Raw genomic sequence first — 55,652 nt, 5'->3', positions numbered from 1 at the left:
AGACCGCGATGAGCACGTCGAGGTCGACGTCGCGGCCGATCACGGCGGCCTGGAGCAGGATCTGCTGCGCCCCGGCGGGCAGCCGCGAGATGCGCCGCCGCAGCACGTCGCGCACGCCCGAGGGCACCCGCGAGAGCACTTCGGTGGCGCTGGCCCGGTCGGCGGCGCCCTCGGCGTCGAGCAGGCGCACGGTCTCGCGGACGAAGAACGGGTTGCCGCCGGTGCGCTCGACGATCGACTCGACCGCGTCCTCGTCGATCTCGCGCACGCAAGTGGCCTTGACCAGCTCGGCCACGGCCTTCGGGTCGAGCCCCGACAGGCCGACCCGCACGGGGCCGAGCCGCGCCAGCGCGGCCAGCACGTCGGACTGGCGGTCGTCGAGCTCGCTCTCCCTGCACGTCACCACGAGCAGCACCCGGCTGGTGGCCAGCAGGCTCGGCAGGGCGCGCAGCAGGGCGAGCGTCTGGTCGTCGGCCCAGTGCAGGTCTTCGAGGGTCAGCAGGACGGGGCCGCGCCGCGCCACGCCCGCGAGGTAGCCGCCGACGGCCCGGTGCAGCCGGAACCCGCCGGACGCCTCGTCCTCGTCGGGGTCGGGGGCGGCGTCGTCGAGCAGCGGCGCGAGGAGCTGGGCGTACTCGCCGGCGCCCGTCATGCCGATGAGCGTGCGCAGGATCTCCACCCACGCCCAGCCGGGCGGGGTGGCGCTGGAGTCGGGGCAGGCGCCGGAGGCGGTGGTCCAGCCGTCGGCGCCGAGCCGGCTCTCCAGCTGGCGCAGCAGCGTGGTCTTGCCCGCGCCGGCGACGCCGGTCACGATCGCGACCTGGAAGCGGCCGGTGCGCGAGGCGGCCGTGGTGAGCCTGGACAGCTCGGCGTCGCGGCCGACGAACGGCTCAGGCTCCAGCGGCGGCGGCTCGATCGGCGTGGCCGGGCGGGGCGGCCAGGTGTCGCTGACCGGCGCGGCCGGCCTGGGCGCCCGCGCGGGTGGCGGCGCGAGGTCCAGCTCGGGCGACTGGGCCAGGATGTCGGACTCCAGCTTGCGCAGCGCCGGCCCGGGGTCGATGCCGAGCTCGTCGGCCAGGATGTTCCTGGCGCGGCGCAGCGCGGCCAGCGCGTCGCCCTGCCGCCCGCAGCGGTAGAGGCCGAGCGCCAGCAGCCGCCAGCCCTCCTCGCGCAGCGGGTGCTCGGTGGTGAGCGCCTCAAGGTCGGGGACGGTCTCGGCGTGCAGGCCGAGCCGCAGCCCGGTGTCGGCGTGCCGCTCGCGGGAGACCAGGCGCAGCTCGGTGAGCCGGTTGACCTCGGCCTCGGCCCACGCCTGGTCGGCGAAGTCGGAGTAGGGGGTGCCGCGCCACAGGCCCAGCGCCTTCTCCAGGCGGTCGCGCGCGGACTGCGGGTCGCCCTCTTCGAGGTGCTCGCCGGCCGCGCGGACGAGCTGCTCGAAGCGCAGCGCGTCGACCTGGTCGGGGGCCACGCGCAGCGCGTAGCCGGACGCGACCGTCACCAGCAGCCGGTTGGGGCCGCCGCGCGGGCGGCCGGGCTCCAGCACCCTGCGCAGGCGGGAGATGTAGACCTGGAGCCCCGACTGCGCGCCCTTGGCCGCGTCGTCGTCCCACAGATCGTAAAGAAGCGTGTCAACCGGCACGACCTGACCTCTGGCCACGAGAAGTCGGGCGAGGACGGCCCGCTGCCGCAACCCGCCGAGGTCGAGTTCGTCGTCGTGTTCGTACGCCTCGACTGGCCCCAGAACTCGGAACGCCACCATGTCAGCCGCCACGCTATGCGGGCCTGCGAATCACGCACAAGGCCCGTGGTCGATTAGGAGGCGATGGGTTTGGGATTGTCACTGGGTGGCCTTCGAGATCGCGGACGGGGGCTCCGCGCCGGCGTTCCGGCCGTTGCGCCTGCGCAGCAGTGCCCATGCGCCCAGTGCCAGGCCGCCGAACGGGATCTCGATAGTGTAAGTCCAGAACCCGAAAAGCAGTGCGGTGGCTATGGCCGGGGTGTCTCCTGCCCCGAAGTAGATGAGCGAGGCGGCCACGCCGGTCTCCATGATCCCCGCGCCGCTGGGGGTGACGAGTGCGCTGGTCAGCACCCGTGACAGGGCGAAGACCGCGATCGACTCGGCGAGGCCCGGCCAGGCGCCGGTGGCCTGCATGCAGGCCGCCATGATGGCCCACTGGAAGCCGAGGAAGAACACCATGCCGAGCGACAGCCCCGGCCACCGGCCCCGTACGACGTCGGCGGTGTCGGCGCGCAGCCGGTGGAACGCCTCGGAGGCGTGGATCTTGAGCCGCAGCAGCCGGGTCACCTTGTCGAGGCCCCTGCCGAGCACGACGGCCGCGCGGTCCCAGTAGAGCGCGACGGCCACGACCACGCACAGCACGAGGATGGAGATCGCGCCCGTCCAGCCCGCGTTGGCGACGGCCGCGTTGGGCACCCGCCCCGCGACGAGCAGCGCGATGATGCCGACGGCGGGCAGAATGAACCTGAACAGCGTGTTCCACACGCCGCTGACCAGCGTCATCACCACGAAGGGGCGGCTGGTGAAGCCCCAGCCCTTGGTCATCGCCCACGACAGCGCGACGCCCACCGCGCCGCCGAAGGGCACCAGGTTGCTGACCGCGCTGCCGGCCGCGTTGAGCGTGAGCGCCTGGAGGTTGTTCAGGCCGGGCAGGGAGTTGGTCAGCACGAACGTGTACGCCAGCAGGCTCAGCAGCCACAGGCCCGTCATCAGCGCGATCTGGCCGGCGCTGATCGAGCCGAAGAGCCTGCCGATCTCGGCCCACGAGACCTGCTTGCCGGTGAGTGCCTGCACGAGCTGGGGGAGGTAGATCACGAGCAGCACGGCCAGCCCGAGCGACAGCACGGACAACGCGATCTGGAGCCACTTGTTCTTCATGAGGAGTCCAGTCTGCCGGGTCGGGGGGTGCGGCCTCGTCGTCCTCAGGTACTAGGTGGGCCACCGGTCGAAGGGATGAGTGAGGCGGGCGCCGGGGGGAAGGTCGCGGCGGACGTACCACTCGGTGCCGAAGACGAAGCGGTAGAGGGGGCGGGGGACCTTGAGCATGACGGCGAGCGTGCGGTCGCTGTCGCCGCCGCTGGCCTGGGAGGCGTGCGCGGCCATGGAGGCCCGCTTCTGCTTCGTGTACTTCCGGACGTTGACGCGGTGGGTGATCACCTCGCCCGGCGAGTACGCGCTCTCGAACGTCCGCACGTCGAACTCCGGCGGGAACTTGTAGAACCGGCCCGCCACCCGCAGCAGCCACAGCAGCGGATCGCGGTTGACCGTCGCCTCCAGGACGATCTCCGTTCCGGCGATCTTCGCCGCGCGCTTGCCCACCCGGTGCACCTGCACGTGGTCGGGATGCCCGTAGCCGCCGGCCGGGTCGTAGATCGCCAGCAGGTCGGCCCGCTCCTCCTGGAGGATCGCGGCCAGCGCCTTGGCCGCCGCCTCGGTGTCGGCGTCGATGAAGGCGTTGTCGGGCCGCTCCTCGGCGCTGCCGCCCTTGGGGCTCAGCCCCGAGTCGCCGTAGCCGAGACACTCGACGCGGGCGCACCCGAGCAGCGCCGCCGACTTGTAGAGCTCTTCGAGCCGGGTCTCGCCCAGAGCCTCGCCCGGCTCCATCTCGGCCAGGCCGCGCTCGCCCGCCGTGGCCACCACGAGCACCACGCGGTGCCCCTCGGCCGCGAGCATCGCCATGGTGCCCGCCGTCAGCAGGGCCTCGTCGTCGGGGTGGGCATGGAAGAACACAGCGGTACGTGGAGGCACACGCCCAGATTAGTCTGGGAGGGGTGCGGATCTTTCACGTGAGTGACTGTTACCTGCCGCGACTCGGAGGGATCGAGGTCCAGGTCGCCGATCTCGTGCGCACGCAGCGGGAGGCGGGGCACGAGGTGTCGGTGGCCACGGCGACCAGGGGCGAGCCGCTGCCCGGGGTGCACAGGATCGTCGCGAAGATGCCGTTCGACCTGCCCGTCCACCCGTTCGGAGTGGGGCATCTCACGTGCGCTCTCACCTCGGCGCGTCCCGACGTGGTGCACGTGCACGCCGGGGCCGTCTCGCCGTTCGCGTGGATGGGGGTGCGGGCCGCGTGGCGGGCGGGGCTGCCGTGCGTGGTGACCGTCCACAGCATGTGGGATCCGGTGACGCGGGGGATGTACCGGCTGCTGCGGCTGGCGTACGGGTGGCAGCGCTGGCGGCTGGTGGCCACCACGGTCAGCAACGCCGCGGCCGCCCCCATCCGCGCGGTGGCGGGGCCGGGCGTGCCCGTGCGGGTCGTCTCCAACGGGCTCGACCTGTCGGGCTGGGCGCCGCCCCCCGGCACTCCCGACCGGCGCGAGGAGGTGCACATCGTGGCCGTGGGCCGGCTGGCCCCGCGCAAGCAGCCCGTACGCCTGCTGAAGCTGCTCCAGGCGGCCCGGGCGCGCGTGCCCGCCCGGATCCCCATGCGGGCCACGATCGTCGGCGACGGGCCGGCTCGGGGGCAGATGGAGCGCTTCCTCGAACGGCACGGCATGACCGGCTGGGTGTCCCTGCCGGGTCGGCACACGCGGGAGGAGATCGCGAAGGTGCTGGCGTCGGCCGACGTGTTCGTGGCGCCCGCGCCGCGCGAGTCGTTCGGCATCGCGGCACTGGAGGCGCGGGCCGCGGGGCTGCCGGTGGTGGCCAGGGCCGAGAGCGGGGTGGCCGACTTCGTCAAGGACGGGGTGGAGGGGCTGCTCGGGCGCACCCTCGGCGACCTGGCGCGGGCGGTGGCCCGCCTGTGCGTGGACGCGGAGCTGCGCGAGTCCATCGCCGCGCACAACCGGGCGACCCTGCCCGCCGCCGGGTCGTGGCCCACCGTGCTGGAGGGGTTCGAGCGGGCGTACGAGCAGGCGCGCGAGCTGCGCGCCTCCCGGAGATAGACGCCCGGGACAGACGCCGGAGACACACGCCCGGGACAGACGCCCGGGACAGACGCCGGAGACACACGCCCGGGACAGACGCCAGACAGACGAAGGCCACCGCGGCGCTCGACGCGCGCGCGGTGGCCGGACGTTCGTGACGGGGAGGTGCCGCGACGCGCCCCCACGCGCGCGGCCCCCTTCTCACCCCCGTCACGACGCGGCCGCCGTCGCTCCGACCTGCCCCCCACAGGCGGTCGCGGGCGACGGCCGCGAGCCTGGTCAGCTGCAGGCAGCCGTGATCTTGCTGGTGAAGCCGTTGATCTTGGTGCTGAACTCCGTCAGGCTGGCCGCGTCGCCCGGCTTGATGGCGCTGTAGGCGTCGGCCAAGTCGTTCAGCGCGGCGGCGACTTCGCCGTCGTACTTGCCGGCGAGCTCCTTGGTCTTGTCGGAGGCGGTCTTCGCCGCGCTCTCCACGGCGCCGGCGTCGGCGGTCATCGAGGAGCTGAACTCTGTGGCGATCTTGGTGGCGTCGCTGGCGGCGGTGTTGCAGTCGACGGCCTGGCCGATCGCACCACAGGCGGTGGTGAAGGCGGCAAGAGTCAGCGTCGCGGCCGCGACGGCGAGGCGACGAGGGGGAGTCATTATCCGTGCCCTTCGTAGGTTTAGCGAACGAAGGGAACATTATGGGCCCTAACTTGATCGTCACTTGCACCCCGCTAACACCAGAGGTGTCAAGCGGGCGTAAAGCCGTGCAGGAGGACCTGCACGACCTCCTCCGGCTCGGGCAGCGGAAGATCCAGGAGCCCCCGGTAGGCGACGAACCCGACGAACAGGTCCGTCAGCATCCACAGGTCGGCGTTCGGCGGCAGCTCGCCGCGCTCGATCGCGCGCTCGTACACGACCCATGACCGCTCCATCCGGGTGCGCATCGAGGTGCGGATGAGCTCGGCCACGGCCGGGTCGCGGCCCGCCTCGCCGTACACCTGCCTGGCCATGCGGGCGACGCCCGCCTGCTGCCACATGGCGAGCGTGTCGGCGATCACCACGCGCAGGTCGCCCTCCAGGGAGCCGGTGTCGGGGATGGCGACGTGCGCGTTCATCAGGCCGGTGAGCGTTTCGAGCAGCATGTCGCGCTTGGAGGCGTAGCGGCGGAACACGCTCGCCCTGCCTACGCCCGCCGCGGCGGCGACGTCGTCCATGGTGAAGTCGAGCCCGTGGGAGAGCACCAGCCCGGCGGCGGCCTGCCTGATGCGGTGATCGACCGTGGGGTCGGGCTTGCGGCCGCGCGACGACATTGTGATACTCCTAGTATCTGATATTCGGGGTCTCACAGTGGGGAGACGTAATGAGGGTAATCGTGATCGGCGCGGGCGTCGCGGGGCTCGCCCTGGCGCGCGGCCTGCTCGCCGCGGGCCACGAGGCCGAGGTGTACGAGGAGGCCCCCGAGCTGCGCACGGCCGGCGGCTCCGTCTCCCTGTGGCCCGGCAGCACCGCCATCCTGGAGGAGCTCAAGGCCGACTATGCGGGCGTCGGCCGCCGCCTGGAGACGCTGGAGTCGTGGGGCAGCGACGGGCGGCGGCTGCTCACCGTCGATCTGACCGTGCCCGAGCGCCGCTACGGCCACCCCGTCGTGCACGTGGCCCGGCGCGAGCTGGTCGAGCTGCTGTCCGACGGCGTGCCGGTCACCTACGGCGTGCGGGCCGAGCAGGTGGCGCCGGAGCGGGCCGAGGCACGGCTGTCCGACGGCCGCACGGTGCGCGGCGACGTGCTGGTGGGCGCCGACGGCCGCCGCTCGGTGGTGCGCGAGGCCCTGTGGGGCGACGACCGGGCGAAGCTGAGCGGCTGGGTCACCTGGCAGGGGTTCACCACCGTCCCGACCGCGCTGACGGAGGACCGCCGCGCCGTGATGATCGCGGGCCGGCAGGGGTTGTGCGGGCTCATCCCGGCGGGGCGGGGGCGGCTGCTGTGGTGGTTCGACGTCAAGGCGGCGCCCGGCGGGCCCTTCTGGGCCGACGACCCGCACGTGGTGGAGCGGTTGCGGGAGCGCTTCCGCGGCTGGGCGGACCCGGTGCCGGGCATCCTCGACACGATCACCGACATCGACTTCTTCCCCCACCACAAGCAGCCGATCCCCGAGGTGTGGGGCAAGGGTCCGACGACGCTGGCCGGCGACTCAGCGCACACCATGCCGCCCACCATGGCACAGGGCGCCAACCAGGCGCTGGAGGACGCCTGGCTGCTGGCCCGCTCGCTCGGGGACCTGCGCGCGTACGAGAGGGCCAGGTCGAAGGTGGTGCGCAGGCCGGCCAGGATGGCCGGCACGGAGCTGACCGACCGGCAGGGGCCGATCGTGCGGCTGATCCCCGACGGGCTCGCGACCACGGTGTACGCGTCCATGCTGCGCCGCTACAGCACCTACCTCTTGACAGCCTCCTGAGGCCGCCTGACGATGTCGCATATAGAGCAACTCGGTGCGTAATACGCAACAAGGGGTGTCGGTTGACCACCACGTCGAGCTTGATCTCCACGCTTCCCGGCCGTGCCTACACCGACCCCGAGATCTTCGCCGAGGAGCAGGCCAAGATCTTCGAAAGCCTCTGGTTCTGCGCCGTCAGGGCCGCTGACCTGCCGCGTCCCGGCGCGTTCAGGACGGTGCAGGTCGGCCGCGAGAGCGTGATCGTGGTGCGCGGGCGCGACGGCCTGCTCCGCGCGTTCCTCAACGTCTGCCGGCACCGCGGCGCCCGCCTGTGCCTGGAGGAGGCGGGCGAGGTCAGGCGCACCATCAGGTGCGCCTACCACGCCTGGTCCTACGACCTCGACGGCCGGCTCGCCGCCGCCCCCAACCTCGCCAAGATGCCCGACATCGACCGCGTGGAGTACGGGCTGGTGCCCGTCCACCTGCGCGAATGGCTCGGGTACGCGTGGGTGTGCCTGGCCGCCGAGCCGCCCTCGTTCGAGGAGCACGTCACGTACGCGGCCACCGAGCGGCTCGGCGACCCCGCCGCCATCGAGCACTACCAGGTGGACCGGCTCGCGCTCGGCCGCCGCATCGTCTACGACGTCAAGGCCAACTGGAAGCTCCTCGTCGAGAACTTCATGGAGTGCTACCACTGCGCCACCATCCACCCCGAGCTGACCGCCGTGCTGCCCGAGTTCGCCGGCGGCTACGCGGCGCAGTACTACGTGGGGCACGGCGCCGAGTTCGCCGAGCGGGCCGAGGGGTTCACCGTGGACGGCAGCCCCGGCTTCGGCCGCCTGCCCGACGTCTCCGACGAGCAGGACCGCCGCTACTACGCGATCACCGTCAAGCCCCAGGTGTTCGTGAACCTGGTGCCCGACCACGTGATCCTGCACCGGATGTTCCCCATGGCGGCCGACCGCACGGTCGTGGAGTGCGACTGGCTCTACCACCCCGACGTCGTCGCGTCGGGAGCCGACCTGACGCTGTCGGTCGAGCTGTTCCACCGGGTCAACGAGCAGGACTTCGACGCCTGCGAGCGGACGCAGCCCGGCATGTCGTCACGGGCGTACCGGGAGGGCGGGGTGCTCGTGCCGAGCGAGCACCACATCGCCCTGTTCCATCAGTGGGTGAACCAGCGCCTGCGCGGATAGCGCACGGTGAGGCCGCCGTACTTCGCCCGGCCGGTGATCACCACGCTGAGCACGCCGGGGCGGGGCCGGCTCGGCACCTTGGACGTCGGATGGCCCCAGTCGCTCTGGAAGCCGTCCACGTTCGCCACGGCGCCCTCCGGCAGGATGATCTTCGCGGAGCCGTACGTGAGGTCCAGCTCGATGTCCACGACCTGATGGGGGACGACGGCCTCGGTGAAGTCCAGCTCGACGCTGCCGTACTTGGAGGAGACCCGCAGCCGGCGCGGCACGGCCCAGTCGCCGGAGCGCTTGACGTTGCCGTTGCCCGACCCCAGCTCCACGACGTCGCTGACCTGCGGCTGCGGGCTCGGCAGATCCGCGACCAGCTCGAGCAGGTCGCCGTACGTCTTCGCGCTCAGCGCCAGCCCGAGCCGCTCATCGAGCTCCGAGGGGGTCAGCCGGCCCTCGGAGAACGCCTGCTGGAGCTGCTGCGTCGTGCGCTCCCGGTCCTCGTCGGAGACCCGCATTTGCAAATCCGACATGTGCCGAGCATAGGCGCGACGCGGTCAGAACGGGAGGCGTCGCCCGGAAGGGGTGCGAAGATCGAGAGGGGACGGACGGCGTTCGGGACGGGGGCGGCGGATGAGCTGGACTCTCTTCACATCTCAATAGGTACCCAACAGATTGCCGTGAAGTCCTCAACGTTAGGTACCGTGGTGCTGATGTGGGCGGAACCGTTCGTGCATCCGGCGCTCTTCTACAGGGGCGACGGCGAGTACGTCTCTGCCACGAGCGCGTTCGTCCTGGAGGGCCTGGCGGCCGGGGAGCCCGTCGCCGTGTCCGTCCCGCCACGCAACCTGGCGCTGATCGAGGCCGCACTCGGCGACCAGGCCAAAGACGTGCTCCTGCTCGACATGACCAAGGCCGGGCGCAACCCCGGCCGGATCATCCCCGGGGTGCTGCGGGCCTTCGCCGACCGGCACCCCGACCAGCACGTGCGGATCATCGGCGAGCCCATCTGGCCGGGCCGCACCGCGACCGAATACCCCGCCTGCGCCCAGCACGAGGCGCTGATCAACCTGTCGTTCACCGGCCGCAGGGTGACGATCCTGTGTCCGTACGACCTCGACGGGCTGACCGACGAGGTCATCCGCGAGGCCGCGCGCACCCACCCCGTGCTGCGCGACGCCACGGGAGAGTGGGCCAGCGCCGACTACGCCCCCGAGCTGGTCGTCGACGGCCACAACCGGCCGCTCGACGAGCCGGAGAAGTTCGTCTCGCTGAGCTTCGACCACACCAACCTGTCGGCGGTGCGGGCCCTGGCCGCCCGGGAGGCCATCGCGGTCGGCTTCCAGGGTGACCGGCTCGACGACATCCGGCTCGCCGTGGCCGAGCTCGGCGCCAACAGCCTCGACCACGGCGGCGGGTCGGGCGTCCTGCGGGTCTGGATCGCGGACGACCGGCTGGTGTGCGAGGTCAGCGATTCGGGCCACATCACCGACCCGCTCGTGGGGCGCAGGCCGGTCGATCCGCGTGACGCGGGCTCGCGCGGCCTGCTCATCGTCAACCTCCTCAGCGACCTCGTACGCCTGCACACCCGCGAGGGCGCCACGACGGTGCGGGCCTACTTCGACCTGCCGTAGCCCCAGCCCTCAGCGCTCGACCTCGACCTGCCGTAGCCCCGGCCCTCAGCGCTCGACCTCGTTCATGCTGAGGTAGCGGGTGCCGCGCACGGCGTCGGCGGGCACGGCCGCGGCCAGCGCGTCGAGCTGCTCCGGCGTGAGCGTGATGTCCGCGGCGGCGGCGTTCTCCTCCAGGTACTTCAGCCGCTTGGTGCCCGGGATCGGCACGACGTCCTCGCCCTGGGCCAGCAGCCAGGCCAGGGAGAGCTGGGCGGCCGTCACCCCGGCCGCGTCGGCGATCTTCTTCACCTCGGCCGCCAGCGCCCGGTTGTGCTCGGCGTTCTCGCCGCTGGTGCGCGGCAGGTGGCGGCGGAAGTCGTCGGCGGGCAGCTCCTCCGGCCTCGGCAGCGCGGCCGACAGCAGGCCGCGGCTGATCGGCGAGTACGCCACCAGCCCGACCCCCAGCTCCCTGGCCGCCGGCAGGATCTCCGCCTCCAGGCCCCTCGTGAACAGCGAGTACTCGCTCTGCAGGGCCGCGATCGGGTGCACGGCGTTCGCCTTGCGCAGCGTGTCGGCGCTCACCTCCGACAGGCCGAGGTGGCGGACCTTGCCCTGCTCCACCAGCTCCGCCATGGCCCCGACCGACTCCTCGACGGGGACGTCGGGGTTGCGGCGGTGCATGTAGTACAGGTCGATGTGGTCGATGCCGAGACGCTGGAGCGAGGCGTCGCAGGCGGCCCTGATGTACTCGGGGCTGTTCTCGATCGTGCGGGAGTCGCCGTCGCGCTTGACGCCGAACTTGGTGGCCAGGACGACCTCGTCCCGGCGGCCCTTGATGGCTCGGCCGACCAGCTCCTCGTTGGCGCCCCTGCCGTACATGTCGGCGGTGTCTAGAAAATTCATGCCAAGGTCGAGGGCGCGGTGAATGACCGCGATTGACTCGTTCTCGTCGCCCTGGCCGTAGAACTCGGACATGCCCATGCAGCCGAGCCCGAGCGCGGAGACCTCCAGGCCGTCGCGGCCGAGAGTGCGCTTGTTCATGCCTGCCCCCTGCGGTAATTGTCGATCTTGTAGTCCAGGACCTCCAGGTCCTGGCTGAGCTGGGCGATCCTGGCCCGGACGCGCTCGCGGTGCAGCTCCAGCATCCGCCTGCGCTCGTCCGCGGTGCGCTGCCCCATGCGGCGCAGCTCCGCGTACCGGCACATGTCGGCGATCGGCATGCCGGTCGTCCGCAGCTTCGTCAGGAACTCCAGCCACTGGAGATCCTGCTCCGCGTAGTCGCGGTGGCCGCTGCTGTTGCGCCCCACCGAGGGGATCAGCCCGATGCGCTCGTAGTAGCGCAACGTGTGAGCGCTCAGGCCGGACCGCTGCGCGGCCTCCTGGATCGTCATGTGTCCAGGTTGGACCTTAGAGCGCGCTCTAAGTCAAATCACCCCCCGGACAACCGCCTCCACCCTGAGGGGGCTCTCCCTACCAGGGGTCACGAACCGGCAGGTCAACGGTGATTCCTAGGGGTCGGTCCGACCAAGGTATTAGGGGGTACTTCAGGGCCGCTTCGGGTCCATCTCCGATGTTCGCAAAGCGCGTGTTCCACGAGCTTAGGAGGCATGAAGGGATTGCTTGTCAGTGGTTTCGCCGCGATCGGCGCCGGCAGCGGCGCCATGCTCACCCTGCACGCCGGATCCGACCTGGACCCGCTGCACAGCGTGATCAGCGAGTACGTGTGGCAGTCGGCCGGATGGCTCCTGCCCGCCTCGCTGACCCTCTTCGCCGCGGGCGCCGCGCTCATGGCCGAGGCCATGCGCCGGGCCGGCGTGAACCGCTGGGTCGTCGCCTTGCTGCTGGTGTGGGGGGCGAGCATGTTCCTGATCGGCGCCTTCCCGACCGACCGGCCCGGCGTGCCGCTGTCGATGTCGGGCGGCATCCACCGCTACGCCGCCTTCGTCGCCTTCCTCGTGATGCCGGTCGCCGGGATGCTCCTCGCCAGAGCCAACATCCGGTACGCCGCGGCGATGCGCGTCCTCAGCGGGCTCGCCCTGGCGGCACTGGTGCTGGTCGTGATCCCGTACGTGGTGCGCATGTTCGGCATCCCGCTGACCAACGACGACATCCCCGCCGGGCTCACCCAGCGGGCCGTGGTCGTGACCGAGCTGGCCGTGCTGACGCTGGCCGGGCTGTCGATGCTCAAGCCCTCGGCCCGGCGAGCCGTGTCCCCGGCCCTCGCCTGAGGCCGTAGCAGGGCGCCTCACCAGGCTTGAATCCCGCCGCTCTGGAAAGAGGAGGACCCCGACCTCGCATTCAGGAGTGGCTGAGATGACGATTTTGATTGCTTATGACGGATCCGACGACTCCAAGGCCGCCATCGCCTTCGCCGGCAAGCTGTTCCCCGGCCGGCACGCGGTCGTCCTGACGGTGTGGGAGCGGCTGGCGATGACCTCGGCCAGGGCCTCCGCCGGCCTCATGGTGGCCGTCGACCAGTCGGGGGTGGAGGACGAGGCCATCGGGCAGGCGATGAGCGAGCTGGCCGCACGCGGCGCCGAGCTGGCCCGCGACGCCGGCCTGGACGCCACCCCGCGCTGCGACGTGGACGCCGTGGCCGTCTGGTCGACCATCGTGGACGTCGCCGACGAACTGGACGCCGAGCTCATCGTGACCGGCACCAGGGGGTTGGGCGGGGTGCGGTCGCTCCTGCTGGGCAGCACGTCCGACCGCGTGCTCCACCACGCCCACCGCCCGGTCCTGGTGGTGCCCGGCCCCAACGGCAAGGGCGGCTGACCCCTCCGCCCATTGCGTTCAGTCGCCCGCCCCGCTCGCACCCTCCAGACGCCAGCCCCGCACAGGGGAGGCGCCCGCCTTCGGGCGTTGGCCCCCGCAAAAGCACGGGAGGCGGCCGATTCTCCCGCACCTCGCAGGTGCCGTGCGGCGTTCATCCGGGCGTTGATGCGGGTTGTCGGTGGGATGCGGCAGAGTGGGTGCCTGCCGACGAGGTGTGCGGGAAAGGGGCGGGGCGGTGCCGGAGGAGCTGGCGAGGAGGCTGGGCACGGCCGATGCGGTCGTCGTCGGGCTGAGCGCGATGATCGGCGCGGGTGTGTTCGCCGCCTTCGCGCCCGCCGCCGCGGCCGCCGGCCCCTGGTTGCTGGTCTCGCTGGCGCTGGCCGCCGTCGTGGCCTACTGCAACGCCACGTCCTCGGCCCGCCTGGCCGCCCTCTATCCGGAGTCGGGCGGCACCTACGTCTACGGCCGCCGCCGCCTCGGCCCCTTGTGGGGTTACCTGGCGGGCTGGGGCTTCACGGTGGGCAAGACGGCCTCGTGCGCGGCCATGGCCCTGACGTTCGGCTCCTACGCCCTGCCCGGCCTCGAACGGCCGCTGGCGATCGTCGCGGTGGCCGTGCTGACGGTGCTCAACCTGTTCGGGGTGCAGCGCTCGGCGGGGGTGGCCCGGATCATCGTGGCGTTCGTGCTGGCGGTGCTCGTCGCGGTGATCGTGGTGGGGCTGACGGGCGACGACTCGGTGACGTTCGGCTGGTTCGCCTACGCGCCCGGCACGGGTCGCGCGCCCGGCTCGTACCCCTTGGACGTGTGGGGGGTGATGCAGGGCGGCGGGCTGCTGTTCTTCGCGTTCGCCGGCTACGCGCGGATCGCCACCCTCGGCGAGGAGGTGCGCGATCCCGCCCGCACGATCCCCCGGGCGGTCGGCATCGCGCTGGCCGTCACCCTGGTCGTCTACGCGCTGGTCGCCGTGGCGGCGCTGCGGACGCTCCATCCCGAGCTGCTGGCCAGGTCCGGCGCGCCGCTGGCCGATCTGGTCAGGGAGGCGGGGGCCGGGTGGCTGGCGCCGGTGGTGCGGGCCGGGGCGGCGGTGGCGGCGCTGGGCGCGCTGCTGGCGCTGCTGCTGGGCGTCTCGCGCACGGTGCTGGCGATGGCGCGCGAGCGGGACCTGCCGGGCGTGCTGGCCGCCGTTGCCCCGGTGCGGCAGGTGCCCAGGCGGGCGGAGCTGGCGGTCGGCGCCGCGGTGATCGTGCTGCTGGCGGTGGCGGATCTGCGGGAGGCGATCGGGTTCTCCTCGTTCGGCGTGCTCGTCTACTACGCGATCGCCAACGCCTGCGCATTCACGCTCCGCCGCGACGAGGGCGCGCCGCCCCGCGCCGTCCCGGTGCTGGGGCTGGCGCTGTGCCTGCTGCTGGCGGCCACGCTGCCGTTGGCGTCGGTGGTGGCGGGCCTGGCGGTGTTCGCCGTCGGCCTGGCGATCTACGCGGTACGGCACCGGTGACCCAGCGCGTGTGACTGTTGACGGAGGTCGTCGAACAGCCTAGGTTGGCGCCCACACCGACCAGCCGGTATGGAGGCGTGCATGCCCACCGTCGAAACCCTGCGCGGCCCTGTGGACGTCGACGAGCTCGGGCAGACGCTGATGCACGAACACGTCTTCGTGGTGGCCACGGAGCACCTCGACAACTACGGCAAGGGCGCCTGGTGGGACGAGGAGTTCCGGGTGGCGGACGCGATCGCCAAGCTGAACGCGGCGGCCGCGAAGGGCGTGCGCACGATCGTGGACCCGACGGTGTGGGGTCTCGGCCGCTACATCCCCCGGGTGCGGCGGGTCGCCGAGCAGGTCCCTGACCTGCACATCGTCGTGGCCACCGGCATCTACTCCTTCGAGGAGCTGCCCCACCAGTACGAGCACCGCGGCCCCGGCCTGTTCATCGACTGCCCCGACCCGATGATCGACGACTTCGTCCGCGACCTGACGGTGGGCATCGCCGACACCGGCGTGAAGGCGGCCTTCCTCAAGTGCGTGGTCGAGGCGAAGGGGCTGACACCGGGCGTCGAGCGCATCTGCCGGGCGGTGGCGCAGGCGCACGTGCGGACGGGGGCGCCGATCACGGTGCACACGAACGCGTTCACGCAGAGCGGCCTGATCGCGCTCGACCTGTTCGCGAAGGAGGGCGTGAACCTGGAGAAGGTCGTGGTCGGGCACGCCGGCGACAGCAACGACCTCGACTACCTCATGCGGCTCGCCGACACGGGCGCAATCCTGGGAATGGACCGATTCGGTCTGGACGTCTACAACCCGACGCCGCAGCGCGTCGCCACGATCGCGGCCCTCTGCCAGCGGGGATACGCCGATCGCATGGTGCTCAGCCACGACACGGCCTGCTTCATGGACTATTTCGGCGGGGCCTGGGACGAGGCCCGCCGTACGCTGGCGCCGAACTGGCGCTACGATCACATTCACGACGATGTCTTGGCCGCCCTGCTCGACGCGGGTGTGACCGATGACCAGATTGAGCAGATGCTGGTGTTCAACCCGAAGCGCTACTTCTCGTAAAGTAAGTGGATCGGGAGAGCGACGCGGGTAGGTGGAGCTGGGTGACTTCGGAGCAGGCCTTGTCGATCAGCCTCGGACTCCAGGGACCCTGCGTCATCGCGCGGCTGACGGGAGATTTCGACTTCGGCTCCGCGGCCGAGGTGCGTGACCGTGTGACCAAGGCGCTCGATCTCACGCAGCCTCCGATGCTCGTCATCGACATGCAGGCCGTCAGCGTCTGCGACTCCTCGGGTCTTTCGGTGCTGGTCTATCTGCACAAGGCGGTCACCGCCTCGGGCGGGCGGCTGCTGCTGTCGGGGCTGAACGGCCGGTGCAAGCATTTGTTCGCGATCACTGCGCTCGACAAGTTCTTCGATATCCGCAGTACGGCGGAGCTGGCCATCGCCGAGCTCAACGAAGAGGGGAATTCGCCGCCGTTTACCGGGTAGTTGCTCGGGCATGTCGGCCGAAGAGCCCGATCTGCTCGGTACGTACCTCGAACAGATCGGAAAAACCCCCTTGCTCTCCGCCGCGGACGAAGTGGAGCTCGCCCGGCGGATCGAGGCAGGCCTGTACGCGGGCCATCTGATCGAGCGTGGTGAGGGCACGCCAGAACTCGAACTCGTCGCGCTCGATGGCAAGCGCGCCAAGGACCTGTTGATCAGGTCCAACCTCCGGCTCGTGGTGTCCGCCGCCCGGCGGTACTCCTACCGGGGGCTGCCGCTGCTCGACATCATCCAGGAGGGCAACCTCGGGCTGATCAGAGCGGTGGAGAAGTTCGACTACACGCGGGGATACAAGTTCTCCACGTATGGGATGTGGTGGATCCGCCAGGCCATCGAGCGCGGGATCCACGACAAGAGCCGTACCGTGCGGCTGCCGATCCACGTGGCGGAGGAGTTGTCGCGGCTGATCAGGGTGGAGCGGCAGCTCGCCGCCGAGCTGGGCCGGGAGCCGACGGACGCGGAGCTGGCCAGCGCGGCGGAGCGCTCGGCCGCGCAGGTGGCGGCGTTACGCAGGCTGGGCCAGGACATGGTCAGCCTCGACGTCCCGGTGGGCGAGCACGGCGAGGGCCGGATCGGGGACATGATCGCCGACGAGGACGGGCTGCAGGTGCAGGAGCTGACCGAGCTTCGCGCGCTCAGCGCGGAGCTGCGCGAGGTGGTCACGACGCTGCCGCCGCGGGAGGCGTTCGTGATCAGGCTCAGGTACGGGCTGACGGGGGAGGAGGTCCGGACCTATACGGAGATCGCCCAACATCTCGGCCTCACAAGGGAGCGCATCAGGCAGCTGGAGAAGCAGGCGTTGAGACGGCTCAGGCAGGGCAAGCCGTTGCTGGCGTGGGCGTCCTGACCTGGTCAGGTTGCGGGCAGATAAGCCCGAAATAAAGGGATAACCGTTTCGTATCGGATCAAGCCCGACGAACCCGGACGAGCGGGATGCCTGGTAGTAGTCGGACACGTACGTGTCGCTGCCACAGGGGGGAGCGACAGTGTCTGTCTCGACTATGGGGGCGAAATGTTCAAGCGCCTTGCCGCCACGGCATTAGTGGCCGCCGCTGCCACCACGCTCATGTCCGCGCCGGCCGAAGCCGCGACGACCAGCGCTCAGCTCATCAGGACGAAGTCCTCCTGGGGTCACTGCGAGGACACCTGCCGCGTCAAGGTGCGGATCCAGAACATCTCCCGCAAGAACCTCTTCAACGTCAAGCTCAACGTCACCCTCAAGGTGAACGGCCGCAAGGTCGGCTCGTGCTACGACAACGTGGGCAGCATCGGCGCGCGCAAGGTGCGCTACGCGTCCTGCACCGTGCGGACCGCCAGGCTGTCGGAGGCGTGGAACGACTACGTCGACGGGTACGGCAACTTCCGGACCTACGCCAAGACCTCCGTGTACTACCGGTACTACCGCTGACGACGGCTGAAGGGGCCGGGCGGACCGGCCCCTCCGGCTCACGCGGTGACGAGGAGCGCGACTCCGATCAGCACCACGACCGGGACGAGCCACATCACGACCTCGCCGGCGAACTCCTTGTACATCGCGCAAGTCTCCTCAAAGTCAGGGGGCGGGGCAAACGTCAATGCGCAGCATAGCCGTCCCCGCCCGCTGCTCGATCCTCAGGCGGTGACCGCCCCGTCGGAGGCGGAGCCGACCGTGGCGACGTACTTGGTCAGCACGCCGCGCTCGACCTCCCGCTCGGGCCGCACCCACGCGGCCCGCCGCTCGGCCAGCTCGGCCTCGGGCACCAGCAGGTCGAGCGTCCCGGCCGCGCTGTCGATCACCACCGTGTCGCCGTCGCGCACCAGCGCGATGGGCCCGCCGTGGTACGCCTCCGGCGCCACGTGCCCGATCACCAGCCCGTGCGAGACCCCGCTGAAGCGGCCGTCGGTGACCAGCGCCACGGACGTCCCGAGCCCCCGGCCGACCAGCGGGCCGGTGATGGAGAGCATCTCGCGCATGCCGGGGCCGCCCGCCGGGCCCTCGTACCGGACCACGATGACGTCCCCGGCCACGATCCGCCCCTCCTGGATGGCGACGTAGCAGTCGGCCTCGGAGTCGAACACCTTGGCCGGGCCCTCGTGGCGGAAGTCGTCCTTGCCGCCCAGCTTGAGCACGCACCCGTCAGGGGCGAGCGAGCCGCGCAGGATGGCCAGCGCGCCGCGCCGCTTGAACGGCTCGTCCGCGCTCCCCACCACCTTCTGCCCCGGCGTCTCCTGGGCCTGCGCGGCCACGTCCGCCAGCGAGCGCCCGTCCACCAGCGTGACGCTCTCCCGCAGCAGCCCCGCCTCCAGCAGGCGGCGCACCACCAGCGAGGTGCCGCCCGCCTTCCACAGGTCGAGCGCGGTGGCGTCGCCGCCGCTCGGCTTGAGCCCGGTGATGATCGGGACCTCCCGGCAGACCTCGCCGATCCGGTCGATCTCCAGCGGCAACCCGGCCTCGCGGGCGATGGCCAGCAGGTGCAGCACGGCGTTCGTGGAGCCGCCCATGGCCGCCACCGACACGATCGCGTTGTGCAGCGCGTCCTCGGTGAGCACGCGCGACGGGCGTGCGTCGGCGGCCAGCGCCCGCATGGCGATCTCCCCGACGCGCCGGGCCGCGGCGTTCTTCTCCCCGGCCACCGCCGGGATGTCACCGATCCCGAACGGCGCCAGCCCCAGGAACTCGGCGACCGTGCCCATGGTGTTGGCGGTGTACTGGGCGGCGCAGGTGCCGGCGCCCGGGCAGGCGTGCCTGGCCAGGTCGTCGAGGTCGGCCTGGTCCATGCGGCCCACCTCGCGCTCGCCGAGCGCCTCCCACATGTCCTGGATGGTCACGTCGCGCCCGCGCCAGCGGCCCGGCATCATGCTGCCGCTGTAGAGGACCACGGACGGCACGTCCAGCCGGGCCAGCGCCATGATCGCGGCCGGGACGGTCTTGTCGCAGCCGACGATCGCCACCAGCGCGTCGAACTGGTGGGCACGGCCCATCAGCTCGATCGAGTCGGCGATGACCTCCCGGCTGATCAGCGAGGCCCGCATGCCCGGGGTGTGCATGGTGAGGTTGTCGGAGACGGCGATGGTGTTGAACTCCATGGGCAGCCCGCCGGCCGCCCGCACCCCCGCGGCCACCTCGGCGGCCAGCTCGCGGTGGGTCAGGTTGCACGGCATGGTGCCGGTCCAGGTGGAGGCGATGCCGACCACGGGCCGGCGCATCTCCTCCTCCGACATGCCCATGGCGTACAGGTGGGAGCGGGCCGGTGCGCGGTCGGGGTCGTCGGCGATGCTCAAGAGGTTCCTCCGATGTACGGGTTGCGGCACCTCAATGATCCAATGTCCGGATCGGGCGGCGGCTCCCGGCCCCCCTCACTGCTCCCGCAGGCCCCACGGTGAGCCGTACTCGACCAGCAGGTCCAGGAACGGGCGCGGCTCGAACGCCTCCGGCCCCAGCACGCCCGTGCCCCGCCACACGCCGCCGGCCAGCAGCTCCAGGGCGATCACCGGGTTGACCGCGGTCTGCCAGACGACCGCCTGCGAGCCGTACTCGCGCATCGACCACTGGTTGTCCACCACGTGGTAGAGGTACACCTCGCGGGGCCGGCCGTCCTTGACGCCCTTGACCCAGGTGCCGGCGCAGGTCTTGCCGTGCATGCGCGCGCCCAGCTCGGCCGGGTCGGGCAGCACGGCGGCGACCACGTCCCGGGGCGACACCCTGGCGGTGCCCTGGTCGGTCCTCACCGCGACCGGCTCCGTCCGGTCCACGCCCAGCGCGTGCAGCGTCTTGAGGGTGCCGATGAACTCCTCGCCGAGCCCGTACTTGAACGTCACCCGCTGCGCCGGGATCCACCGTGGCACCAGCACGACCTCCTCGTGCTCGACGTTCACGCACTCCACGGGGCCGATGCCGTCGGGGAAGTCGAAGATCTCGGGCTCGCTGAACGGCTCCGTCGTGTACCAGCCGCGGCCCTGCTCGTAGATCAGCGGCGGGTTGAGGCACTCCTCGATCGTGGTCCAGATGGAGAAGGAGGGGGCGAAGTCGTAGCCGTCGACAGTGAGGTTCGCGCCGTCCCTGATCCCGATCTCCTCGATCTCGTCGAAGAGCTCGTCGGCGGCGTAGCGGGCGAAGACGTCGGCCAGGCCGGGCTCGACGCCCATGCCGACCAGCGCCAGCCTGCCCTTGGCGGCCCACTCGGGCGCGCGGGCGAACTGCTCGTCGCCCAGCTTCACCCCCACCTCCTCGTACGGGCGGTCGGGGTGCGGCTTCGACATCGACATGGCCATGTCGAGATAGTCGGCCCCGGCGGCGAGCGCGGCGTCGAACAGCGGCAGCACGAAGCGGGGGTCGGTGGCGTTGAGCAGGACGTCGCAGCGGTGCTCGGCCAGCAGCGCCGTGACGGCGGCGGTGTCGGCGGCGTCGATCCGGACGGGGGTGAACCGGGCGGCCTCGTCACCGAGCGCGGCGACGGCGGCCTTGGCGCGGGGGAGGTCGTAGTCGGCGACCACCATGTGGTCGAAGAAATGTCGGCGGGCGGCGATCCGGGTGATGGCGGTTCCCACACCGCCTGCTCCAACGAGAAGGATACGCATGACGATAGATCCCCTTTTATGGCTTTTTTGGGGGGTGTGTCGTACATCAAACGCTCGTATGCTCAACAACGTCAATGGCGTTGGCATAAGGAGGCGTTCCATGGCCAAACGCGTCGTGCCGGAAGCGGCCCGCCGGCGGCGGCGTCCCACCAAACAGGGACAGGTGCTCACCCACGCCCACATCGTCGAGACCGCGCTGCGCATGCTGCGCGAGCACGGCCCCGCCGGCCTCACCGCCCGCCGCCTCGGCCTCGCCCTCGGCGCCGACGCCAGCACCGTCTACCGGTACTTCCGCGGCATGGACGACCTGATCCTCGCCATCGCCGACGAGCTGTTCGGCCGCGCCATGGCCTCCTTCGCGCCCAGCGGCGACTGGCGGGCCGACCTGCGCGAGCTCGGCCTGCGCATCCACAACGCCTACCTCGCCCACCCGCAGGCCGCCGTCCTCACCGCCAGCCGCGTCACCGGCCGGCCCAACGAGGTCGCCAGCGACGAGACCATCCTCGGCATCCTGCGCGGAGCCGGCTTCCCCGACGCCGACGCCGTGCGCATCTACCACGCGTTCATCGACCAGAGCCTCGCCTTCGCCATCCTCGACGCCGCCACCCTCGCCCTGCCCAAGGCGGCCCGGGAGGCCGACGAGGAGGTGTGGCGCGCCACGTACGCCCGCCTGCCCGCCAGCACCCACCCCAACATCGCGGCCACGGCGCCGCTGCTGGTGGCCAGGATGAACGACAGCGCCTACCCGACGGCCCTCGACCTGCTGCTCGCCAGCGCGGCGGCCCAGCTCGCGCGATAGCCGTTCGGCGCGGCGGGCCGGGGCGCGGGATAGCCCTTCGGCGCGGCGGCGCAGCTCGCGGGATAGCCCTGTCATGGCGGGGTGGCCGTTCGGCGCGGCGGGCCGGGCGCGGGGTAGACCCTTTGGCATGCCCGAAGGTCACCTCATCCACCGGCACGCCCGCGAGCAGCACACCGCCCTGTCCGGCCGGACCGTCCGCGCCTCCAGCCCGCAGGGCCGCTTCGAGGCGGGACCGTACGACGGGCAGGCGCTGACGGAGGTGGAGGCGCTCGGCAAGCACCTCCTGTACCACTTCGAGAACGGCCTGCCCGCCATCCACGTGCACCTGGGCATGCGCGGCATCTACCTGCGCCACGACGACCCCGCGACCCCGCCCCGGCCCGGCACCCGCCTGCGCCTGGCCGCCGACGACGTCGCCTACGACCTCATCGCCCCCATCCGCTGCGAGCCCATGGACGCGCCGGCCGTCGCAACGCTGCGCGACTCACTCGGCCCCGACCCGCTACGCGACGACGCCTCCCCGTCGGAGGCGGTGCGACGCCTGACCGCCTTCCGCGGCCCCGTGGGGGCCGGCGTGCTCGACCAGGGGGTGTGGGCGGGCATCGGGAACGCCTGGCGAGCCGAACTGCTGTTCCTCGTGGGCGTCCACCCCGGCACGCGCAACGTGGACGCGGCCACGGCGCTGCGGCTGTGGGAGGCGGCGGCCACGTACCTCGCCCTGGGGAGGGACGCCGGGCAGGTGGTCAGCGACCCGTCGGCGCCGGACGAGCGCTGGGTTTACAAACGCGAGCACTGCCGCCGCTGCGGCACCCCGGTCGAAACCTGGCGACTTGCCTCCAGAACGGCCTACGCCTGCCCCCACGACCAACCACCGTAAGCCCGCCTCCTCCCCCTACCGCCGCCTCCTGCACTCGCCTTGCCTTGCCCCCGGGCCCGCCGCGCCCCACCCTGCCCCACCCTGCGCTCGTCGCTCCCTCACCCCTCCCTCCCTCCTGCCTGGCCTCGCCTCGTCTGGGCATCGTCCGGGCCATCTGACCAGGGCGGGTAGTCTGACAAGTGACATGGCCACCACGATCCGTAACCCTCTGCTGGACATCCGGCGCATCTACGTCGAGCCGGCCGCCACCGAGCTGCCGCGCGGCCAGGAGATCCTGGCCCGCTACCCCGACGCCGACCGCGTCGAGATCGAGAGCCACCACCGCATCCCGGAGCTCTACGGCGACGAGGCGAACGTGGCCCGCTGGGTCCGCATCAAAACCGAAGCGCTCGTGCTCGGGATCAAGAAGTCGCTGACCGCCCGCCCCAACGGCCGCTCGGCCGACTTCATCGCCCCCTCCACGGCGAACGGCTGCGCGATGGCCTGCGCCTACTGCTATGTCCCGCGCCGCAAGGGCTACAGCAACCCGATCACCGTCTTCGCCAACATCGACAAGATCCTCGGGTACGTCGAACGCCACGCGTCCCGCCAAGGCATCAAGCCCGAGCCGAACCAGGTTGACCCGCACGCCTGGGTCTACGACATCGGCGAGAACTCCGACTGCTCGGTGGACGCCACGGTGTCGGACAACGTACGGGACCTGGTGGACCTGTTCGCCCGCCTGCCGAACGCCAAGGCCAGCTTCGCCACCAAGTACGTCAACCGCGACCTGCTCGACTGGAACCCGCGCGGCGGCACCCGCGTCCGCTTCAGCCTCATGCCGCAGGCCGACTCCAAACTCCTCGACATCCGCACCTCACCCATCGCCGCCCGCATCGAAGCGATCAACGACTTCGTCGCGGCCGGCTACGAGATCCACGTCAACTTCAGCCCGGTCGTCGTACGGGACGGCTGGCTGGAAGACTGGTCCACCCTCCTCACCCACCTGGACGACACCCTCAGCCCGGAGGCCAAAGCCCAACTGGCCGCCGAGGTCATCTTCCTCACCCACAACGACCGCCTCCACGAGGTCAACCTAGGCTGGCACCCGAAGGCGGAAGAGGTCCTGTGGCGCCCAGACCTTCAGCAGGCAAAACGCTCAGAAACAGGCGGCTGGAACGTCCGCTACCGCACCGGCCACAAGGGCCGCTACGTCACCGCCCTGACAGACCTGATCGGCGACCGTCTGCCGTACTGCCACATCCGCTACGCCTTCTGACCCCGGCCACCCACCCCGTGACTCGATGGGGTGGTTGCCCGTCGAATGCCCACCCCGAAAGGGCTTCGCAGGGGGCGCTTACGCGCAATGGGGCTCAGGCGCTTCGCCCAGGCGCCTGACGGCGCACCCCCCGCGCCTCCGGCGCACTCGCGAACCCACGGCCCGTTCACCAACGGCTACAAGACAAGACCGTGGAACCAAGGTCATCGGAAGACTCAATCCCCATAGGTGCTGAGCTCGATGAGGTTCCCATCCGGATCCCGGACATACACGCTGAGAATCCCCCCAGCCGCCCCCGTCCGCCCCACCGGCCCCTCCTCGATCTCAACACCGTGCGCCCCCAGCTCAGCCACGATCGTCTCCATCGACTCGGCGACGATGAAGCACAGATCGGCACTCCCCGGCACCGGCCGAGCCGCCCTGGGCTCGAACTCGCGCCCGGCCTCATGCAGGTTGATCTTGCTGCGCCCGAACCTGAGCGCCCGACGCCCCTCGCCGAACGTCACCGCCTCCATCCCCAGAACCTGGCTATAGAAGGCGATCGTCGCATCAAGATCGGATACGGTCAGCACGAGATGATCAAGCCGGTCAACCTCCACATGAGCACCGTACAAGGCCGCCCTTGTACGTCAGGCGACACCTCCGCTGCACACAACACAACAGCCCTCAGTCATGCCCCGAACGCGCATCGGCCGCCTGAGCCAGCCGCTTCTGCAGAGACGCCAGCGACTCGTCAGCCATAAGCCCAGGCAAGCGCGGTGCCTCCTCATCGACCTGCCGCAACACCTCCGGCTGCCCACCCTGCTGCCGGCTCCAGGCCCGCACCACCTCCGGCATCGCGGCAATGGCCTCCTCGCTGAGGATCGCCTCCCTGGGCAGCCACCGCGTCAGGAACTGCGACACCCGAGCCGGGCTCCACCACAACGGCCGATCACCCACGAACTCGACCAGCTTCCCGAACGCCTCCCGCGCACCGGGCACGTCAGGCAGCCCCTCCAGGGCGATCTCCGAGGCGGTGTCTCTCGCACGTCCAGGCACACCACCTTCGGCGTGCCCCGGCGAGGCGTCGTGCGTACGGGTGCGCAAGGACCGAGCGCGGGCGATCGCGAACGGCCGCACACCCGGCAACGTGTCAGCCACCTGCGCCCCCAGGACCCGCTCGGTCAGCTCGAACGCATCCAGGATCCGCGCCGCCACACTCTCCGGCGGCGTAGGCCGCAGCTCCAGCTCATCAAGGAACTTCGCCTCTTCGACCACCGCGTCCACGGCCAGCCCGCCGCTGGGCTGATCGATGCCGACGACCACGACATGCGGCTCCTTGCCGTTGTCGTACCGGAAGGACAGGGCCGCCAGCACCTGCTCCCCGTACGGATCGCCCTTCCCGTACCAGCCGCCGTCGCAGGTCACGCGCCCCATCCGCGCCACCCACCCGGGCAGGCTCACCGCCACACCCTCCCCGGCCATCGTGTAGGGCCGCTCCTCACGATCTTCCGGCTCGGCAGGACCGTTCACGATCGCCAGCGCGGCAAGGGTGAGCCGCGCCTCCGGACTCCCGTCCTCCGCCAGCCGCCGCAGGAACGCCGCCACCCGGCCGGGCACATCTTCCTGCTCCGACGCCTCCAGCTCGGCCGTGAGGCGGGCGGCCCAGAGCTCCGTGCGCAGCGGGGAACGCCATCGGAGCAGGTCGCGGGCCTGAGTGATCGCGGTGTCGAACATCGTCGTGCTCACCTCTAGACCGTATCGCCACCCCACCACCCTGAGGCTCGGCTACGCGCTCAGCCCCATCACGATGGCGGGTCGAGAACCACGGATGGTGGACGCGGCCCCTCGCCCTGGCCGATCCGCCGCGAGGCGATGATGCACCGAACCCCTGCCGCGGGCGTCGAGGATCATGCCTGCGACGCTGACCGAGTGGCAGCCACGGTGATCCATGTCCCGGCACCTCAGTGCGGCGTACTGCCCTGGCAGTGGAGATGCCGGGGCAGTACGCCGTTCCGCTTCCGGGCCACGTCGGTCAGCGGTTGTCGCCCGTCAGGCCGGCCTTGCGGAGGGCTTCCGCCATCGCGCCGGTCGGGGCGGGGCGGTCCTGGCGGCGCTGGCCACCCCGGCCACCGCCACCGTCGCCGCGACCGCGCTGCCCGCCGTCGCCGCCGCCACGCTGCCCGTCGCCCTTGCCGCGACCGCCGTCACCGCGACCACCGGCCCCGCGGCCACTGTCACGAGCACCGTCGCCGCGACCGCCACCCTGACGGCCGGCGCCCGCGCCCCGGCGGGGGCCGTCGCCGTTCTGCTGCTGGGCGGCGGTCTCGTCCTCAAGGCGGAGGGTCAGGGAGATGCGCTTGCGGGGGATGTCCACGTCGAGGACCTTGACGCGGACGATGTCGCCGGGCTTGACCACGTCGCGCGGGTCTTTGACGTAGGTGCGGGACATGGCCGACACGTGCACCAGGCCGTCCTGGTGCACGCCGATGTCGACGAACGCGCCGAACGCCGCGACGTTGGTGACGACGCCCTCCAGGATCATGCCGGACGCGAGGTCGGAGATCTTCTCGACGCCTTCCTTGAAGGTGGCGGTCTTGAAGGCGGGGCGCGGGTCGCGGCCGGGCTTCTCCAGCTCGCGCAGGATGTCGGTGACCGTGGGCAGGCCGAAGGTGTCGTCGGTGAAGTCCTCGGGGCGCAGGGTGCGCAGGGCCGCCGTGTTGCCGATGAGCGACTTGAGGTCGGTCTTGGCGGAGGTGAGGATACGGCGGACCACCGGGTACGACTCGGGGTGCACGGCGGACATGTCGAGCGGGTCGTCGCCGCCGCGGATGCGCAGGAAGCCGGCGCACTGCTCGAACGCCTTCGGGCCGAGCCGGGGCACGCTCTTGAGTGCCGAGCGGGTGCGGAAGGGGCCGTTGGCGTCGCGGTGGCGGACGATGCTCTCCGCGAGCGTGGAGCCGATGCCGGACACGCGGGTGAGCAGCGGCGCCGAGGCGGTGTTGACGTCGACGCCGACGGCGTTCACGGCGTCTTCCACGACCGCGTCGAGCGAGCGGGAGAGCTTGGACTCGGCCAGGTCGTGCTGGTATTGGCCGACGCCGATCGACTTGGGGTCGATCTTGACCAGCTCGGCCAGCGGGTCTTGCAGGCGGCGGGCGATGGAGACGGCGCCGCGCAGCGACACGTCGAGGTCGGGCAGCTCCTGCGAGGCGTAGGGGGAGGCCGAGTAGACCGACGCGCCCGCCTCGGAGACCACGATCTTGGTGAGCGACGGCATGTGCTTGACCAGCTCGCCGGCCAGCTTGTCGGTCTCGCGGGAGGCCGTGCCGTTGCCGATGGCGATCAGCTCGACGCCGTGCCGCTGCGCGAGCGCGCCCAGCACCGCGAGCGACTGGTCCCACTGCCGCTTGGGCTCGTGCGGGTAGATGGTGGCGGTCTCGACGACCTTGCCGGTGGCGTCGACCACGGCGACCTTCACGCCCGTACGCAGGCCCGGGTCGAGACCCATCGTCGGCCGTGCGCCGGCCGGGGCGGCGAGCAGCAGGTCGCGCAGGTTGGCGGCGAAGACGCGCACCGCCTCGTCTTCGGCGGCCTGCCACAGGCGCATGCGCAGGTCGATGCCCAGGTGCACGAGGATGCGGGTGCGCCAGGCCCAGCGCACGGTCTCGGTGAGCCACTTGTCGGCCGGGCGGCCCTGGTCGGAGACGCCGAACCGGGAGGCGATGCGCAGCTCGTAGTCGGGGCTGTCGTCGGGCTCGAGCGTGACCGACAGCACCTCCTCCTTCTCGCCCCTGAACATCGCCAGGATCCGGTGCGAGGGCAGCTTCGTGAACGGCTCGCCGAACTCGAAGTAGTCGGAGAACTTGGCCCCCGCCTCCTCCTTGCCCTCGCGCACCCGCGACACCAGCCGCCCGCGCTCCCAGAACTGCTCGCGCAGCCCGCCGATGAGGTCGGCGTCTTCGGCGAAGCGCTCGATCAGGATCGCCCTGGCGCCTTCGAGCGCCGCGCCCGCGTCGGCCACGCCCTCGGTGACGAACGCCTCGGCGGTGGCCACCGGGTCGAGCATGGGGTCGGCGAGGAGCTGGTCGGCCAGCGGCTCCAGCCCCAGCTCGCGCGCGATCTGCGCCTTGGTGCGCCGCTTCGGCTTGTAGGGCAGGTAGATGTCTTCGAGCCGGGCCTTGGTCTCGGCGGCCATGATCTGCTCGCGCAGCTCGTCGTCGAGCTTGCCCTGAGACTCGATGGACTCCAGGATCGCCGCCCTGCGCTCCTCAAGCTCGCGCAGGTAACGCAGCCGCTCCTCCAGCGTGCGCAGTTGCGCGTCGTCGAGGGCGCCGGTGGCCTCTTTGCGGTATCGCGCGATGAACGGCACGGTCGCGCCGCCGTCGAGCAGGTCGACGGCCGCCTGCACCTGCCCTTCGCGTACGCCGAGCTCTGCGGCGATCCGCTGGTGAATAGAGAGCACTTGCCTGCCTTTCGATGGTCCCGCCGGTCAATTGTGCAGGACGACGCCGTCCTTCATGACCAGAGTGCGCGCAGGGTGAACGACCACGGCCTCCGCCGGGCTCCCGGCGGGCACCACGACGAGGTCGGCCCGGTCACCCGGAGCCAGGCCGTAGTCGTCGAGCCCGAGCGCCCGCGCGCCGCCGACGGTGGCGGCCTCCAGCGCCAGCTCGATGTCGTCGTCTCTGCGGAACGTGCTGCGGTAGGCGACGTGCATGGCCCGCTCCAGCATGTCGCCGCTGCCGTAGGGGCCCCACAGGTCGCGGATGCCGTCGTGGCCGCACGCGACCGTGACCCCGGCGGCCCGCAGCTTCTTGACGGGCGGCACGGGGAAGTCGTAGACGGCCGCCGTGACGATGGCGACCCCGGCCTCGGCCAGGCCGTCGATCAGGCGGGCCTGGTAGGCGCCGTCGAGCTGGCCCAGCGCGTACGCGTGGCTGACCGCGACCCGGCCGCCCAGCCCGAGCGCCTTCGTGCGCTCGATGATCAGCTCCAGCTCCCACCCGCCCAGCGAGCCACCGTCGTGCAGGTGGAGGTCGAGGTGGGTGCCGTAGCGGCCGGCCAGGCCGAAGACCAGGTCGAGGTGGCGCACAGGGTCGCGGTCGATGCCGGCCGGGTCGAGCCCGCCGATCGCCTCGACGCCGCCTTTCAGCGCCTCCTCCAGCAGCTCGGCGGTGCCGGGGTTGGTGAGCACGCCGTGCTGGGGGAAGGCGACCTGGCGCACGTCGACGGGGCAGCCGGCGGCGGCCTCGCGCACGGCCTCCACACCGCGCAGGCCCACCTCTGGGTCGATGTCGGTGTGGGTGCGGACGTGCGTGGTGCCCGCCGCGCTCATGCGTCTGAGCAGCGCGGTGATGCGGGCCACGCTCGGCACGCCCAGCTCGGCGCGGCGGCCGAGATCGTTGGAGATGCGGCCGGCGAGCGTGTCGTCGGCGGAGTGGGGCACCCACGGGCCGCCGAAGAGGGTCTTGTCGAGATGGCAGTGGGCCTCGACCAGGCCGGGCAGGACGAGCTGCCCCGGCACGTCGATGACCTGGGCGCCGGGCGCCTCGATCGGGTCGGAGGAGACCCGTGCGACGCGGCCGGCGCGGACCAGGATGTCGGCAGGCGCCCCGAGGCCCCAGGGGAGCCCTCCGCGGAGCAGCACGTCGGTCATGTCCAGCACCCTAAAGGGTGGGACCGACGATTTCCCTGCCTCCGGTGTGACGGGTGGCTGTCCCGGGGGTGCGGCCGGCGGATGGGCGGCACCCTCCGGGGGTGCGGCTGCCCGGTCGGTGGCTGGCCGATGGACGGTTGTCCGCGGGTGCGGTGCGAATGCGGTGCGGGTGCGAGTGCGGTGCGGGTGCGAGTGCGGTGCCGGACCGGTTGGCGGGCCTACTCGATGACCAGCTCGACCGGGATGTTGCCGCGGGTGGCGTTGGAGTACGGGCACACCTGGTGGGTGGCCTCGACGAGCTCCCGTGCCACCTCCGGCGCGATGCCGTCGGGCAGCTCGACCCGGAGGGTGGCGTCGAGCTGGAAGCCGCCCTTGCCGTTGGGCGACAGGCCGACCTCGGCGGTGACGGCGGCGTCCGAGACGTCGATCTGCTTGCTGCCCGCGACGAGCCGCAGCGCGGAGGCGAAGCAGGCCGCGTAGCCGGCGGCGAAGAGCTGCTCGGGGTTGGTGCCTTCCCCGTCGCCGCCGAGCTCCTTCTGGAGGGCGAGCTTGACGTCGAGCCGCCCGTCGGAGGAGACGGCGCGGGCGTCGCGGCCGGAGGACGTGGCGATGGCGGTGTAGATGCTCATGTTCGGGTGACCTCTCCTAGGTAGACAGACCTGTCTGTCCGTCTGAGAAGAAGAGTAGACAGGTCTGTCTGGTATCGTCAACAGGGTGAGCGCAGAAACCCGGCAGAGCCCCGCACGGACACGGGTGCTCGAGACCGCCACCCGCCTGTTCTACGGCGAGGGCGTGCACACGGTGGGCATCGACCGGATCATCGCCGAGGCGGGGGTCGCCAAGGCGACCTTCTACCACCACTTCCCGAGCAAGGACGACCTGGTCAGGGCGTACATCGTGGAGCAGTCCACCATGCAGCGCGGCCTGGCCGAGAGCTTGCGCGAGGGCTCACCGAGGCAGCGGCTGGAGGCCATCTTCGCGTTCATGTGCGACTTCGGCGCCGGCCTCACCTTCCGCGGCTGCCCGTTCGTCAACACGGCGGCGGAGTACCCCGATCCGGAACATCCCGTGCGCAAGGCGATCGAGGCGCACCGGCGCTGGAACCGCGACCTCTACCGCGACCTGCTCACCGCCGCCGGCCACCCCGACCCGGCGCGCACCGCCGACGTGCTCATGCTGATCAGGGACGGCCTGGTGGTCGGCTTCGACCTCGACGACCCCGCCACCGTCAAGGCCGCCGTCGAGGAGGCCCTGCTCCGCGTGCTCGGCCCCTGAAGCGGGGCTGGGATCCTGAGGTCCTGAGGTCCTGAGGTCCTGAGGTCCTGAAACGGGAGGCTCGGGTCGTGGAGCGGAGGCTGGGGACCTGCACGCAGAGGCTGGGGTCGTGAACGCGGACGGTCAGATGGCGTCGACGTGGGCGACGTTCGCGACGTCCGCCGGGTCCGTGCTGGGCCGCCCCGCCAGCCACGCGTCGAGGATCTCGTCGAGCACCACCTCGGAGGTGAGCCGGAGGCTCAGTGCCAGCACGTTGGCGTCGTTCCACTTGCGGGCCCCGTCGGCGGTGTAGGCGTCGACGCACAGGGCGGCGCGCACGCCCGGCACCTTGTTCGCCGCGATCGAGGCGCCCGTGCCGGTCCAGCAGCAGACGACCGCCTGCTCGGCCCGCCCCTCGGTGACGTCGCGCGCGGCCAGCTCGCAGGCCCACGCCCAGTCGTCGCGCTCGCCGTCGTTGAGCGCGCCGTGGGTCACCACCTCGTGCCCGCGCCGGCGCAGCTCGGACACGACCCGCTCGGCCACGCCGTCCTTGCTGTCGGCGGCCACCGAAATCCGCATACGCACCAGAGTAGGGGGTGGCACAAGGCGCTGAGACTGGCGTTGTGCGGCGGTATGTGCTTGGTTGTGGCGGCATATGAGAATTGACGCGAACGATATTCCGGCCCTCGCCCGCGGCTGCGCGGTGCTGGGCACCGGTGGCGGGGGAGACGTGCGTACGGGGTCGCTGGCGGCGGTCAGGGCCATCCGCGAGTACGGCCCCGTGCCCTTGCTGACGCTGGACGACCTGCCGGGCGACGCGCTGATCCTGCCGCTGTCCGGCATCGGCGCGCCGACCGTCAGCCACGAGATGATCCACGGCGAGGACGAGCCGAAGCGCATCGCCGAGGAGGCCGAGCGGATCTTCGGCCGCCCGCCGAGCGCGATCATGTCCTCGGAGATCGGGGGCGCCAACGGCGTGGCGCCCGTCGCCTGGGCCGCGCAGCTCGGGGTGCCGCTGCTCGACGCGGACGGCATGGGGCGAGCCTTCCCCGAGGTGCAGATGGTCTCGATGTACGTGGCGGGCATCCCGGCCGACCTGGTGATCATGTCCGACGTGGCGGGCAACGTGGTGACGATCCGCCCGGTGGACGGGCTCTGGTCGGAGCGCATCGCGCGGGCCGTCTGCGTGGCGGCAGGCTCACATGCGCTCATGTCCGACTATGTGCTGACCGCCGACCGGGCCAGGGGCGCGGTCATCGAGGGTACGGTCACCCGCGCCCTGGAGGTGGGCCGGGCCACGGAGGGCGCGGCGGACCCGCTCGGAGCGCTGAAGGAACGGCTGGGCGCCGCCCGGCTGATCACCGGCAAGCTGACCGACGTCGAGCGGCGCACCACGGGCGGCTTCGTCCGGGGCACGGCCACGATCGAGGGCACCGGCGACGACCGCGGCCGCCGCCTGACGCTGGAGCTGCAGAACGAGAACCTGGTCGCCGTCGAGGACGGCCGGACCCGCGCCATGGTGCCCGACCTGATCACGGTCGTGGACACCGAGACCGCCGCCGCCGTCCAGACGGAGGGCCTGCGTTACGGCCAGCGCGTCACGGTGCTCGCCTGGCCCTGCGACCCCCTCTGGCGCACCCCGAAGGGCCTGGAGACGGCCGGGCCGCGGGCGTTCGGATACGACCTGGACTACGTACCCGTCGAGGAGCTGACGCATGGCTGACCTGCACATCGGGATCGACGTCGGCGGCACGAACACCGACGCGGTCGTGCTCGACGCCGGCGGACGGGTGATCGCCAAGGCCAAGCGGCCGACCACCCCGGAGGTGACGGACGGCCTGCGGGCGGCGCTGGACGCCGTCCTGGAGATGATCGAGGACCGGGCGCGCGTCGGCCGCGTCATGCTCGGCACCACGCACGCCACGAACGCCATCCTGGAGCGGCGCGGCCTGGGCCGGGTGGCCGTGGTCCGGCTGGGCGCGCCCGCCACCACGTCCGTGCCGCCGCTGTCCGACTGGCCGGACGACCTGCGCAAGGCCGTCTCGGCGGGTGAGGCGATCGTCCCCGGCGGCCACTACGTGGACGGCCGCGAGATCAGCCCGCTCGACCTGGACGCGGTCCGCCGCTTCCTGGACGGCGTGCGGGCCGACGCGGTGGCGGTCACCAGCGTGTTCAGCCCGGCCGACGACGGTCACGAGCGGCGGGTGGCGGAGCTGGTCAGGGCCGAGTACGGCCTGCCGGTGTCGGTGAGCTGCGAGATCGGCTCGCTGGGCCTGCTGGAGCGCGAGAACGCGACCGTGCTGAACGCCGCCCTCTACGGCGTCGCCGGGCACGTGACGGAGGCCCTGGTGACGGCGCTGGCGGAGCGGGGGCTGGGGGCGCGGCCGTACCTAGCGCAGAACGACGGCACGCTCATGACGCTGGAGCACGCCGCGCGCCTGCCGGTGGCCACGATCGGCTCGGGCCCGGCCAACTCGCTGCGCGGCGCCGCGTACCTGTCGGGGGTGGCGGACGCGGTGGTGGTGGACGTGGGCGGCACGTCCACGGACCTCGGGGTGCTGGCCGGCGGGTTCCCCCGGGAGTCGGCGGCGGCGGTCGAGATCGGCGGCGTGCTGACCAACTTCCGCATGCCGGACATCCTGGCCATCGCGCTCGGCGGCGGCACGGTCGTGCGCCCGCACGGCCTCGGCCCGGACTCGGTGGGTTACCGCATCAGAAGCGAGGCTCTGGTGTTCGGCGGGGCGACGGCGACGATGACGGACGCGGCGGTCGCGGCAGGCCGGGTCCCGCCGGGCGGTGACGACTGGCGGGACCGCCTCATGGGTGACATGTCGGAAGAAAAGGCAGACATTCTGGAAAGCGCGGTTACCAGAGCCGACGAGATGGTGATCGACGCCGTGGACCGGATGACGCTCGGCCGCAGCGACCGGCCCCTGGTGGCGGTGGGGGGCGGCGCGTTCCTGCTGCCCGATCACCTCCCCGGCGTGAGCCGCGTGATCAGGCCCGAGCACGCCGAGGTGGCCAACGCCGTGGGCGCCGCCATCGCCCTCGCGAGCGGCAGAGTCGATACGATCTTGCCAGCGGGAGACAGCCGGGCCGACGCGATCGAGAGCGCCAAGGAGGAGGCGCGGGCGCGAGCCGTGGCGGCGGGGGCGGACCCCGCCGGGGTCGAGATCGTGGACCTCCTCGAGGTGCCGCTGAGCTATCTCTCCGAGCCCGCCGTGCGGGTGCACGTCAAAGCAGCCGGACCCCTCGCCCGGTGACACATCGAAAGGACCCCCCACCATGCACTGGCACAAGCGTCTGCTCGTCGCCGGGGTAGCCGGTCTCCTCGCCCTGTCCGCGTCCGCGTGCGGGGGCGGCCAGGTGCGCGGCGCCGGCGGGACACCGAAGCCGCAGGCGAGCAGCGGCAGCCCGGCCGGCCAGACCGGCGGGCCGGCCAACGACGCCACGTTCGTCTACGCGCCGAACCACGACGTGGTCACCGACTGGGACCCGGCGACCTCCTACTCCAACGAGATCATCGCCCTGTCGAACATCTACGAGGGCCTGACCAGGTACAACTCCCAGACCAAGCAGGCCGAGCCGCGCCTCGCGACCGAGTGGACGTCGTCGGCCGACGGCAAGGAGTGGACGTTCAAGCTGCGGCAGGGCGTGAAGTTCCACACCGGCGACCCGATGGACGCCGAGGCCGTCAAGAAGTGCATCGAGCGCACGATCGAGAAGAAGGGCGGCGCCGCCTACATCTGGGACCCGGTGGACAAGATCGAGGCGGTGGACGCGAGCACCGTCAAGTTCACGCTCAAGTACGCCGCCCCGCTCGACCTGTCGGCCTCCTCCGGCTACGCCGCCTGGATCTACGACGCCGACGCCGTGGACGCCGACGGCAAGACGACCGCAGGCACCGGCCCGTACACGATCGACTCCTGGCAGAAGGGCAAGGAGACCGAGCTGACGCTGAAGGCGTTCCACGACTATTGGGGCGGCTGGAAGCCGGAGCAGTACAAGAAGGTCGCCTTCCGCGTCACGCCCGAGATCACCACCGCCTGGCAGCTCGTCCAGAAGGGCGAGGTGAACTTCGTCGAGCGGCTCAACCCGCAGCTGTTCGCGCAGGCGGGCAGCACGCAGGGCGTGCAGACGGCGCAGTCGCCGTCGTTCCAGAACCTGCTGGTGCTGTTCAACACCGCCGAAGGCGCCACCAAGGACGTCAGGGTGCGGCAGGCGCTGCAGCTCGCCATCGACTACGACGGCCTGGTGGCGGCGCTGGAGGGCGCCGGGCAGAAGGCCAGCGGCCTGGTGCCGGACGGCCTGCTCGGCCACACCCCCGGCATGGCGCCGAAGCAGGACCTGCCCAAGGCGCAGGCGCTGCTGGCCGAGGCCGGGTACGGCCCCGACCTGGAGGAGCTGAAGCTCAGCCTGACCTACGGCATCGGCGACGAGGACCAGAAGCTGCTGGTGACGCTGCTCAGCTCGACGCTCAAGCAGCTCAACGTGACGCTGCAGGCCAAGCCCATGAACTGGGGCGCGCAGTGGGACCTGGGCAAGAAGAAGGGCCAGGACGTCTTCGTCATGTACTGGTACCCGGACTATCCGGACGCCTACTCGTGGTTCCGCAACGTGTTCAGGAGCAACGACAAGCCGCAGTTCAACCTGTCGTACCTGAAGGACCCGGCGATCGACGCGGCCATCGACAAGCTGCCCGAGCTGACCGCCACCGACAAGTCGGCGGCCGAGCAGGAGTACCTGAAGCTCCAGCAGCAGATCATCCAGCAGCAGGCGGCGGTGGCGGTGCCGTATGTCCAGACGTACCAGCGGGCGCTGACCGCCGACGTGCAGGGCTACCAGGACAATCCGGCCTATCCGAACGTCGTCTTCTTCTACGACCTCAAGCGCGCAAGCTGACGCCATGCTCGCCTATCTGGCCCGCCGGCTCGGCCAGGCCCTCCTGGTCGTGGCCGGCGTGGTCGTGCTCACGTTCGCGGTGATGCGGCTGGTGCCGGGTGACCCGGCGGTCGCGTTCGCCGGGCCGAAGGCCACGCCCGAGCAGCTGGCCGAGGCCCGCGCCCGGTTCGGCCTGGACGACCCGCTGCCCGTGCAGCTCCTCACCTACGCCCGCGACCTGGTCACCGGCGACTGGGGGACGAGCCTGCGCACCAGGCAGCCGGTGCGCGACGACCTCTACCTGGCCTTCCCCGCCTCGCTGGAGCTGGTGGGGACGGCGCTGCTCGTCGCGATCGCGCTGGGCGTCCCGCTCGGTGTGCTCGCCGCCCGCCACAAGATGCGGCTGCCCGACTTCGGGGTGCGGCTCGGCAGCATGCTGGCCGTCTCGGTGCCGGTCTTCTGGCTGGCCCTGGCGCTGCAGACGGTGTTCGCCAGCAACCTCGGCTGGTTCCCGATCGCCGGCGAGTACGACACCACGCTCGACACCACCAGCCCGCTCACGCTCTGGACGAACATCACCATCGTCGACGCCCTCATCACCGGCAACTGGCCCATCTTCACCAGCACCCTGGAGCACCTGGTGCTGCCCGCCCTGGTCGTGGCCGCCTACCCCACGGGGGTGATCGCCCAGATGACCAGGGCCGCGCTCATCGAGGAGTCGGGGCAGGACCACGCCCGGCTGGAGCGGGCGCTCGGGTTCGGCGAGACGTCGATCCTGACCAGGTTCGCGTTACGGCCGGCGCTGAGCCCGGTGCTGTCGCTGATCGCGCTCGTCTTCGCGTACGCGATCGTCAACGGCTTCCTCGTCGAGGCCGTCTTCAACTGGCCGGGCCTGGGCCGCTACGCCGCCGAGTCCATCCGCTCGCTGGACACCCCGGCCATCGCGGGCGTCACCCTGCTGGTCGCCCTGGTGTACGTGCTGGCCAACCTGGTCGTGGACGTGCTCCAGGGCTTCGTGGATCCCCGTACGAGGTCGCGATGACGGATGTGCAACCGCTGCGCCGCAGCCTGCCGCGGATCCCGGACCGGTTCGCCGCGTTCGGGGCGGTGCTGCTGGCGGTCGTCGTGCTGGCCGCGCTGCTCGCGCCGTGGCTGGCGCCGTACCCGCTGGACGAGCCGCGCCCGCTGGAGCGGCTGCTGCCGCCGAGCGGGGCGCACTGGTTCGGCACCGACCAGGTCGGGCGGGACGTGCTCACCCGCATCCTGTACGGCGGGCGCACCTCGCTGACCATCGCCGTGGCGGTGCTGGGCGTCTCGGCGGCGGTCGGGGTGACGCTGGGCGTGGTCGCCGGGTACGCGGGCGGCTGGGTCAGGGACGTGATCATGCGGGTCACGGACGTGTTCCTGGCCTTCCCCGCGCTGCTGCTCTCGCTGGCGCTGGCCGTCGTGCTGCAGCCGAGCGTGAACACCGTGATCCTGGCCATCGCGGTGACCTGGTGGCCGTGGTACACCCGCCTGGCCGCCTCCGTGGCCGCCTCGATCGCCACCCGCCCGTACGTGGACGCGGCCCGCTGCCTCGGCGTGCCCGCCCCGCTGATCATCGTGCGGCACGTGCTGCCGAACTCGCTCACGCCCGTCCTGGTGCAGCTCTCGCTGGACGCGGGCGGGGTGATCCTGACCTCGGCGGCGCTGTCGTACCTGGGGCTGGGCGCGCAGGAGCCGACGGCGGAGTGGGGGCTCATGGTGCAGCAGGGGCAGACGCTGTTCACCACGAACTGGTGGGTGGTGACGTTCCCGGGGCTGGCGATCCTGGTGACGGCGTTCGCGTTCAACGTGCTGGGTGAGGGGCTGCGCAACGCGCTCGACCCGCGGAGGGCGGTCAAGTGATGATCTCGGTGCGCGACCTCCAGGTGCGCTACGGCGGGCGGCTGGTCGCCGACGTGCCCGAGCTGGACGTCGGCGCGGGGGAGTGCGTGGCGATCGTGGGGGAGAGCGGGTCGGGCAAGTCGACGACGCTGCTCTCGCTCCTCGGCCTCACCGAGAACGCCGACATCTCGGGACGGGTGCGCGTGTGCGGCGTGGACGTGCTCACCGCCTCCCAGAAGGCCCTGCGCGAGATCCGCGGCGCCCGCGCCGCCCTGGTCATGCAGTCGCCGCAGGCGGCGCTCAGCCCCGCCACCCGCCTCGGCACGCTCATGCGCCGCGCGCTCACGCTGCACGGCCGGCAGGGCAACGACGTGGACGCGGCCCTGGAGGCGGTCGTGCTCGACCGCGAGATCCTGCGCCGCTACCCGCACGAGGTCTCCGGCGGGCAGGCCCAGCGCTTCGCGATCGCGCTGGCCATCGCCCTGGGCGCCGAGGTGATCCTGGCCGACGAGCCCACCAGCGCGCTCGACGTGACCGTCCAGGCGGAGGTGGTGGGCGTGCTGCGGCGGCTGCGGGCCGAGCGGGACCTCGCGCTCCTGCTGGTCTCCCACGACCTGGCCCTGGTCTCGACGATCGCCGACCGGGTGCTGGTCATGAAGGACGGCGCGGTGGTCGAGTCGGGCCCGGCCGCCGAGGTGCTGGCCAGGCCCGCGCACCCGTACACCCGAGAGTTGCTGGAGGCGCTGCCGTGACGATGCTGAGGGCCGAGAGGGTGACGCTCGGGTACGGCCGCCGCCCCGTCGTGCACGAGGTGAGCCTGGACATCACCGAGGGCGGCGTGGGCCTGATCGGGGAGAGCGGGTCGGGCAAGACGACGCTGGCGCGCGCGTTCCTGGGCCTCCTGAGCCCCATGTCCGGAAACATCTGGTACGGGGATCGCCCGCTGCGGAAAGCCGACCTGAGGGCGTTCAGGAGGGACGTGCAGCCCGTCTTCCAGGCCGAGGCCCTCGACCCCCGGATGCGCGTCGGCCGCTCCGTCGCCGAGGCGCTGCCGCGCGCCGCCCGCTCCCGCGTCGGCGAGCTGCTCGAACAGGTCGGCCTCGACCCCGCGCTCGCCGACCGCCGCCCCCACCAGCTCTCGGGCGGCCAGCGCCAGCGGGTGGTGATCGCCCGCGCCCTGGCCGTCGGGCCCCGGCTGCTCATCCTCGACGAGCCCACCAGCGCGCTCGACGTCACCGTCCAGGCCAGGGTCCTCGACCTGCTGGTGTCGCTGGACACCGAGCGGCTGCTCATCACGCACAACCTGGCCGTGGTGGAGCGGCTCTGCCGCACCTCGCACGTGCTGTTCGCGGGCCGCGTGGTCGAGTCGGGCCCCACGGCCGAGCTGCTGGCGAGCCCGGCGCACCCGTACACGAGGGCGCTGCGCGACGCCGTGCCGAAGCTCGGCGGCCCGCCGCCGCAGGCCAGGGGCAGGACCGAGGCGGTGCCGGCCGCGACCGGCTGCCCGTTCAGGCTGCGCTGCCCGCTGGCCGTGCCGCAGTGCGAGCAGGCGCCGGCCCTGCGGGACCTGGACGGCCGCCGGGTGGCCTGTCACCGCGCGGAGGACGTCCTGTCGAGCTGAGGCTTCAGATGGACGTACATGTCGTCGGCGAGCTTGTCCATCAGCCGCGCCAGCTCCGCCTGGTCCGACTCTGACCAGTCCTTCAGCGCGCCCTCGAACCAGTCGGAGGTGACCCGGCGGCACGCGGTGGCGGCCTCGGCGCCGTCCTCGGTGAGCGCGATGCGCCAGGCCCGCCCGTCGTCGGGGTCGCGGACGCGTTCGAGCAGCCCGCGCCGCTCCAGTGCGGCCACGTGCCGGGTCACGTGCGGGCTCTCCACCTGAAGAGCCTCGGCGATCATGCCGATCCGGCGCGGCTCGCCCGCGTCCAGCAGGGTGACCAGGATCTGGACGTCGGGCCGGTCGAGCCGGATGCCCGCGGCCTCGGTCAGCCGTTCGTGGGTCTTGGCGCGGTTGAACATGGTCGCGAGCCGGCGATAGGCGTTCACCGTGCGGTGCAGATTCTCGTCCATCCGCTTGCTTACCTAACTTACGTATGTATTATCGGTTCTCGGTTACTTACCCAAGTTATCTAAAGGAGCCGACATGGCGACAGTCGTCGTGCCCGAGTCGCGCGAGACCACCCGCCTGAACCCCTGGCCAGGGGTGATCTCCCTGGCCTTCGCGGCCTCCATCGCCGCCTTGCAGAACACCGCGGTCGTGCCGCTGCTTCCCGTGCTCCAGCGGGAGCTGAACACCTCGCTCACCGCCGTGAGCTGGACACTCACCTTGAGCCTGCTGGTCGGCGCGGTCTCCACCCCGCTGCTGTCCCGCTTCGGCGACATGTACGGCCGGCGCCGCATGATCCTCGGCGCCCTGGCTCTCCTGGTGGTCGGCTCCGTGATGGCCGCGCTGGCGACCTCGCTGACCTGGCTGATCGTGGCAAGAGTGCTCCAGGGCTTCGTGGCCGCGCTGGTGCCCCTGTCGATCGGCGTGGTACGCGACGCGCTGCCCCGGCAGCAGCTCGCGACCGGCATCGGCGTGCTGAGCGCGACGATGGGGTTCGGCAGCGGCGGCGGGATGATCCTGGCCGGGCTCGCCTCCGGCGACTTCCACCTGGTCTTCTGGATCACCGGCGGCATCTCGCTGGTGGCCGGGATCGTCGTGGCCTTCCTCGTGCGTGACGCCGCCCCGCCCGTCAAGGGCCGCCCCGACCTGCTCGGCGCGGCCCTGCTGACCGCCTGGCTGGTCGCGCTGCTGCTGGCCGTCAGCGAGGGCGGCTCCTGGGGCTGGACGTCCCCGGGCGTGCTCGGGCTGCTCGCCGCCGCGGCGGTGCTGGCCGCCGTCTGGGTGCTCGTCGAGCGCAGGGTGGCCGAGCCGCTGGTGCAGATGGCGATGCTGGTGCACCGGGGCACGGTCGGGGCGACGGTGTCCTCGCTGCTGCTCGGGTTCTCGTTCTTCACCCTGCTGACCGGCATGTCCGGCTTCGCCCAGGTGCCCGCGGCGGCGGGCGGCTTCGGCGCCACCACCCTCCAGGTCGGCATCTACCTGCTGCCCAGCACCTTCTTCATGCTGGTGATCTCGCTGTTCGCGGGACGGATCATGCGCCGGCTCCCGGCCTCCGCCATGGTCGCGACCGGCTCGGGCATCACCGCGCTGGCCGGGCTCTGGCTGGTGATCGAGCACACGGCCCCGGTGCACCTGTACGTGGCGTCCTCGCTGATGGGGATGGGCCTCGGCGTCGGCTACGCGGCGCTCGGCACGATGGCGGTGGAGCACGTCGCCGCCGACAGGACGGCCGTGGCGGCCGGGGTGAACGCGCTGGTCAGGATCGTGGGCGGCAGCGTCGCGGGCGCCGCGATCGCCGCCGTGCTGGCCGCGGGCGGCGGCTACCCCTGGGTCTTCGGGGCAGCCGCCGCGGCGGGCGTCGTGGCCGCGCTGTTCGCGGCCGGGTACGGCTATCTCAACCGCGGGCTGGTCACGGCGTCTTCAGGCCACTGACTCAGCCGCGGGCTGGTCACAGCGCCTTCAGGCCACTGATCACTTCGAGCAGCACCTTGGCGTCCGGGGCCGGCGGCGGCAGCTCGACCTGCACGAGCTGCTGGGCGTGCAGGTCGCCGACCAGCACCCGGACCACGCCGATCGGCAGGTTCAGCTCGGCCGCCACGTCCACGAGGCGCGTGGGCTGGGTGCACTTCTGCAGGATGATGAGGTGCTCCGGGTCGAGGCCACGGGGCGGCGTCAGGCCGCCGGCGGTGATGATCACCGCGATGAGGTCGATGGCCTCGCTCGCGGGCACCGTCCGGCCCCTGGTCAGCAGGTAGGCGGGGACGATCGGACCGGCGTCCTCGTCCAGCCAGCGCTCTTCAGTCACTTCGCACCACCCGCATGGGGCGAGCGGCGGGCTCCTTCTGCACGGCCTTCGCCGGGGCGTCGGGCTCCGGCTCTGCCACGTGCTCTTCCGGGATCAACACGATCGCGGTGGTCCCTCCATATGGTGAACCGCGCAACGTCACGCGGATGTCATGCCTGGCGGCCAGGCGGGAGACGACGAAGAGGCCGAGCCGGTCACTGTCGGCCAGGTCGAACTCCGGCGGGCTGGCCAGCCGCTCGTTGTACTCGGCCAGCTCTTCTGGTTCCATCCCGAAACCCCGGTCCTCGACCTCGAAGGCGAAGCCCCGGGCCGCCCCTTCGCCGCGCACGATGACCGGCGTGTGCGCGGGGGAGTAGACGGTGGCGTTCTCGATCAGCTCGGCGATGAGGTGGATCACGTCGCCGACGACGGCTCCGGCCAGGCGCTGGCCGGACATCGGCTCGACCACCACCCGCTGGTAGTCCTCCACCTCGGCGGCGGCGCCGCGGGCGACGTCGAGCAGCGGCACCGGCCGGCTCCATCCGCGCCCCGGCGTGGCCCCCGACAGGATGATCAGGCCCTCCGCGTGGCGGCGCATGCGTGTCGTCAGGTGGTCCAGCTTGAACAGGTCGTCGAGCTGCTCGGGGTCGGTGGCCCGGTGCTGCATGTCCGCGAGCTGGATGCGCTGGCGGTGCAGCAGCGTCTGGCTGCGCCGCGCCAGGTTGCGGAAGACGTGCCCCACACCCTCGCTGAGCTGCGCCTGCCCGACCGCGGCCTCCACCGCCGTCTGCTGCACGGTGGAGAACGCCTTCCCCACGTCGTCGATCTCGACCGTGGTGCTGGCCACCGACAGCTCGGGCATCTCGACCTTCTCGCCCTTGCGCAGCTTGGCCACCACGTGCGGCAGCCGCTCCTGCGAGACCTCCAGCGCCGCCAGCCGCAGCGCGCCGAGCTCCTTCGACAGGCGGGTGCCCATCCGCAGCGAGAACGCGATCGACACGATCACCAGCGCGAGCGCCGTGCCCGCCAGCAGGAACGCCCGCGACAGCACCTCGTCGGCCACCGGCTCCGCGCGCTCGTTCAGCAGCGTGCTGGCCCGCATCTGAGCCTCGTTGAACGCCTTGGCCAGCCCCTCGGTGGTGCTCAGCCAGCCCATCGGCGTGCCGCCCGCGATGATCTGGTCCTCCATCATCCGCATCCGCTGGTAGGCGGGGGAGCTGATGAGGGCGACCTGCGGGTCGCGCAGCGCCGGGTCGAGCTCGGCCAGGCCCTGGTCGATGAGGAAGCGCCGGTTGCCGGCGAGCTGGGTGAACAGCCTGCGCTCCGCCGCGCTGACCGTGCCGAGGCCGAGGGCCTGCTCCCTGCTCAGCAGTTCCCGCGCGTAACCCATGTCGATGACCACGCGCGACTGCTCGTAGATCGGGATGTCGTCGATCAGCGCGACCTTGCGGTGCAGGCTGTACAGGGTGTCGATGACCGAGTTGTACGCCTCCACGCTGTGCAGACGGTCCGACAGACCCGCGTCGATCTCCCCACGGACCGAGTCGAGCCTGTCGAGTTGCGTGTACACCGCGTCCACCTGTGTGCGGATCTCTTCCGATCTGTCCTTCGACTTGCTGGAAAGCTGGGCGAACGAGTCCCGGGCGGCGTCGGTCTTGGTGCGCTGCGCGGCCACGGCGGACTCGTCCGCCACGTTACGCAGGAGCTGAGCCGAGATGAGACGTTCGCGCTGGATCTCGCTGATCAGTTTGTACGCGGGAAGACGGAGGTTCGTCCAGACTGTCTTGTATTCGCGTAGCTCCAACCCCTCGCCGGCAGTGACGGCGGTGATGACCCCCCACAACACCACCATGGAGGTCAGTGGCACCAGTAGTAGTCCGATGATCTTCATGCGGATCGTTCGGCTACGACCCATGGCACCTCACTCCGGTCGGTCCCAAGCTGGCAACCCCGGACGGGACAAGCCCCGAGAATAGCAATTCGATCACCAGAATGCCCAATTTTTCGGGACTTTTGGACACGTGTCACGTCTCGGCTTGATCTTGGAGTAGGTTTCCCGGGAATCACATCCGCCACAGAGGGAGCCGCGTTGGGCCGTCGACTCGTAGCGGCCGTCGCGCTGCTCGCGCTCGCCGCCTGCTCGACGCCCCCCGAGCCGCAACGCGCACCGGCGGGCGAGTCGCCCTTCGTCTACGTCAAGAACACCGACATCGTCACCGAGTGGGACCCCAGCCGCTCCTACTCCAACGAGATCATCGCCTTCCAGAACGTCTACGAGACGCTCACGCTCTGGAACCCCGTCACCAAGAAGTCCGCCCCCCGCCTGGCCACGTCCTGGCGCTCCTCCGCCGACGGCCGCACCTGGACCTTCACCCTGCGCTCCGGCGTCACCTTCCACACCGGCCGGCCCCTGGACGCCGAGGCGGTCAAAGCCTCCATCGAGCGCACCATGAAGGCCGGCGCCGGCGCCTCCTACATCTGGGACGCCGTCTCCTCCATCAGGGTCGAAGGACCGCTCACCGTCACGTTCGCGCTGAAGTACCCCGTGCCGCTCGACCTCGTCGCCTCCGCCGGGTACGCCGCCTACATCTACGACACCAAGGCCGCCCCCGACCTGAACGCGTTCTTCCGCCAGGGCCGGGACGCCGGCTCAGGCCCGTACACCGTGACCAAGTGGAACAAGGGCAAGGAGGACGAGCTCACGCTCTCCGCCTACGACGGCTACTGGGGCGGCTGGCGGCGGCCCCACTACAACACGATCAAGTACAAGGCCGTGCCCGACACCGAGCGCGCGTACCGGATGCTGCAGGACGGCGAGGCCAGCTTCGTCGACCGGCTCGACCCGAAGCTGTTCGCCCGCGCCGCCGCCGCGCCCGGGCTGCGCACCTCCGACCGGCCCTCGTTCACCACCGCGATGATGCTCTTCAACACCGCCGCCGGCCCCATGAAGGACATCCGGGTGCGCAAGGCCGTCCAGAAGGCCATCGACTACCGCGGCCTGATCAAGGCGCTCAAGGGCTCCGTGATGCCCGCCAGCGGCATCGTCCCGGAAGGGCTGCTCGGCCACGTGCCGGGCCGCGAGCCGAAGCAGGACCTCGCCGCCGCCACCCGGCTGCTCCAGCAGGCCGGCTACGGCCCCGGCGGCCGGCCGCTGCGGCTGCGCCTGACCTACGGCGAGGGCGAGGCCGACGAGCAGGTGCTCGTCCGGCGGCTGCGCGCCACCCTGCGCACGCTCAACGTCACCCTCGAAGCGCGCGGCATGCACTGGAACGAGCAGTGGGAGCTGGGCAAGAAACGCGGCCAGGACATCTTCGTCATGTACTGGTGGCCCGACTACGCCGACGGCTACTCCTACTTCGGCCAGGTCTTCCACAGCGCGAACCCGCCCGTCATGAACCTGTCGTACCTCAACGACCGCACCCTCGACGCGCTGCTCGGCACGCTGCCCGAGCTGACCGTGACCGACAAGCCGGCCGCCCAGCGCGCCTACGAGCAGGCCACCACGCGCGTGCTCGACCTGCGCGCCGCCGCCGCGCTGCCCTGGGTGGTCAAGGCGCGGCGGGCCTACCTCGGCGGCATCCAGGGCTACGACGACAACCCCGCCTACCCCGACGTCGTCTTCGTCTACGACCTGCGGCCCTCCGGCTGAGCGTCGTCGGCGCGGGCGCTCTCCACCCGCTCCCGCAACCGGGTCCTGATCTCCTCCGGCGTGTACGCGCGGCGCCGCCGCTCGGCCCGCGCGATCACCACCCCCGTGGCCGCCACACCCATGATCCCGGCCAAGCCGAGCATCTTCCACCAGCGCATGTTGCCTAGGCTAGCCCTGTGCTGACTCTCGACGAGGCCGTCAAGGTGACGAGAACGGGCGATCTGTGGATCTTCCGCGGGCGTTCCGTGCCCGACCGTGCCATTCAGACGATGACCAACAGCCCGGTCAACCACGTGGGCATGGCCATCGTGATCGAGGACCTGCCGCCGATGATGTGGCACGCCGAGCTGGGCAAATCCCTGCTCGACCTCTGGTCGGGCACCCACCAGCGGGGCGTGCAGCTCCACGACCTGCGCGACGCCGTCAAGGTGTGGGCCGACCGCTACGACCAGCGGGCCTGGCTGCGCCAGCTCGACCCCGAGGCCACCCCCGAGATGGAGGACGCCGCCCTGCGCACCGTGGCCAGGCTCGACGGCACCCCGTTCCCCTCCACCGCCCGCCTGGCCGCCCGCTGGGCGAAGGGGCGCGTCCCGCGCCGCAGCCGCAAGGAGGCGACCCTGGAGAGCGCCTACTGCGCCGAGGTGGTGGCCGTCACCTACGAGGCGATGGGGCTGCTGCCGGGCGGGCGCCGGCCCAACTGGTACGACCCCGGCCGGTTCTGGAGCGGCGACGACCTGGAGCTGCTCCTGGGGCGGCGGCTCGGCAACGAGATCACCGTGGGAGTGGAGCGCACACGGCGTTCCTGACCTCCGGCTCAGGCACACCGCGCGAGGGCCTTGACCCGGGCTTCGGCCCTGGTCAGCGGCAGCGTCACCGCGACGATCAGGGCCACCAGCCCGAACCCCGCCGCGTACCCGGTGTGCCCCAGCACCAGCCCGAACCCCATCGCCCCCACGCCCATCCCTGCGTCGTATGCCAGGTTCCACAGGGCGCTCACCCGCGCGGCCCCGCCGCGCTCGAACATCAGCGCCAGCGTCGCGTTCTGCAGCACCCCGAACCCGGCCCCGAACAGCGCCATCCCCGCCACCACCACGACCGGGCTGCCCGCCCAGACCTGCAGCGCGACACCGGCGGCGCAGGCCAGCACGCCGGGCGCCAGCAGCCCGGCCGAGCCGCGCCGGTCACCGTGCCGGCCCGCCCACCAGCGGGCCGCCGGGGTGGCCAGGGACTGGACGAGCAGCGCGCCCGAGGCCAGCTCCGGGGTGCCCGCCAGCGGCAGGAACGTCACCAGGACGCCGGTCGCGGTCGTCACCGCCGCGAAGATCAGCGCCAGCCCCGCCACCCCGCCGGTCGCCGTGGGACCGGCGGCGGGCTTCGCGGCGGGCCGCGTCGCGGGCAGGCCCAGCACGGCCGGCAGCCCCGCCAGCGGCACGAGCCCCGCCACCGCGAACACCGGCCCGAACCCCAGCGCGTGACTCGCCCACAACCCCAGCGGCAGCCCCAGCACCGACGGGATCCCGACCGCCACCCCGTACAGCCCCAGCCCCTCGCCGCGCCGCTCCGCCGGCACCAGCTCGGCCGTCAGCGCCGTGCCCGCCACCACCAGGACGCCCAGCCCCGCCCCGCGCAGCACGTTGACCGCCAGCACCCAGCCCAGCGCCGCCGACAGCGGCAGCAGCAGCGCCGGAAGCCCGAGCAGCGCCAGCCCGAGCCCCATCACCGCCCGGTAGCCGAGCCGGGACAGCAGCCACGGCACCGCCAGCTCCGCCGCGACCGTGGCCAGCATCATGGCGCCGGTCACGGACCCGGCGCCGAGCCCGCCACCGCCGCCGGTCGCGGCGTACAGAGGGGCGGAGGAGAACAGCAGGTAGAAGCCCAGCAGGCCGGCCGTCGACGCGGCCATCATCAGGTTCATCTCGCGCGTCATCATGCCTACGACGGTCGCGGAAACCGCCTCAGGACACATCGGGCATGATGCGTAGCCGCCTCTTCATAATGGGGGCGTGTTCGTAGGACGTGCGGCCGAACTGGCCCGGCTGGCGGCGGCGCGGGAGCGCACGCCCGGCCTCGTGCTGGTCGTCGGCGAGGCCGGCATCGGCAAGTCGCGGCTGGTCGGCGAGTTCGTCTCGGGGCTCGACGCGTTCGTGGCCGAAGGCGGGGCCGACCCCGGGTGCGTCGCGTACGCGCCGTTCGTGCCGGTGCTGCGCGGCCTCGTCCGCCAGTACGGTGCCGGCCTCGTGCCTGGCGGCGGCCACCGCGGGCTGGCCCGGCTGCTGCCCGAGCTGGGCGAGGTCGAGGAGCTGCCCGGCCTGGGGCGGGCCCGGCTGTTCGAGGAGGTGCTGCTCCTCGTCGAGCGGTCGGCCGAGCGGCGGCCCCTCGTCCTCGTGCTGGAGGACCTGCACTGGGCGGACCAGGCGAGCATCGACCTGCTGGTGTTCCTGGCACGCAACCTCATGGCTCCCGGGGTGCTCGTGATCGCGACGTCGCGGGAGTCGCTGCGGGTGCCGGGTGCCGAGGTGATCAGGGTGCCGCCGCTCGGGCGCGACGACGTGGCCCGCATGCTCGGCCGCGATGCGAACGGTGAGTCGTCGGAGCTGGACATCGACCTGATCGCGGCCCGCAGCGAGGGCAACCCGCTCTTCGCCGAAGCGCTCGCCGACGCCGGCGCCGCCACGCTGCCTTCGACAGCCCCGCCGGCATCGCCGGCCATGCGCGCCTCACCAGCCACGCCCGCCTCGCTGCGGGAGCTGCTGCTGGCCGGGGCCGAGCGGCTGCCGCCGGAAGGGCTCGACGTGCTGCGGATCGCCGCCGTGGCCGGGCGCACGACACCCCACGACGTGCTGCGGGCCGTGGCGGGGCTCGACGACCTGGCACTGGACGAGGCGCTGCGGCCGGTCGTACGCGCCCGGCTGCTGCTCGTGGACGGCGACGGCTACACCTTCCGCCACGCGCTCATCCGCGACGCCGTCTACGACGACCTGCTGCCAGGGGAGCGGCGCCGCCTGCACGCCCGCTGCGCCGAGGCCCACCCCGAGCTGGCCGCCGACCACTGGTACGCGGCGGGGGAGCGGCGGCGCGCGTTCGAGGCCGCCTGGGCGGCGCGCCGCTGGGAGCGGGTGCTGGAGCTGTGGGACCAGGCGGAGGACGGCGCCGACCACGTCCACGTCCTGGAGCTGGCCGCCCGCGACGCCCTCTGCGAAGGCGACGCGGAACGCGCGGAGGACCTGGCCACCCGCGCCCTGGAGGAGGTGTCCGCCGCGCCACGCGACTCCGGCGACGTGGCCCGTGGCTCCGGCGACCTGGCCCGCGGCTCCGGCGATCTCGGGGGACCCTCGTACCGTGACCCGGTGCGGGCGGCGCGGCTGCTGGAGCTGCGGGTCGCGATCCGCGACCTGCTCGGCGAGGAGGGCCTGGACGACCTGCGCGCGGCCGTCCGGCTGGCGCCGCGCGAGTCCAGGCTGATCGGCGCCCTGGCCACCGTGCTCGCCTGGAACGGCCAGGACGCCGAGGCCCGTACCCACGCCGAGGAGGCGCTCGCCCTCGGCGACGCCAGGTCCTTGACCACCCTGGCCGCCCTCACCGCGCTGGACGGCGACCTCGAGGCCGCGTCGCGCCTGTACGCGCGGGCCAGGGCGTCGGCGCCGGACGACGACAGCCTGCTCGTGACGTACGCCAGCGAAGCCGACGTCCTGGAGGCGGCGGGAGAGCACGCCAGGGCGGAGTCCGTGGCCCGCGAGGGCATCGCCCGGGCCCGCCGCCTGGGCCTGGCCCGGTCGAGGGGCGGCCACCTGGCGGCGAACCTGGCCGAGCCGCTCGCCTCCATGGGCCGCTGGGCGGAGGCCCGCGAGGTGATGCGGGCCGCGCTCGCGCTCGACCCGCCGCCCATCCACCGGGCCTGGATCCTCATGGTGCTGGGCACGATCGCCGTCTGGGAGGGCGCGCTCGACGAGGCCGAGGAGATCGTCGGCAGGGTGCGGCCGCTCATGCGCGGGCGCTCGCGCGGCTACGACTCCTGCCTCGAACCCGACCTGCTCGAATGCCGGCTCGCCCTGGCCCGGCGCGACTCAGGGCGGGCGGGCCGCGTGGTGGACCACGTGCTGGCCGAGCACGACCTGACGCTGAGCCGCCGCTACGCCTGGCCGCTGCTGGCGCTGGCGGCGGGGCTCGGGCGGGTTCGCGAGGCGCCGGCGGGCGTCGCGACGACGGGGCGGGTGCAGCAGGCGCACCGGGCCACGTTCGAGGCGGAGTGCGGGGGTTCGTGGGCAGCGGCCGTGACGTGCTGGCGGGCGGTCGGGCAGCCGTACGCGCTGGGTCAGGCGCTGGTGCGGGCGGCCGAGCAGGACCCGGCGCACGCCCGCGAGCGGCTGCGCGAGGCGGTCGCGATCGCCGGCGACCTCGGCTCCGAGCCGCTGCGGCGCGCGGCCGAGGCGGCGGCGGCCACGCTGCGGGTGTCCCTGGGCGACGAGCTCGTCCTGTCGGCCAGGGAGCGGGAAGTGCTCGGGCTGGTCGCGGAGGGGCTGAGCAACCGGCAGATCGCCGAGCGGCTGTTCATCTCGGCCAGGACGTCCGGCGTGCACGTGTCGAACATCATGGCCAAGCTGGGCGCGGGCTCCCGGGTGGAGGCCGTCGCGGTGGCCCGGCGTACGGGCCTGATCTAATCCCGGCATGAGTTTTGTGAACGTGGCTGTGATCGGGGTCGGGAACTGCGTGTCCTCGCTGGTGCAGGGCGTCGAGCACTACCGGGACGGCGACGCCCCCGGCCTGCCGAACCCCGTCTGCGCCGGATACGCCGTCTCCCAGGTGCGTTTCACCGCCGCCTTCGACGTCGGCCGGGCCAAGCTCGGCCAGGACCTGTCGCAGGCCATCTGGACCGCCCCGAACAACGCCCGCAGGTTCGCGGACGTGCCGTACCTCGGCGTGCCCGTCACCGAGGGCATCCTGGCCGACGGCGTCGGGCCGGGCTCGTCCGAGCTGATCGACCCGAGCGGCGGAGCCACGCCCGCCGCGGTCGCCGCCCGCCTGCGGGAGACGGGCAGCCACGTCGTCCTCAACTTCCTGCCGACCGGCGCCCAGCGGGCCGCCGAGCTGTACGCGCAGGCCGCGATCGAGGCGGGGTGCGCGTTCGTGAACTGCATGCCGGCCGTGCTCGCCCGCTCGCCCGAGTGGCGCGCCCGCTTCGCCGCCGCCGGCCTGCCCCTCATCGGGGACGACCTCAAGAGCTCGTTCGGCGCCACCCTCGTGCACCGCGCGCTGGTCGACGCCCTGGCCCGCAGCGGCGTCCACCTCACCGGCGGGCACCAGCTCCTCGGCGGCGGCAACATGGACTTCGTCAACCTGGAGGACCCGGCGCGCATGCGCGGCAAGAAGGCCACGAAGGCGGCGGGCGCGGGGGCGTCCGTGCACGTCGGCGCCCAGTACGTCCCCTTCATGGACGACCGCAAGGTCGCCTACATCCGGCTGGACGGCGAGGGCTTCGGCGGGTCCCCGCTGGAGCTGGAGCTGCGCCTGGTCGTCGAGGACTCACCCAGCGCCGCCGGCAACGCCCTCGACGCCGCCCGCCACGCCAAGGCCGCGCTGGACCGGGGGGTGGGCGGGCTGCTGGAGGAGGTGTCGAACACCCTGATGAAGGCCGCCTGACCCGCGTACGGGGGGCTGAGGCAGGCCGTCTGCCCTGCGCGCCCGGCCCGCTGACGAAGGCGGCCCGGCCTGGGCAGGACCGCCATGCCCAGGTCAGGCGCGGGTTGCGCTTCTCATGGGTGCCGGGGTGGCAGGCTGGAGGGATGCGCCTGGCAACCTGGAACGTGAACTCCGTCAAGGTGCGGCTGCCCCGCCTGCTCGCATGGCTGGCCGAGACCGCGCCCGACATCGTGTGCCTACAGGAGACCAAATGCGCCGCGGAGGCGTTCCCGGTGGCGGAGGTGAGCGAGCTCGGCTACACCGCCGCCGCCCACGGGGACGGCCGCTGGAACGGCGTCGCGCTGCTGTCCAAGGTCGGCCTGGCGGACGTGACGTTGAGCTTCCCCGGCGAGCCCGGCTTCGGCGAGCTCGACGGGGTCGGCGCCGCCCGCCCCGAGGCCCGCGCCATCGGCGCCACCTGCGCCGGGATGCGGGTCTGGTCCCTGTACGCGCCCAACGGCCGCACGCTCGACTCGCCCCACTTCGTCTACAAGCTCGACTGGTTCGCCGCGCTGCGCGACGCCCTGGCCGCCGAGGTCGCCGCCGGGCTGCCCGTGGTGGCCTGCGGTGACTACAACGTGGCCCCGACGGACGCCGACGTCTGGGACGCCTCCCTGTTCGCCGGCGCCACCCACGTCACCCCCGCCGAACGCCAGGCCCTCGCCGCCCTGCGCGACCTCGGCCTGCACGACGTGGTGCCGACCCCCATGAAGGGGCCGCACCCGTTCACGTACTGGGACTACCGGGCCGGCATGTTCCACCAGAACAAGGGGATGCGCATCGACCTCGTGTACGCCAGCGGCGACGTGGCCGGGCGGGTGCGCTCCGCGTACGTGGACCGGGAGGCCCGCAAGGGGAAGGGACCCTCCGACCACGCGCCGATCGTGGTTGACCTCGACGCATAAATATGGTCACAAATCGCTGTCGCGCGAGTATTCTGTGTTCTCACAGTTTCGGGGGCGGTAAGCAACTCCAAGGACCACAGGGGGGATACCCGTGGAACCTGCAGATGGCCGCATCATCTTATTCATCCTGATCGGACTCGCCGTGTTCGCCCTGGGACGCCGGTTCCAGACCATGATCATTATGCGTCAGGTGTGGAAGCAGAGCGCCAGGCAGGTCACGGCCAGGAGGACCGTCGCCCACAACGCCGCGAAATCGATGATCGGCATCACCCTGGTCGCCATCTTCGTGATCTGGCTCGTCCTCAACCTCAACCGCGCCATGTAAGCGGGGCGCGGGGGTCGTGCGGGGTCGCGCCCGCGCTGTGCGGCGCCCGATCACGCCGCACAGCACCTCGCCACGCGGCACCGCGCGGCATTCGACCGCTGTGGGCGCGGCATCCGACCGCGCCCCACAGCGCGCCACTCCACCGCGCTCCCCAGCGCCTCGCCGCACAGCCGGCCCACCGGCGCCTCGCCCACATGCCGTAGCCCATTCTGCGCCCCGCTTCCCCGCTTCGGTACCGCACACCCCACTTACGCCGCTACGGCACAGTCGCCTCGCCTACACACGGGCGCCCCCTTGTGCCCCGCTTCCCCGCCAGCCCGCCTCCGGGCCCCGCCTCTTCGGCACCGCGCCTCACTCATCGCCCGCTTTCGCACGGGGTTGCGTCCACGGGCGCCTCGCCTGCGCACCGGCGCCCCCGCCTGTGCGCCGCGCTCCGCCTGCGCCCACTTCCACACGTACGTGTGCGTACCGCTTCGCACCGCACCGAACCCGTAGCGCGCGGGCACCCCGCCCTCGTCCGCGCGCCCCTCGTCCGCGCACCCCCTCGTCCGCGTCCCTCGTCCGTGCGCCGCCCGCTTGCGCGCCCTACCCTTCTTCCGCACCGCCCTTCGTCCGCACCGCCCTTCGTCCGCACCGCCCTTCTTCCGCACCGCCCCGCTTGCGCCTCCTGCCTTCGGGCGGCTTGGGCGGCCTTCATCACGCGCCGATGGGATGCGCCTTCGCCCTCATGGCCGGGCAGCGGCGGTGGTGCGGCTGCGGATCCAGGCCGACGCCGCCAGCCCCGTCAGCCCCGCCACACCGGCCGCCACTCGTGCCACCCCCGCCACACCGGCCGCCACTCCTGCCACCCCCACCACACTTGACGCCTTCATCCTCGCCATGCCGGCAGCCGTCACCACCGCCACTCCGGCGGCCGCCAGGCTCACGGCGCGCGTCAGCCGTACCGCGCGAGGAATGTCCTCGACCCCGGGCGGTGGCCCATCACCCATGGTCGGCCGCTCCTCGACCCGCCCCCCGTAGACGTTCTTCCCTCCGAGCGTGACCCCGAGGCCGCCCGCGAACGCCGCCTCGCACCGTCCGGCGTTCGGGCTGGGGTGGCGGTGACCGTCCCGACGCAGCATCGCCCGCGCGCCGCCAGGGTCAGGCGCGGTCAGGACGGTGAGCACGCCGGTGAGCCGCGCCGGCACGTAGTTGGCCACGTCGTCGAGCCGCGCGGCGGCCCACCCGAACCGCTCGTAGCGGGGCGAACGGTGCCCGATCATGGCGTCCAGCGTGTTGATCGCCCGGTACGCCAGCATTCCCGGCACCCCCGCCACCGCACCCCAGAACAGGGGTGCGACGACGGCGTCGGAGGTGTTCTCGGCGAGCGACTCGACGGTGGCCCGGGCCAGCTCGGGCGCCTCCAGCCGGCTGGGGTCCCGGCCGCACAGGTGGGGGAGGCGCGCGCGGGCACGTTCCAGATCATCGTGCTGCAGGGCGTCGGCCATGTAGGCGCCCTCCCTGGCCAGCGTGGTGCCGCCGAGCACGGCCCAGGTGGTCAGGGCGGTGAGGGACGTACGGAGGACTCTGCTGCGGGAGGCGGCGCGCCCGGCGAGCACGCCGAGCGTGGCCGCGCCACCGACGCACACGGCGACGTGCAGCACGCCGGGGGCTTTGCCGTCCGCGTACAGGATCTGCTCCAGCCGCGCCGCGCCCCGCCCGAACACCGCGACCGGGTGCGCGGGGCTCTGCGGGTCGGCGAGGAGCCGGTCGAGGGCCACGCCGAGGGCGAGCCCCAAAGGGTCATACCAAATGGGCATGAAGCTCATCTTCGTGCACATCCAGCCACGCGGCGGCCCGCCGGATGCGCTCACCGGCACCGCCCGCCCACATCTTGGCCCAGTTGCCGCCGGCAGTGGCGCGGGTCCGCATGACCGTGTAGGAGCGGTGGAACCGAAGCCGGGCAAGTTCGAGCAGCCGGCGTCGATCGCGCGACGGCACCCCGTACGCGTCGCAGAACACCCGCAACCGCGCCCCCACCTCCACACCGCGCAGGAGCGGAGCACGATCGACGGGATCGGAAATGGGCGCCCAGTGCCGCAGAGTGGTCACGATGTCGAAGAGCCGGGTGGTCGGCCGCGCAAGATCAAAATCAATGAACGCGTACGGCCCGGGTTCGCCGCCACCCTCCCCGCCCCGCCGAGAAATCACATTCTCCGGCGTTAAATCACAATGCCCGATCACCTCAGGGGGCCGATCATCGTTCGACCCCCCTTCCCACCCCACATCCGCCAGCGGGAACCCGGCCGTCGCATCATGAAAGCGCCGCAACAACCCGGCAAGCTCCGCCAGCGCCTCATTGGTCACGCTCTCCAGCCGGAGCCCGGTCGTACCGGGAAGATAGGTGAGAATCTCGCGCCCGAACTCATCCATCCCCACCACCCTCGGCGCCCCGTCGAACCCGGCGGCCTCAAGGTGTCTGAGCAGGGCGTGCACGGCGGGCGTGGACATACTGGCCGGTCTGCGCACGGTGTCACCGACACGCACCACCCCGTCTGTCACGTCCCCGCCCTGCAGCGGAATCTCATGCAGGAGCGTCGCGACCATGCCCAGACAGCTTAGACCCATTTGCCCCGCCCCCGCCTGGCCTTTTCCAACTCAGCACGTCCCGGCCCAGGCCCGCTAGCCTGCGGCTTCATGCCGATTTTGCTGTCGCTGGCGGCGTTCGTGATGACGCTGCTCGGCTGGCTCGTCGCCGACCGCATCGGCCGGCGCCGCCACCTCGTGCTGGGCTTCGCGGCCGGCGTCATGCTGGGCGTCGTCGCCTTCGACCTCCTCCCGGAGGCCCTGGCCCTGAGCCCGCCGTACGTGCACGGCGTCCCCCTGCCCATGCTCACGCTCGCCCTGGCCTTCCTCGCCATCCACGTCGTGGAGCGCTCGCTGGGCATGCACGACGCCCACGAGACCGACTACGCCACCCACCGACACGCCCGGGCGAACGTCGGCCTCACCGCCGCCTCGGCCCTCGTCCTCCACAGCTTCCTGGACGGCTCCGCCATCGGCGCCACCTACCAGACCAACCCCTCCCTGGCGGTGGCCGTGGCGATAGGCGTCATCGCTCACGACTTCACGGACGGCTTCAACACCTACACGCTCACCTCCCTCTACGGCAACGCCCGCCGCCGCGCCCTCACCCTCCTCACCCTCGACGCCCTCGCCCCCATAGCCGGCGCCACCCTCACCTCCCTCCTCCCCATCCCCGACACCGCCCTAGGCGCCTACCTCGGCCTTTTCGCCGGATTCCTCCTCTACCTCGCCACGTCCGATATCCTCCCTGAGGCTCACACGCCAAGACGGGCCACCGGCTGGACACTGACCGCCACCGTGCTGGGAGCACTGTTCATGTGGGTTGTGATCGGGTTGACAGACTGACACGGGGAAAACATGTGCGTGACATGTCGCCGGATCATGCACAATAAGGCGGGAGCGCCCTTAGCTCAGCTGGATAGAGCACCGGACTTCTAATCCGACGGTCGCAGGTTCGAATCCTGCAGGGCGCGCAATCGAGACCAGGCCATCCGCGGGTTGACCTGGTCTTTTGCATGATCGCCCCGGTTGCGCCGTACGCAGCGGGAGGCCGCCGAAAGCAGCCCTGTGCCACTGCTCGCGGAACATACGCGGAATGCTCGCAGCCACGTTTTCCCAGGTCGGCGCAGCAGTTCGGGCGCCCGGAACGGCGAAAGGACCCCGAGGTGTCCCGGGGTCCTGCCGTGGCTCCTGCGTCACGCCGCGAGTGCTTCCAAGATGCGCTGGTTGGCGATCTCCTGTTGGCCGTCGATGCACTTGGCGTAGACGCGGAGCATCACGTCCACGCCATGTCCGGCCCTCTCGGCCGCCTCTGGGGCGTGCACGCCCGCGTTGAGCCAGAGTGAGACGGCCGCGTGCCGGAGGTCGTAGGGCCGGCCCGCCAGGGGAGAGGCGACCTGGTCGGGAGTGAAGGCGTACGTCCGGGCTTCCTGCCAGACCTTCGCGTACGCCGAACCGGAGATCACGCCGCCCGTGCGCGTACGGAAGAGCCGGCCGTCCTCGCCGATTCCGAACGCCGCTATGTGATCCCGCAGGATGGCCACCAGCTCGGGCGGGATGGGCACGGTGCGCGTGTGCTTCACGTCCCGGTGCTTCAGCCC

55 protein-coding genes and 1 tRNA gene (2 of these 56 cut by a window edge) are annotated in these 55,652 nt (G+C 71.9%); 31 read left to right on the top strand and 25 right to left on the bottom strand.

Features of this window, described 5'->3' with window-relative positions:
- From HCN51_RS13685 to HCN51_RS13675, 3 genes are all read right to left on the bottom strand, one after another.
- A protein-coding gene (locus HCN51_RS13685) for an ATP-binding protein (protein ID WP_168010034.1) crosses the window boundary here: on the bottom strand, nt 1–1,759 show its 5' portion. It extends 1,643 nt beyond the left edge of the window; the window shows 1,759 of its 3,402 coding nt (coding positions 1–1,759); its start codon is at nt 1,757–1,759; its stop codon lies off the left edge, out of view.
- 78 nt (nt 1,760–1,837) lie between these two features.
- Nucleotides 1,838–2,896: a lysylphosphatidylglycerol synthase domain-containing protein gene (locus tag HCN51_RS13680; protein ID WP_168010033.1), complete on the bottom strand. Its 1,059-nt coding sequence runs from the start codon at nt 2,894–2,896 to the stop codon at nt 1,838–1,840.
- Nucleotides 2,897–2,947: 51 nt separating this feature from the next.
- Nucleotides 2,948–3,766, bottom strand: coding sequence for a PIG-L deacetylase family protein (locus tag HCN51_RS13675; protein ID WP_230465854.1), 819 nt, complete (start codon nt 3,764–3,766; stop codon nt 2,948–2,950).
- Nucleotides 3,767–3,804: 38 nt separating this feature from the next.
- Between HCN51_RS13675 and HCN51_RS13670 the strand changes: the two genes are divergently transcribed.
- Nucleotides 3,805–4,902, top strand: coding sequence for a glycosyltransferase (locus HCN51_RS13670; RefSeq protein WP_346433632.1), 1,098 nt, complete (start codon nt 3,805–3,807; stop codon nt 4,900–4,902).
- Between the two features lie 261 nt (nt 4,903–5,163).
- Here the strand turns inward: HCN51_RS13670 and HCN51_RS13665 are convergent, their stop codons facing one another.
- Nucleotides 5,164–5,526 carry a hypothetical protein gene (locus HCN51_RS13665; RefSeq protein WP_168010031.1) on the bottom strand — a complete coding sequence of 121 codons (363 nt, stop codon included), beginning with the start codon at nt 5,524–5,526 and terminating at the stop codon, nt 5,164–5,166.
- Nucleotides 5,527–5,615: 89 nt separating this feature from the next.
- Entirely contained in the window at nt 5,616–6,179 is a 564-nt protein-coding gene (locus tag HCN51_RS13660; protein ID WP_168010030.1) for a TetR-like C-terminal domain-containing protein, read from the bottom strand.
- Nucleotides 6,180–6,229: 50 nt separating this feature from the next.
- Here HCN51_RS13660 and HCN51_RS13655 point away from each other — a divergent pair, with 50 nt between their 5' ends.
- Nucleotides 6,230–7,321 (top strand): FAD-dependent oxidoreductase, encoded by a 1,092-nt coding sequence (locus HCN51_RS13655; RefSeq protein WP_168010029.1) that lies wholly within the window; start codon nt 6,230–6,232, stop codon nt 7,319–7,321.
- 62 nt (nt 7,322–7,383) lie between these two features.
- Nucleotides 7,384–8,496: an aromatic ring-hydroxylating oxygenase subunit alpha gene (locus HCN51_RS13650; protein ID WP_168010028.1), complete on the top strand. Its 1,113-nt coding sequence runs from the start codon at nt 7,384–7,386 to the stop codon at nt 8,494–8,496.
- Here HCN51_RS13650 and HCN51_RS13645 read toward each other — a convergent pair.
- Complete coding sequence (locus tag HCN51_RS13645) at nt 8,466–9,017, bottom strand: DUF1707 SHOCT-like domain-containing protein (RefSeq protein WP_240972789.1); 552 nt, start codon at nt 9,015–9,017, stop codon at nt 8,466–8,468. The two genes, HCN51_RS13650 and HCN51_RS13645, sit on opposite strands and share 31 nt — an antisense overlap.
- Before the next feature lie 180 nt (nt 9,018–9,197).
- Here HCN51_RS13645 and HCN51_RS13640 point away from each other — a divergent pair, with 180 nt between their 5' ends.
- The gene (locus HCN51_RS13640) at nt 9,198–10,118 is read left to right on the top strand and encodes a sensor histidine kinase (RefSeq protein WP_168010027.1); all 921 of its coding nucleotides are present in this window, start codon (nt 9,198–9,200) and stop codon (nt 10,116–10,118) included.
- A gap of 45 nt (nt 10,119–10,163) precedes the next feature.
- On the opposite strand, the gene HCN51_RS13635 is transcribed toward HCN51_RS13640, so the two are convergent.
- Nucleotides 10,164–11,138, bottom strand: a complete 975-nt coding sequence (locus HCN51_RS13635; RefSeq protein WP_168010026.1) for an aldo/keto reductase — start codon at nt 11,136–11,138, stop codon at nt 10,164–10,166.
- Nucleotides 11,135–11,488 carry a MerR family transcriptional regulator gene (locus HCN51_RS13630; RefSeq protein WP_168010025.1) on the bottom strand — a complete coding sequence of 118 codons (354 nt, stop codon included), beginning with the start codon at nt 11,486–11,488 and terminating at the stop codon, nt 11,135–11,137. Before HCN51_RS13630 ends, HCN51_RS13635 begins: the two co-directional genes overlap by 4 nt.
- Before the next feature lie 216 nt (nt 11,489–11,704).
- Between HCN51_RS13630 and HCN51_RS13625 the strand changes: the two genes are divergently transcribed.
- From HCN51_RS13625 to HCN51_RS13595, 7 genes are all read left to right on the top strand, one after another.
- A complete protein-coding gene (locus HCN51_RS13625) occupies nt 11,705–12,325 on the top strand; it encodes a DUF998 domain-containing protein (RefSeq protein WP_168010024.1) in 621 nt (206 codons plus the stop codon).
- Between the two features lie 85 nt (nt 12,326–12,410).
- Nucleotides 12,411–12,872, top strand: a complete 462-nt coding sequence (locus tag HCN51_RS13620) for a universal stress protein (RefSeq protein ID WP_168010023.1) — start codon at nt 12,411–12,413, stop codon at nt 12,870–12,872.
- Nucleotides 12,873–13,107: 235 nt separating this feature from the next.
- Nucleotides 13,108–14,367 carry an APC family permease gene (locus HCN51_RS13615; protein ID WP_346433631.1) on the top strand — a complete coding sequence of 420 codons (1,260 nt, stop codon included), beginning with the start codon at nt 13,108–13,110 and terminating at the stop codon, nt 14,365–14,367.
- Between the two features lie 81 nt (nt 14,368–14,448).
- Nucleotides 14,449–15,426, top strand: a complete 978-nt coding sequence (locus HCN51_RS13610; protein WP_168010021.1) for a phosphotriesterase family protein — start codon at nt 14,449–14,451, stop codon at nt 15,424–15,426.
- A 41-nt stretch (nt 15,427–15,467) separates the two neighbouring features.
- A complete protein-coding gene (locus HCN51_RS13605) occupies nt 15,468–15,854 on the top strand; it encodes an STAS domain-containing protein (RefSeq protein WP_168010020.1) in 387 nt (128 codons plus the stop codon).
- A 10-nt stretch (nt 15,855–15,864) separates the two neighbouring features.
- Nucleotides 15,865–16,758: a sigma-70 family RNA polymerase sigma factor gene (locus tag HCN51_RS13600; RefSeq protein ID WP_080045784.1), complete on the top strand. Its 894-nt coding sequence runs from the start codon at nt 15,865–15,867 to the stop codon at nt 16,756–16,758.
- Nucleotides 16,759–16,923: 165 nt separating this feature from the next.
- A complete protein-coding gene (locus HCN51_RS13595) occupies nt 16,924–17,319 on the top strand; it encodes a hypothetical protein (RefSeq protein ID WP_168010019.1) in 396 nt (131 codons plus the stop codon).
- A gap of 38 nt (nt 17,320–17,357) precedes the next feature.
- Here the strand turns inward: HCN51_RS13595 and HCN51_RS61325 are convergent, their stop codons facing one another.
- From HCN51_RS61325 to HCN51_RS13585, 3 genes are all read right to left on the bottom strand, one after another.
- A complete protein-coding gene (locus HCN51_RS61325) occupies nt 17,358–17,486 on the bottom strand; it encodes a hypothetical protein (protein WP_277349977.1) in 129 nt (42 codons plus the stop codon).
- A gap of 36 nt (nt 17,487–17,522) precedes the next feature.
- Nucleotides 17,523–19,172, bottom strand: a complete 1,650-nt coding sequence (gene ilvD, locus HCN51_RS13590) for a dihydroxy-acid dehydratase (RefSeq protein WP_080045786.1) — start codon at nt 19,170–19,172, stop codon at nt 17,523–17,525.
- 75 nt (nt 19,173–19,247) lie between these two features.
- Nucleotides 19,248–20,468 carry a saccharopine dehydrogenase family protein gene (locus HCN51_RS13585; protein ID WP_168010018.1) on the bottom strand — a complete coding sequence of 407 codons (1,221 nt, stop codon included), beginning with the start codon at nt 20,466–20,468 and terminating at the stop codon, nt 19,248–19,250.
- A gap of 100 nt (nt 20,469–20,568) precedes the next feature.
- On the opposite strand from HCN51_RS13585, the gene HCN51_RS13580 reads away from it, so the two are divergent.
- From HCN51_RS13580 to HCN51_RS13570, 3 genes are all read left to right on the top strand, one after another.
- Nucleotides 20,569–21,267: a TetR/AcrR family transcriptional regulator gene (locus HCN51_RS13580; protein WP_168010017.1), complete on the top strand. Its 699-nt coding sequence runs from the start codon at nt 20,569–20,571 to the stop codon at nt 21,265–21,267.
- A 127-nt stretch (nt 21,268–21,394) separates the two neighbouring features.
- A complete protein-coding gene (locus HCN51_RS13575) occupies nt 21,395–22,144 on the top strand; it encodes a DNA-formamidopyrimidine glycosylase family protein (protein WP_168010016.1) in 750 nt (249 codons plus the stop codon).
- A gap of 184 nt (nt 22,145–22,328) precedes the next feature.
- The gene (locus tag HCN51_RS13570; RefSeq protein WP_168010015.1) at nt 22,329–23,402 is read left to right on the top strand and encodes a spore photoproduct lyase family protein; all 1,074 of its coding nucleotides are present in this window, start codon (nt 22,329–22,331) and stop codon (nt 23,400–23,402) included.
- A 215-nt stretch (nt 23,403–23,617) separates the two neighbouring features.
- On the opposite strand, the gene HCN51_RS13565 is transcribed toward HCN51_RS13570, so the two are convergent.
- The 5 genes from HCN51_RS13565 to HCN51_RS13545 all read right to left on the bottom strand — a co-directional run bounded on the left by HCN51_RS13565 (nt 23,618) and on the right by HCN51_RS13545 (nt 29,669).
- Nucleotides 23,618–24,001, bottom strand: a complete 384-nt coding sequence (locus tag HCN51_RS13565; protein ID WP_168010014.1) for a VOC family protein — start codon at nt 23,999–24,001, stop codon at nt 23,618–23,620.
- A 67-nt stretch (nt 24,002–24,068) separates the two neighbouring features.
- On the bottom strand, nt 24,069–25,130 hold the full coding sequence (locus HCN51_RS13560; RefSeq protein ID WP_168010013.1) for a hypothetical protein: 1,062 nt from the start codon (nt 25,128–25,130) through the stop codon (nt 24,069–24,071).
- Nucleotides 25,131–25,416: 286 nt separating this feature from the next.
- Nucleotides 25,417–27,846: a Tex-like N-terminal domain-containing protein gene (locus tag HCN51_RS13555; RefSeq protein WP_168010012.1), complete on the bottom strand. Its 2,430-nt coding sequence runs from the start codon at nt 27,844–27,846 to the stop codon at nt 25,417–25,419.
- A gap of 27 nt (nt 27,847–27,873) precedes the next feature.
- Entirely contained in the window at nt 27,874–29,040 is a 1,167-nt protein-coding gene (locus HCN51_RS13550) for an amidohydrolase (protein ID WP_168010011.1), read from the bottom strand.
- A 218-nt stretch (nt 29,041–29,258) separates the two neighbouring features.
- On the bottom strand, nt 29,259–29,669 hold the full coding sequence (locus HCN51_RS13545) for an organic hydroperoxide resistance protein (RefSeq protein ID WP_080045793.1): 411 nt from the start codon (nt 29,667–29,669) through the stop codon (nt 29,259–29,261).
- An 85-nt stretch (nt 29,670–29,754) separates the two neighbouring features.
- Here HCN51_RS13545 and HCN51_RS13540 point away from each other — a divergent pair, with 85 nt between their 5' ends.
- Complete coding sequence (locus HCN51_RS13540; protein ID WP_168010010.1) at nt 29,755–30,315, top strand: TetR family transcriptional regulator; 561 nt, start codon at nt 29,755–29,757, stop codon at nt 30,313–30,315.
- Between the two features lie 123 nt (nt 30,316–30,438).
- On the opposite strand, the gene HCN51_RS13535 is transcribed toward HCN51_RS13540, so the two are convergent.
- Nucleotides 30,439–30,873, bottom strand: a complete 435-nt coding sequence (locus HCN51_RS13535; protein ID WP_168010009.1) for an RpiB/LacA/LacB family sugar-phosphate isomerase — start codon at nt 30,871–30,873, stop codon at nt 30,439–30,441.
- Nucleotides 30,874–30,949: 76 nt separating this feature from the next.
- Here HCN51_RS13535 and HCN51_RS13530 point away from each other — a divergent pair, with 76 nt between their 5' ends.
- The 7 genes from HCN51_RS13530 to HCN51_RS13500 are packed head-to-tail and all read left to right on the top strand — an operon-like array spanning nt 30,950 to nt 38,662.
- Nucleotides 30,950–32,017: an S-methyl thiohydantoin desulfurase family protein gene (locus tag HCN51_RS13530; RefSeq protein WP_168010008.1), complete on the top strand. Its 1,068-nt coding sequence runs from the start codon at nt 30,950–30,952 to the stop codon at nt 32,015–32,017.
- On the top strand, nt 32,010–33,557 hold the full coding sequence (locus tag HCN51_RS13525) for a hydantoinase/oxoprolinase N-terminal domain-containing protein (protein ID WP_168010007.1): 1,548 nt from the start codon (nt 32,010–32,012) through the stop codon (nt 33,555–33,557). The genes HCN51_RS13530 and HCN51_RS13525 overlap by 8 nt, the downstream gene beginning before the upstream one ends.
- Nucleotides 33,558–33,579: 22 nt before the next feature.
- Nucleotides 33,580–35,196 carry an ABC transporter substrate-binding protein gene (locus HCN51_RS13520; RefSeq protein ID WP_168010006.1) on the top strand — a complete coding sequence of 539 codons (1,617 nt, stop codon included), beginning with the start codon at nt 33,580–33,582 and terminating at the stop codon, nt 35,194–35,196.
- Between the two features lie 4 nt (nt 35,197–35,200).
- The gene (locus HCN51_RS13515; protein ID WP_168010005.1) at nt 35,201–36,217 is read left to right on the top strand and encodes an ABC transporter permease; all 1,017 of its coding nucleotides are present in this window, start codon (nt 35,201–35,203) and stop codon (nt 36,215–36,217) included.
- Entirely contained in the window at nt 36,214–37,062 is an 849-nt protein-coding gene (locus HCN51_RS13510; RefSeq protein ID WP_080045800.1) for an ABC transporter permease, read from the top strand. Before HCN51_RS13515 ends, HCN51_RS13510 begins: the two co-directional genes overlap by 4 nt.
- Nucleotides 37,062–37,793 carry an ATP-binding cassette domain-containing protein gene (locus HCN51_RS13505; RefSeq protein WP_168010004.1) on the top strand — a complete coding sequence of 244 codons (732 nt, stop codon included), beginning with the start codon at nt 37,062–37,064 and terminating at the stop codon, nt 37,791–37,793. Before HCN51_RS13510 ends, HCN51_RS13505 begins: the two co-directional genes overlap by 1 nt.
- Nucleotides 37,794–37,795: 2 nt before the next feature.
- Nucleotides 37,796–38,662 carry an ABC transporter ATP-binding protein gene (locus tag HCN51_RS13500; RefSeq protein WP_206066999.1) on the top strand — a complete coding sequence of 289 codons (867 nt, stop codon included), beginning with the start codon at nt 37,796–37,798 and terminating at the stop codon, nt 38,660–38,662.
- On the opposite strand, the gene HCN51_RS13495 is transcribed toward HCN51_RS13500, so the two are convergent.
- Nucleotides 38,632–39,111 carry a MarR family winged helix-turn-helix transcriptional regulator gene (locus tag HCN51_RS13495; protein ID WP_080045803.1) on the bottom strand — a complete coding sequence of 160 codons (480 nt, stop codon included), beginning with the start codon at nt 39,109–39,111 and terminating at the stop codon, nt 38,632–38,634. The genes HCN51_RS13500 and HCN51_RS13495 overlap by 31 nt on opposite strands.
- A gap of 73 nt (nt 39,112–39,184) precedes the next feature.
- Here HCN51_RS13495 and HCN51_RS13490 point away from each other — a divergent pair, with 73 nt between their 5' ends.
- Entirely contained in the window at nt 39,185–40,579 is a 1,395-nt protein-coding gene (locus HCN51_RS13490) for an MFS transporter (protein WP_168010002.1), read from the top strand.
- 16 nt (nt 40,580–40,595) lie between these two features.
- Here HCN51_RS13490 and HCN51_RS13485 read toward each other — a convergent pair whose 3' ends face one another.
- Nucleotides 40,596–40,952, bottom strand: coding sequence for a DUF742 domain-containing protein (locus HCN51_RS13485; protein WP_043630385.1), 357 nt, complete (start codon nt 40,950–40,952; stop codon nt 40,596–40,598).
- Nucleotides 40,945–42,846: a sensor histidine kinase gene (locus HCN51_RS13480; RefSeq protein WP_240972788.1), complete on the bottom strand. Its 1,902-nt coding sequence runs from the start codon at nt 42,844–42,846 to the stop codon at nt 40,945–40,947. The genes HCN51_RS13485 and HCN51_RS13480 overlap by 8 nt, the downstream gene beginning before the upstream one ends.
- A 174-nt stretch (nt 42,847–43,020) precedes the next feature.
- On the opposite strand from HCN51_RS13480, the gene HCN51_RS13475 reads away from it, so the two are divergent.
- On the top strand, nt 43,021–44,580 hold the full coding sequence (locus tag HCN51_RS13475; RefSeq protein WP_168010001.1) for an ABC transporter substrate-binding protein: 1,560 nt from the start codon (nt 43,021–43,023) through the stop codon (nt 44,578–44,580).
- Here the strand turns inward: HCN51_RS13475 and HCN51_RS13470 are convergent.
- Nucleotides 44,556–44,738, bottom strand: a complete 183-nt coding sequence (locus HCN51_RS13470) for a hypothetical protein (RefSeq protein ID WP_168010000.1) — start codon at nt 44,736–44,738, stop codon at nt 44,556–44,558. The two genes, HCN51_RS13475 and HCN51_RS13470, sit on opposite strands and share 25 nt — an antisense overlap.
- Before the next feature lie 18 nt (nt 44,739–44,756).
- Between HCN51_RS13470 and HCN51_RS13465 the strand changes: the two genes are divergently transcribed.
- Complete coding sequence (locus tag HCN51_RS13465) at nt 44,757–45,386, top strand: hypothetical protein (RefSeq protein ID WP_168009999.1); 630 nt, start codon at nt 44,757–44,759, stop codon at nt 45,384–45,386.
- A gap of 8 nt (nt 45,387–45,394) precedes the next feature.
- Here HCN51_RS13465 and HCN51_RS13460 read toward each other — a convergent pair whose 3' ends face one another.
- Entirely contained in the window at nt 45,395–46,510 is a 1,116-nt protein-coding gene (locus HCN51_RS13460; RefSeq protein WP_206066971.1) for an MFS transporter, read from the bottom strand.
- 73 nt (nt 46,511–46,583) lie between these two features.
- On the opposite strand from HCN51_RS13460, the gene HCN51_RS62250 reads away from it, so the two are divergent.
- The 4 genes from HCN51_RS62250 (at nt 46,584) to HCN51_RS13440 (ending at nt 51,486) form a co-directional block, all read left to right on the top strand.
- Entirely contained in the window at nt 46,584–49,238 is a 2,655-nt protein-coding gene (locus tag HCN51_RS62250) for an AAA family ATPase (protein ID WP_168009997.1), read from the top strand.
- A 7-nt stretch (nt 49,239–49,245) separates the two neighbouring features.
- Nucleotides 49,246–50,217, top strand: a complete 972-nt coding sequence (locus HCN51_RS13450; protein ID WP_168009996.1) for an inositol-3-phosphate synthase — start codon at nt 49,246–49,248, stop codon at nt 50,215–50,217.
- A 143-nt stretch (nt 50,218–50,360) separates the two neighbouring features.
- Nucleotides 50,361–51,161 carry an exodeoxyribonuclease III gene (locus tag HCN51_RS13445; protein WP_168009995.1) on the top strand — a complete coding sequence of 267 codons (801 nt, stop codon included), beginning with the start codon at nt 50,361–50,363 and terminating at the stop codon, nt 51,159–51,161.
- Between the two features lie 91 nt (nt 51,162–51,252).
- Nucleotides 51,253–51,486: a hypothetical protein gene (locus tag HCN51_RS13440; protein WP_168009994.1), complete on the top strand. Its 234-nt coding sequence runs from the start codon at nt 51,253–51,255 to the stop codon at nt 51,484–51,486.
- A gap of 725 nt (nt 51,487–52,211) precedes the next feature.
- On the opposite strand, the gene HCN51_RS13435 is transcribed toward HCN51_RS13440, so the two are convergent.
- Both HCN51_RS13435 and HCN51_RS13430 read right to left on the bottom strand, forming a co-directional pair.
- The gene (locus tag HCN51_RS13435) at nt 52,212–53,285 is read right to left on the bottom strand and encodes a cobalamin biosynthesis protein (RefSeq protein WP_168009993.1); all 1,074 of its coding nucleotides are present in this window, start codon (nt 53,283–53,285) and stop codon (nt 52,212–52,214) included.
- A complete protein-coding gene (locus HCN51_RS13430; RefSeq protein ID WP_168009992.1) occupies nt 53,269–54,072 on the bottom strand; it encodes an aminoglycoside phosphotransferase family protein in 804 nt (267 codons plus the stop codon). The genes HCN51_RS13435 and HCN51_RS13430 overlap by 17 nt, the downstream gene beginning before the upstream one ends.
- Nucleotides 54,073–54,162: 90 nt before the next feature.
- Between HCN51_RS13430 and HCN51_RS13425 the strand changes: the two genes are divergently transcribed.
- Together HCN51_RS13425 and HCN51_RS13420 are read left to right on the top strand one after the other, a co-directional pair.
- A complete protein-coding gene (locus HCN51_RS13425) occupies nt 54,163–54,897 on the top strand; it encodes a ZIP family metal transporter (protein WP_168009991.1) in 735 nt (244 codons plus the stop codon).
- Between the two features lie 54 nt (nt 54,898–54,951).
- Nucleotides 54,952–55,025 (top strand) — tRNA-Arg (locus HCN51_RS13420).
- Nucleotides 55,026–55,247: 222 nt separating this feature from the next.
- On the opposite strand, the gene HCN51_RS13415 is transcribed toward HCN51_RS13420, so the two are convergent.
- On the bottom strand, nt 55,248–55,652 hold the 3' portion of the coding sequence (locus HCN51_RS13415; RefSeq protein WP_346433630.1) for a tyrosine-type recombinase/integrase. It continues 885 nt past the right edge of the window; 405 of the gene's 1,290 nt are visible here — the last part of the coding sequence; its start codon lies beyond the right edge, outside the window; it ends in the stop codon at nt 55,248–55,250.

The organism is Nonomuraea composti (assembly GCF_012034275.1).
GTDB classification, from domain to species: domain Bacteria; phylum Actinomycetota; class Actinomycetes; order Streptosporangiales; family Streptosporangiaceae; genus Nonomuraea; species Nonomuraea composti.
The sequence above is the reverse complement of the archived record's forward strand: the minus strand, read 5'-3'. Positions and strand labels throughout refer to the sequence as shown.

Bases quoted from the DNA above. Each gene is read 5' to 3' on its own strand.
- HCN51_RS13680 (WP_168010033.1), bottom strand. From the start codon at position 2,896: ATGAAGAACAAGTGGCTCCAGATCGCGTTGTCCGTGCTGTCGCTCGGG.
- HCN51_RS13665 (WP_168010031.1), bottom strand. From the start codon at position 5,526: ATGACTCCCCCTCGTCGCCTCGCCGTCGCGGCCGCGACGCTGACTCTT.
- HCN51_RS13660 (WP_168010030.1), bottom strand. From the start codon at position 6,179: ATGTCGTCGCGCGGCCGCAAGCCCGACCCCACGGTCGATCACCGCATC.
- HCN51_RS13655 (WP_168010029.1), top strand. From the start codon at position 6,230: ATGAGGGTAATCGTGATCGGCGCGGGCGTCGCGGGGCTCGCCCTGGCG.
- HCN51_RS13645 (WP_240972789.1), bottom strand. From the start codon at position 9,017: ATGTCGGATTTGCAAATGCGGGTCTCCGACGAGGACCGGGAGCGCACG.
- HCN51_RS13640 (WP_168010027.1), top strand. From the start codon at position 9,198: ATGTGGGCGGAACCGTTCGTGCATCCGGCGCTCTTCTACAGGGGCGAC.
- HCN51_RS13635 (WP_168010026.1), bottom strand. From the start codon at position 11,138: ATGAACAAGCGCACTCTCGGCCGCGACGGCCTGGAGGTCTCCGCGCTC.
- HCN51_RS13630 (WP_168010025.1), bottom strand. From the start codon at position 11,488: ATGACGATCCAGGAGGCCGCGCAGCGGTCCGGCCTGAGCGCTCACACG.
- HCN51_RS13625 (WP_168010024.1), top strand. From the start codon at position 11,705: ATGAAGGGATTGCTTGTCAGTGGTTTCGCCGCGATCGGCGCCGGCAGC.
- HCN51_RS13620 (WP_168010023.1), top strand. From the start codon at position 12,411: ATGACGATTTTGATTGCTTATGACGGATCCGACGACTCCAAGGCCGCC.
- HCN51_RS13610 (WP_168010021.1), top strand. From the start codon at position 14,449: ATGCCCACCGTCGAAACCCTGCGCGGCCCTGTGGACGTCGACGAGCTC.
- HCN51_RS13600 (WP_080045784.1), top strand. From the start codon at position 15,865: ATGTCGGCCGAAGAGCCCGATCTGCTCGGTACGTACCTCGAACAGATC.
- HCN51_RS13595 (WP_168010019.1), top strand. From the start codon at position 16,924: ATGTTCAAGCGCCTTGCCGCCACGGCATTAGTGGCCGCCGCTGCCACC.
- HCN51_RS13585 (WP_168010018.1), bottom strand. From the start codon at position 20,468: ATGCGTATCCTTCTCGTTGGAGCAGGCGGTGTGGGAACCGCCATCACC.
- HCN51_RS13580 (WP_168010017.1), top strand. From the start codon at position 20,569: ATGGCCAAACGCGTCGTGCCGGAAGCGGCCCGCCGGCGGCGGCGTCCC.
- HCN51_RS13575 (WP_168010016.1), top strand. From the start codon at position 21,395: ATGCCCGAAGGTCACCTCATCCACCGGCACGCCCGCGAGCAGCACACC.
- HCN51_RS13570 (WP_168010015.1), top strand. From the start codon at position 22,329: ATGGCCACCACGATCCGTAACCCTCTGCTGGACATCCGGCGCATCTAC.
- HCN51_RS13550 (WP_168010011.1), bottom strand. From the start codon at position 29,040: ATGACCGACGTGCTGCTCCGCGGAGGGCTCCCCTGGGGCCTCGGGGCG.
- HCN51_RS13545 (WP_080045793.1), bottom strand. From the start codon at position 29,669: ATGAGCATCTACACCGCCATCGCCACGTCCTCCGGCCGCGACGCCCGC.
- HCN51_RS13535 (WP_168010009.1), bottom strand. From the start codon at position 30,873: ATGCGGATTTCGGTGGCCGCCGACAGCAAGGACGGCGTGGCCGAGCGG.
- HCN51_RS13530 (WP_168010008.1), top strand. From the start codon at position 30,950: ATGAGAATTGACGCGAACGATATTCCGGCCCTCGCCCGCGGCTGCGCG.
- HCN51_RS13525 (WP_168010007.1), top strand. From the start codon at position 32,010: ATGGCTGACCTGCACATCGGGATCGACGTCGGCGGCACGAACACCGAC.
- HCN51_RS13520 (WP_168010006.1), top strand. From the start codon at position 33,580: ATGCACTGGCACAAGCGTCTGCTCGTCGCCGGGGTAGCCGGTCTCCTC.
- HCN51_RS13515 (WP_168010005.1), top strand. From the start codon at position 35,201: ATGCTCGCCTATCTGGCCCGCCGGCTCGGCCAGGCCCTCCTGGTCGTG.
- HCN51_RS13510 (WP_080045800.1), top strand. From the start codon at position 36,214: ATGACGGATGTGCAACCGCTGCGCCGCAGCCTGCCGCGGATCCCGGAC.
- HCN51_RS13505 (WP_168010004.1), top strand. From the start codon at position 37,062: ATGATCTCGGTGCGCGACCTCCAGGTGCGCTACGGCGGGCGGCTGGTC.
- HCN51_RS13500 (WP_206066999.1), top strand. From the start codon at position 37,796: ATGCTGAGGGCCGAGAGGGTGACGCTCGGGTACGGCCGCCGCCCCGTC.
- HCN51_RS13495 (WP_080045803.1), bottom strand. From the start codon at position 39,111: ATGGACGAGAATCTGCACCGCACGGTGAACGCCTATCGCCGGCTCGCG.
- HCN51_RS13490 (WP_168010002.1), top strand. From the start codon at position 39,185: ATGGCGACAGTCGTCGTGCCCGAGTCGCGCGAGACCACCCGCCTGAAC.
- HCN51_RS13480 (WP_240972788.1), bottom strand. From the start codon at position 42,846: ATGGGTCGTAGCCGAACGATCCGCATGAAGATCATCGGACTACTACTG.
- HCN51_RS13470 (WP_168010000.1), bottom strand. From the start codon at position 44,738: ATGCGCTGGTGGAAGATGCTCGGCTTGGCCGGGATCATGGGTGTGGCG.
- HCN51_RS13460 (WP_206066971.1), bottom strand. From the start codon at position 46,510: ATGATGACGCGCGAGATGAACCTGATGATGGCCGCGTCGACGGCCGGC.
- HCN51_RS13450 (WP_168009996.1), top strand. From the start codon at position 49,246: ATGAGTTTTGTGAACGTGGCTGTGATCGGGGTCGGGAACTGCGTGTCC.
- HCN51_RS13445 (WP_168009995.1), top strand. From the start codon at position 50,361: ATGCGCCTGGCAACCTGGAACGTGAACTCCGTCAAGGTGCGGCTGCCC.
- HCN51_RS13435 (WP_168009993.1), bottom strand. From the start codon at position 53,285: ATGCCCATTTGGTATGACCCTTTGGGGCTCGCCCTCGGCGTGGCCCTC.
- HCN51_RS13430 (WP_168009992.1), bottom strand. From the start codon at position 54,072: ATGGTCGCGACGCTCCTGCATGAGATTCCGCTGCAGGGCGGGGACGTG.
- HCN51_RS13425 (WP_168009991.1), top strand. From the start codon at position 54,163: ATGCCGATTTTGCTGTCGCTGGCGGCGTTCGTGATGACGCTGCTCGGC.